Origin of the sequence: Jiangella muralis, assembly GCF_001270745.1 — a bacterium.
GTDB lineage: Bacteria > Actinomycetota > Actinomycetes > Jiangellales > Jiangellaceae > Jiangella > Jiangella muralis.
In genome coordinates this window covers 210,152-267,145 of the sequence record NZ_KQ434752.1, presented here as the reverse complement: position 1 = coordinate 267,145, position 56,994 = coordinate 210,152, and the positions used below count along the sequence as shown (strand labels likewise).

Genomic DNA, 56,994 nt, shown 5'->3' with positions numbered 1-56,994 from the left:
GGGGCGGGTCATACCTACCCCAACGCGACGCTCGCGCAGCGCCGTCGTCCGGCCCGCGCCGCCTCCACACCACGTCGCCGGGCCTCGGTCAGCCGCTCAGCGCGTGCTCCCGCTCCCGCGCCATGATCATCAACCTTCTGTGCTGCTATCACAACGCAAAAGGTGGACGAAAACCCGGCGGCGGCCAGCGGACGAGGAAACCCGCAGAGCTGGAAGCGCTGGCCAATGGTAGGAACCCGGCCAACGAGCGCCCGCCTACGCAGGCCCGCGAATCTCCAGCACCGAGTCGATGGTGTCGGCCTCGGCGGCCGGTTTGTCGGGACGGTGCCGCAGGACGCGGGCGAACCGCAGCGCGACGCCGGCCGGATAGCGCGGCGACGTCTGGACGCCGTCGAAGGCGATCTCGACCAGCAGTTCCGGCCGCACCTGGACCACCCAGCCGTCGGTGGGCCCGGACGCCAGCGACTGCAGCTCGGCGGTCTGCCACGTCAGCATGGCGTCGGTCAGCCCTTTGAACGTCTTCCCGAGCATCACCCACCCGCCGGCCGGGCCGTACGCGCCGGCTGGGTCGCGCGCGCCCAGATGCAGGTTGGACAGCCACCCCTGCCGCCGTCCGTGACCCCACTCGGCGGCGAGGATGGCGAGGTCGAGCGTGTGCCGCGGCTTCACCTTCAGCCAGCCCGCGCCACGCCGCCCCGCCTCGTAGGGGACGTCGAGGCCCTTGACGATGACGCCCTCGTGACCCTGGGCGATGGCGTCGTCGAAGAAGGCCTGCGCCTCGGGCACCGAGGCCGTGACGAGCCGCGGCACCCGGGCGGCGGCGGGCACGACGGCGGCGAGTGCGGCCCAGCGTTCGGTGCCGGGCGCCCCGATGAGGTCGGCGCCGTCGACGTGGAGGAGGTCGAAGACGAACAGCGACAGCGGCGCTTTGGCCCGTGCCGCCGCGACGTCGACCCGGCTGCTGACCCGCGACGCGGTGCGCTGGAAGGGGAGCGGCCGGCCGGACGGGTCGAGCGCGATGGTCTCGCCGTCGAGCACCGCGGACCGGACCGGCAGCGCCAGCGCCGCCTCGACCAGCTCGGGCACGTTGGCGGTGATGTCGTCGAGCGTGCGGGTGAACACGGCGACGTCGCGGCCGTCGCGGTGGATCTGGACCCGGACGCCGTCGACCTTCCACTCGACGGCGGCCTCGCCGGTGCGCTCGAGCGCGTCGGCGAGGTCGGGCGCGGGGGAGGCCAGCATGGGCCGCAGCGGCGACCCGACGGTGAGCCGGAACCGGGCCAGCCCGTCGGCGCCGGAGGCCAGCACGGCGGCCGCGACGGGCACCAGCGCCCCGGCCACGGTGGCGGCCCGCCGCACGTCGACGGCCGGCACCGACGAGGCGCGCGCGACGGCCTCGGTCAGCACGCCGTCCAACGCGCCCTGCCGCAGCTCACCGGAGACGAGCCCGGCCAGCAGCCGCTGCTCGGACGCGGTGGCGCGGGCCAGCAGCTCGCGGAACCGCTCGCGCCGCGCCGCGGTGGAGCCCTTCCCCGACAACTCGGCCAGGGCGCCGAACGACGCGTCGACCTCCAGGACCGACAGCGACGCCGACGGCGCGGGCGGCGGCAGGTCGCGCAGCGACGCGTAGCCGAGGCCGGTGCGCCGCTGCCGCAGCTCGCCGGCGAGGTAGCTGGCGACCACCGCGGCCTCGTCGGGCGCGGCCCGGCGCAGGCAGCCGGCCAGCAGGTCGGTCTTCGCCAGCCGCCCGGAGACCCCGGCGACGGCGGCGGAGGTGTCGGCGACGTCCTTCAGCAGCACGCTCCCAGTCTGCCCGCCGGCACTGACAAACGGCGACGCCCCCGAGAACACACGCACCAGGTGCTCTCGAGGGCGTCGGTTTACCGGACGACGGCGTGGCTCAGCTGGTCGGCGCGTCGCTGCCGAGGGTCACCGTGGTGGTGCTCTCCTGGCCGTCGCGGACGTACGTGAGCTCGATCTCGTCGCCGGGACGGTGCGACCGGACGGCCGCGATCAGGGAGGTCGCGTCGGTGACGACACGGTCGCCGACATGGGTGACGACGTCGCCCTGCTGCAGGCCGGCGTCGGCGCCGGCGCTGCCGTCGTTGACCTGGGCGATCTCGGCGCCGCGGACGTCGCCCTGGGCGTCGCCGACGCCCACGCCGATCTGCGCGTGGGTGGGCTGGTCGCCGCTGCGCAGCTCGTCGATGATCGGCTTGGCCTGGTCGATCGGGATGGAGAAGCCGAGGCCGATCGAGCCGTTGCTCTGGCCGGACGTCGCGATGGCGCTGTTGATGCCGACGACCTGGCCGTTCATGTTGACCAGCGGCCCGCCCGAGTTGCCCGGGTTGATCGGCGCGTCGGTCTGGATGGCGTCGATGACGGAGTTGACGCTGCCCTGCTGCTCGGAGCCGGCGGCCACCGGGCGGTCCAGGGCGGAGACGATGCCGGTGGTGACGGTGCCGTCGAGGCCGAGCGGCGAGCCGATCGCGACGACCTGCTGGCCGACGGCGAGGTCGCCGGAGCTGCCGAGCTCGGCCGCCTGCAGGCCCGACACGTCCTTCGCCTTGATGACGGCGAGGTCGGTGAGCGGGTCGGTGCCGAGCACCTCGGCGTCGGCCGTGGTGCCGTCGGCGAACGTCACCTGGACGGTGCCGCCGTCGCCGGCGCCCTCGACCACGTGGTTGTTCGTGACGATCTCACCGTCGGAGGAGATGATGACGCCGGTGCCGCCGGCCTCCCCGAACTGCGAGGCGACCGTGATCGACACGACGCTGGGCAGCACGTCGGCCGCGACGGCCTGCACGCCGGAGGCGTTGGACGTCTGCTGGCTGTTGCTGCCGGAGTTGCTGAGGTCGCTGCGGGTGACGGCGTCGCCGCCGGAGTCGTTCCCGTTGTCGTCGTTGACGTAGGCCGCGACACCCGCGCCGGCCGCGCCGCCGATGATCGCGCCGAGCGCGACGCCGGCCAGCACGAGCGGGGCGCGACGGCGCTTCGGCTCGGGCTTGCGGTCGCCGTCGCCGAGGACGGGCTCGTGCGGCGGCGGGGAGCCGGCCGCGCCGGCCTCGGTCGGCTCGGGTGCGCCCGGCTGCTCGCCGGACGGCGGCGGGGTGCTCCAGCCGCTGCGGGGGGACTCGGTGGTGGGAGCCTGGTCAGGCGCGGTGCCGGCCGGGGTCCCCGCGGGCGGCGGGGGCACGGGCACGGTCGGTAGCGTCGTGGTGCTGGCCGAGCCCTCGGGCTCGCCGGGATTGCGGGTCACGTCGTCCATGTCTCCACCGTGCACGGAATCTCTGAGAACAGGCTGAGAGTCAGTCAAGAGCAGCCGAAGAAGCGGCCGGCAGCCGCATCGTCAGGCGCGCGCCGCCCGACGGGGACCGCCCGGCCTCGACGCTGCCGCCGTGCCGCTCGGCCGCCGCCTTGACGATGGCCAGCCCCAGGCCGGACCCGGGCAGCCCGCGCGCCGCCGAGGACCGGTAGAAGCGGTCGAAGACGCGGGGGAGGTCCTCGTCGGCGATGCCCGGTCCTTCGTCGCAGACGTCGAGGACGCCGTCGTGCAGGGTGACGGTGACGGTGCCGTGCGGCGGGCTGAACTTGGCGGCGTTGTCGAGCAGGTTGGTGGCCGCGCGGCCGAGCTGGGTGGCGTCGCCGGGAACGATCCAGCTCTGCAGGTCGGCGGAGAACACGACGCCCGGCGCGCGGCGGCGGACCCGGCTGAGCGCGTCGCGGACCACGTCGGCGACGTCGACCTGTTCGCGCGACGCGGCCGGCGGGTCCTCGCGGGACAGCTCGACGAGGTCGCCGACGAGGGTGGACAGCTCGACGGCCTGGGCGCGGGTGTCGGCGATCAGCTGGGTGCGGTCGGCCGCGGCCAGCCCGCCGCTGGCCTCGCTCTGCGCCAGCAGGTCGAGGTTGGTGCGCATGCTGGTGAGCGGGGTGCGCAGCTCGTGCCCGGCGTCGGCGACCAGCCGAGACTGACGCAGCCGGGCCTCGCTCAGCGCCGCCAGCATGGCGTTGAAGGCGTGCGCGAGGCGGGCGATCTCGTCGCTGCCGGTGACCTCGATCGGCTCCAGCTGTCCCGTGGCGGCGACGTGCTCGGCGGCCTGGGTGAGCTGGCGGACGGGGCGCAGCCCGGCCCGCGCGATGGACAGCCCGGCCCACGTGGCCAGCACGATGCCGACCCCGCCGGCGATGAACGACACCAGCCGCAGGCGGTCGAGCACCTCCTCGGTCTGCTCGGTCGACTGGGCGAGCACCAGCGCGAAGCCGGGCTGGGCGGGCACGGCGACGACGCGGTAGCGGTCGCCGCGCAGGTCGGCGGTGCGGACGCTCTGCGGGCTCTCGGCCAGGGCGACCTCGACCTCGGTGTCGCCCATGGGCGGTGAGGTGTCGGTGCCGCGTGCGACGATGGCCGTCCCATTCGCCTGCAGCAGGGCGATGCGGACGTCCGTCGCCACGATCGCCGCGCCGGGCACGGTGGCCAGCTGGTTGGGGTCGCCGAGCGTGGTCGACACGGCGCTGCGCGCGCGGGCGAGCAGGTTCTCGTCGACGCTCGACTGCAGCTGCGACGACACCGTGAGGTAGGCCGCCAGCGCGGTCAGCGTGACGGCGAGGCCGACGCCGAGGGCGGCCAGCGCGCCGACGCGGGTGCGCAGCGACAGCCGGGACGCGAATCCGGTGGGCTGCGCGTCGGGCGGCGGCCCGCCGGGCGGACCCGGCGGCGCGGACGGGCGCTTGGGCGGCGGCGGAGGCGGGACGGCGTTCGACGGCGACCAGACGCGGCGGGCGGCGTCGCTGGTCACGGCGGATCCTCCCGGGCGACGTAGCCGACACCGCGGACGGTGTGGATGAGCCGCGGCTCGCCCTGCTCCTCGGTCTTGCGGCGCAGGTACCCGACGTACACCTCCAGCGAGTTCGCCGTGGTCGGGAAGTCGTAGCCCCACACCTCCTCGAGGATGCGGTCGCGGGTGAGCACCTGCCGCGGATGCCGCAGCAGCAGCTCCAGCAGCGAGAACTCGGTGCGGGTGAGCCGGATGGCGCGGCCGCCGCGGGTGACGTCGCGGGTGCCGGGGTCGAGGACGAGGTCGCCCATGCGCAGCTGCGGGCCGCTCGACGGGTCGGTGGCGGGCGCGGCCCGGCGCAGCAGCGCGCGCAGCCGGGCCAGCAGCTCTTCGAGCGCGAACGGCTTGGGCAGGTAGTCGTCGGCGCCGGCGTCGAGCCCGGACACGCGGTCGGAGACCTCGTCGCGGGCGGTGAGCATGAGGATCGGGAGGTCGTTGCCGGCGGCACGGAGCGCGCGGCAGGTCGCGAGGCCGTCGAGGCGCGGCATCATGATGTCGAGGACGACGGCGTCGGGCGGATCGGTGCTGATGGCGCGCAGCGCCTCCTCGCCGTCGCCGGCGAGTTCGATCTGGTAGCCGTTGAACGCCAGCGACCGGCGCAGCGACTCGCGCACGCCCGGATCGTCGTCGACGACAAGTACTCGCATGCTCTCAGTCTGCCCGTCCGACGTGAGAAACGCCTGAGAGCTGCGGAACAACGACGATCGCCGGCCGCCGGCCGCCGTTCTGACGAAGACGCCGGACGGAGAGAGGGGCGGGCGGGCGCGGGCGCGGCGGGCGGCGCCGGGCGGGGCGGCGCCGGGCGGAGCGAGGGGCGCGGGCGGGCGGGGCGGCGCCGGACGGAGAGGGGCGGCGCCAGGTGGGCGGGCAGAACGACGACGGCGGGCGACCTCCCGAAGGAGACCGCCCGCCGCCGGTGTGTCAGTTACGGCTGGCCCGAGTTCAGCTGAACGCGGGGCCGGCCGCCTCGGCCGCGTCGGACGCGACCGTGGAACGCGCCTCGGCGTCGGCCTTGGCCTGCGCCTTGCGGTCCGCCGCCACGTCGGACGGAACGGCCGCCGTGCGGGAACGGCTCGCCGCGGCAGCCGCCGCGCCGGAGTTGTCCTCGCCGCGGACGCGGTTGTTCTCGGCGACGACGGTGCCCGTGTTGCCCGAGACGTTGAAGTCGCCGCGGACCACGTTGTCGGACACGTACACGTCGGCGCTGTTGTCGGTGATGCTGAGGTCGCCGCCGAACGCGTTGTAGCCGCAGCCGGTCAGCGGGGCCGACGCACCGATCTGGAGGATCTCGCCGCTGCCGCTGAACGAGGCGTCGCCGTCGATCTCCGACAGGCAGAGGACGCCGCCCTGCTCGGCACCGGTCACCGAGTAGGTGCCCTCGATGACGGTGTCGTACACGTCGGTCAGGGTGTCACCGGTGGTCGCGAGGTTCCGGGTGACCCAGCCACTCTCGATGAAGGTCTCACCGTTCGTGGAGGTGACGCTGCGGGCGTGGTCCGAGCCGACCGAGTAGAAGAACCCGGAGTCGGTGGCGGTGACGTTGTTGCCGAGCGTGCTGTTCTCGGTGTACGCGCCGTACGCCGCGGTCAGGACGGTGCTGCCACTGACCGAGGTGCCGACGACGTCAGCGAAGCCGTTCGCCAGGACGCGGACGTTGCCGTTGACGGTCGCGCCGTCGAGCAGCAGGTTCGCGTCGGCACGAACGGTCACGTTGCCGTTGATGACGACGTTGGTCAGTTCGCACGACTTGCCGGCGGCCACGACGAGGTCACCGGGAACGGTGACGTCGGCTGCGACCCCGTCACAGAACGTGGTCAGCGCGGCCTGGGACGGCGCGGCGAAGCCGACGGCCATGAGACCGGCGGCTGCCGCCGCCAGGGCGATCTTGCGGTAGCGCATGTGCGCTCCTCTCTGCGGATGCTGCGGATGATCCGGAGGCTCTGTGCGCAAGGATTCAGTTGTAGAGACCGAGCCGAAGCGACAGATACCCCCTACTCCTGCCGGAGACTTGGTACGACGTGCACTCTTTCCGGGAAATGACGATCATGTCAAGGTTTGGCCCGTATTTCGGGGCACTTGTCGACACGAGTTCGTCTCGCCGACACGAGGGAATCGGGTCATGCCGGCGGCGTTCATTGCGGTGACATTTGTCCGTCGTCTCGCGCACGGTCCAAATGGCCCTGAGCGCGGACCAGGACGTCGAGTACCCGCGCCCCGAACGCCAGGCCGTACGGGTGCGCCGCGGCGCCGGGCCGCGCGGCGGCCGTCAGCTCGGTGATGGCCGTGCTCAGCGCGTCGACGACGGTGGTGGGCTGGTCGGGGAGGACGGCGTGCCCGGCGCCGCCCCACACGCGCGCGTAGGAGAGGCCGGCCGCCGTGGGGACGTTCTGGGACACGCTGACGGTGCTGGACGCGCCGCCGCGGTGGCCCAGCACGAGGTGGACGGTGCCCAGCGGGTCCTCGTGCGCGGCGACCGCCTCGACCGGCTCCAGGACGTTCAGCAGGATCGACAGCGCGTGCGGCCCGAGGTCCCAGAGTCCGCCGTCGCGCTCCAGCCGCCACGGCGTGGAGAAGACGCCGTGCTCGCGCTGCACGGAGCCCAGCGTCAGCGCCGTCCCGCCCTCCCACGGGTGCTCGGCTGCGGCGGCCCGGCAGGACGCCAGCCAGTCGCGCACCTCGGGCCGGTACAGCTGGGTGAAGAACACGGCGCTGGCCACGCCGGACGCCGCCGCGGCGTCGGTCAGGGCGCGGCCGGCGCCGGCGTCGTGCGCGATCGGCTTCTCCAGCAGCAGGTGCTTGCCGGCGGTGGCGGCGGCCGTGGCGTACTCGGCCTGGACGTCCGGCGGGACGGAGAACTCGACGGCGTCGACGTCGGACAGCAACTCGTCGAAGGAGCCGTACGCCCGCACGCCGAACTCGTCCGCCAAGGCGGCCGTGCGGGCCGGGTCGCGGCCCCAGACGCCGGCGAACGTGACGTCCGCCGTCGCCGTGAGCGCGGGTGCGTGGGCCACCCGGGCCCAGTGTCCGGTGCCGACCAGTCCGAAGCGCATGGCACTGGACCCTATCGGCGTCCGGAATGTGCCGGGTTCCGGCCGTCCCGGCGGCTAGCCTGGGTGACCGTGGACGAAGCGGCGGTCTATCCCGCGCACTGGGAGGCCGACGTCGTGCTGTCCGACGGCGCGACGGCGCACCTGCGGCCCATCGTGCCCGCCGACGCCGAGCGGCTGGTCGAGTTCTACGCGCGCGTCAGCGACCGCTCCAAGTACTACCGCTTCTTCGCCCCCTACCCGACGCTGTCCGGCCGCGACGTCGAGCGGTTCACCAACGTCGACCACCGCGACCGGGTGGCGCTGATCCTGCTGATCGGCGACGCCATGATCGGCGTCGGCCGGTACGAGCGGCTCGACGCCACCGACGCCGAGGTGTCGTTCCTGGTCGAGGACGGGCACCAGGGCCGCGGGGTGGGCAGCGTGCTGCTGGAGCACCTGGCGCAGGCGGCCCGCGAGCGCGGCGTGCGCCGGTTCGTCGCCGACATCCTGCCGGCGAACCACAAGATGATCACCGTCTTCGCCGACGCCGGTTACACCGTCGACAACAGCTACGAGGACGGCGTCGTCCACGTGGAGTTCGAGATCGCCCCGACGGGCAGCTCGCTGGAGGTCATGGCGGCGCGTGAGCACCGGGCCGAAGCGCGCTCGATCGAGCGGCTGCTGACGCCGCGGTCGGTCGCGGTCATCGGCGCCAGTCGCTGGCGCGAGAAGATCGGCCAGACGCTGGTCCGCAATCTCGTGCTGGGCGGCTTCACCGGGCCGGTCTACGCGGTCAACCGCGAGGCGACGGCGATCACCGGGCTGCCGGCCTACAAGAGCGTTCGCGACGTCCCCGGCGAGGTCGACCTCGCGCTGGTCGCCGTACCCGCCGACGCCGTCGCCGACGTGGTCCTCGACTGCGCCGCGAAGGGCGTGCGCGGGCTGGTCGTCGTGTCGTCCGGGTTCGCCGAGACGGGTGAGCCGGTGGGCCGGTCGCGGCAGGCCGAGCTGGTCCGGCTGGCGCGGGCGCACGGCATGCGCATCGTCGGGCCGAACTGCCTGGGCATCGTCAACACCGACCCCGCGTTCTCGCTGAACGCGTCGCTGGCCACCACGCTGCCGCCGGCCGGACGGGTCGGGTTGTTCGCCCAGTCCGGCGCGCTGGGCAGCGCGATCCTCGCCGACGGCGCCGCCCGCGGCCTGGGCGTGTCGACGTTCGTGTCGGCCGGCAACCGTGCCGACGTGTCCGGCAACGACCTGCTGCAGTACTGGCGTGACGACCCCGCCACCGAGGTGGTGCTGCTGTACCTCGAGTCGCTGGGCAACCCGCGCAAGTTCTCCCGGCTGTCCCGCGCGGTCGCCGAGGTCAAGCCGGTGGTGGCGGTCAAGAGCGGACGGTCCACCCAGGGCGTGCCGCTCGGGCACACCGTCCGGCCGATCGAGGCGCCGGCCGACGCGCTGGACGCGATGTTCCGGCAGTCCGGCGTGATCCTCGTCGACACCATCCCGGAGCTGTTCGACGTCGCGCAGGTGCTGGCGTTCCAGCCGCTGCCCACCGGCCGCACGGTCGCCGTCATGGGCAACTCCGGCGCGCTGTGCCTGCTGGCCGCCGACGCCGCCGTCAGCGCCGGCCTGGACGTCTACGGCGACCCGGTCGGCTTCGGCGCCGGCGCGACCGCCGACGACTACCGCAAGGCGCTGCGCACGTTCGTCGACGAGCCCGCCGTCAGCTCCGTCCTCGTCGTCTACGCACCGGCCGTCGACGGGCCCGGCGGCGCGGACGTCGCCGCGGCGCTGGCCGAGGTGGCCGCGTCGGCCGGGAAGCCGGTCGTGACGACGTTCCAGGGCCAGCGCGGCGTCCGTGGCCCGGCCGGGGTGCCGTCGTACCCGTCGCCGGAGGAGGCGGCCCGCGCGCTCGGCCATGCCACCGCGTACGCCGAGTGGCGGCGGCGCAGTCACGGCAAGGTGCCGCGGCTGGACGGCTGCGACGCCGCGTCGGCCCGCAAGTTGGCCCGAGGCGCGCTGAGCGCGCCCGGCACCGACCCGCGGACCGGCGCCGACCTCGCTCCGGAGCGGCTGCGCGAGCTGCTCGCCGCCTACGGCGTCGACCTGCTGCCGATGGTCGAGGCGCCGACGCTGGACGCCGCGCTGGCCGCCCTGGACGAGCTGGGCGGCGAGGTGGTGCTGAAGGCGATGTCGCCGCGGCTGCGGCACCGGCCCGACCTCGCCGCCGTCTGGCGCAACATCGACACCGCGGACGAGATGCGCGACGCCTGGGCGACCATGGCGCAGACGCTGCTCGACCCGGCTGAGGCCGGGTTCGTCGTGCAGCCGATGGCGCCGGGCGGCGTGCCGGTGTCGATCCGGGCCTGGGAGGACCCCCTGTTCGGCCCGGTGGTGTCGTTCGGGCTGTCCGGCGTGGCGTCGGAGCTGCTGGGGGACCGGTCGTACCGCATCCCGCCGCTCACCGACCGCGACGCGGCCGAGATGGTGCGGGAGGTGAAGGCGGCCGCCTTGCTGATGGGCTACCACGGCGGCATCATGGCCGACCTGGGTGCGGTCGAGGACCTCGTGCACCGCATGTCGCGGCTGGTCGACGAGGTGCCGGAGGTCGGCTCCGTGGAGCTGGACCCGGTGCTCGCCGGCGAGTCCGGCCTGACGGTCGTCAACGGCTCCGCCCGGGTCGCCGCCCCGGCCGGGCGACAGGACTGGTACACCCGGCGGCTCCCGTGACGGCGGCGGCCACGAGCGTGCGAGGATGGAGGAATGGCGGATACAGGGACGCGTGAGGGTCTTCGCCTGGCCATTCAGGAGGCCGGCTATTACCCCGATCTCGTCGCGGACATGCTCGAGACCTCGCTGGCCGGCGAGGCGGTGAACTCGTACGTCGTGCACCACGAGCCGCACTTCGACCGCGACGAGCTGCGCCGGCACGTCAGTGTGCTGGTGCTCACCCCGACGAGGCTGATCGTCGGGCACACCGACGAGTACCCGTCCGACGACACCCACGACGTGCCGTACGCCACCACGTCCACCGAGGCGGTGCCGCTCGACCGCGTCACCTCGGTCGTGGTCAGCCGTACCGTCACGTCGCCGGCGGCGTATCGCACCGGCACGCCGGCGCTCGACGTCGTGCTGACGGTCGGGTGGGGCGCCATGAGCCGCATCGACCTCGAGCCGGCCACCTGCGGCGACCCCGAGTGCGAGGCCGACCACGGCTACACCGGCGCGCTGACGTCCGACGACTTCACGCTGCGGGTCAGCGAGGCCGGCGACGGCGTCAGCCGCGTGCGCGACCTGCTGACGTTCGCCCGCGCGCTGTCCGCCGCCACCATCAGCGTGCGGTGACGGTGCCGCTGCCGCGTTACGGCGAGGACGCCCTCGCCGACCTCCTGCCATCCGTGCTGGCCGCCCTGGGCGTCGCCGGTGAGGTCGACGTGCTGGGGCTGGCGCCGGCCCGGCGCTACTGCGTCCTGCTGGTCGACGCGCTCGGCTGGAACCTGCTGCGCGCGCACCCGGTGCAGGCGCCGTTCCTGACGTCGATGACCGGCCGGTCCATCACCGCCGGCACGCCCACCACCACGGCCACCAGCCTGGCCAGCCTCGGCACCGGGCTGCCGCCGGGCAAGCACGGCATCGTCGGCTACACGTCGCGGGTGCCGGGCGGCGACGGCATCTTCAACGCGCTCAAGTGGGACCCGCCGCTGGACCCGCTGACGTACCAGCCGTACCCGTCGCTGTTCGACCGCGCCGCGCGGGCCGGGGTGGCGACGACCGTCATCGGGCAGAGCAGCTTCCGCGACACCGGGCTGACCCGCGCGGCCATGGGCGGCCCGTTCCGCTCCGCCAACACCTACGGCCAGCGGGTCGCGGCCGCCGTCGAGGGGTCGTCCGGCGCCGCGCCGTCGCTGGTGTACGTCTACGACGGCGACCTCGACTACACCGGCCACCAGCACGGCTGGCGCTCCGCCGCGTGGCGCTACCAGCTGGCCATGGTCGACCGCTTCGCCGAGCAGCTCTACGACGAGCTGCCGCCCGGCACCGTCCTCGTCGTCACCGCCGACCACGGCATGGTCGACGTCGAGCCGGACCGCCGCATCGACGTCGACGACGTGCCCGCGCTGCGCGAGGGCGTGGCGCTGGTGGCGGGGGAGGCGCGGTTCCGGCACGTGTACGGCGTGCCCGGCGCGGCGGCGGACGACATCGCCGCCGCGTGGCGGTCGGTGCTGAGCGACCGCGCCGCGGTGCTGACCCGTGCCGAGGCCGTCGCGGCCGGCTGGTTCGGCGCGGTGGAGGCGCGGGTGGCCGAGCGCATCGGCGACGTCGTCGCCAGCGTGCACGGCGACTGCGCGGTCGAGCGGCGCAGCGTGTTCCCCGTCGAGACCCGGCTGCGCGGGCTGCACGGCGCGCTCAGCGACGACGAGTTGATGGTGCCGCTGCTGGTCGGAGAGGCCTGATCGGGTTGGCTGAGCTGCACTTCTTCACCGGGACCATGGACTGCGGCAAGTCCACGCTGGCCCTGCAGACCGACTACAACCACCGCCGCCGCGGGCTGGCCGGGCTGCTGCTGACCTCGCACGACCGCGCCGGCGAGGCGACGGTGTCCAGCCGGCTGGGGCTGTCCGCCGACGCCGTCGAGGTGACGCCGTCGACGCAGCTGTGGGCGCTGGTGGCGGCGCGGCTCACGGCCGGGGCCCGCATCGACTACGTCATCGGCGACGAAGCGCAGTTCTACACGTCCGAGCAGGTCGACGACCTCGGCCGCATGGCCGACGAGCTGGACGTCCCGGTGTACGCGTTCGGCATCCTCACCGACTTCCGCACCCGGCTGTTCCCGGGCGCGGCGCGACTGGTCGAGCTGGCCGACCGCGTCGAGACGCTGCAGGTCGAGGCGCTGTGCTGGTGCGGGCGTCGGGCCACGCACAACGCCCGCACGGTCGGCGGCATCATGGTGACGGAGGGCGAGCAGGTGGTCGTCGGCGACACCGACGGCGCGGGCGTGGTCGGCTACGAGGTGCTGTGCCGGCACCACCACCGGCGCCGCATGACCGCCGTCAGCGCCCGGGTCGCCGAGGCCGGCGCCGAGCCGCTGCCGTTCGCGGCTGGGTGACGCCGGCTCAGAAGAACTCGTCCAGCAGCCGGTAGAAGGTCTGCTTGGCGGGGTCCGGCGCGACGCCGCAGCCGCGCAGGTAGCGGGCGGCGGCGTCGGGGCCGAGGTCGTCGTCGAGCTCGCGGGTGAGGATGGCGAGGTCGAGCCAGCGGTCCGCGACGCCCAGGCGCCCGGCGTCGATGATGCCGCTCACCGTCAGCGTCTCGGGGTCGATCAGCACGTTCTGCGTGGTGAGGTCGCCGTGGCAGACGACGAGGTCCTCACCGGCCGGGCGGGTGGCCAGCAACTCGGCGACGAGCCGGTCGCGGCTCCAGCCGGCGCGGTCGTCGTCGAGGTCGTCGAGGTCGACGTCAGCCGCGAGCGCCGCCGGCACCGTGACGTCCAGCCGGCGGTCGTACGGGCAGCCGGAGACCGGCAGCGCGTGCAGCGTGCGGGTCAGCCCGGCCAGCGCGTCGACGACGCGGTCGCGGGCGTCGCCGGGCCACTCGGCGTCGGCGGCGACGCCCGGCACCTCGGCCGTCACCAGCAGGTCCGGTGCGGACTCCAGCACCTAGGGTGGGTCTCCTGGGTCCGTGGCCTACTGCGCGGCGTCCAGGCGGCGCCTCGCTGCGTTCTCGTCAGTCGTCATAGACCCCCGCTATGACTCCTTCCTCGGCCTTGCGAGGCATCCACCTGGACGCCGCTCGCTACGGCCGAGACCCGGGAGGCACACCCAGGCCGCCGGGATGCCGCGCGCCCGCAGCCAGGTCAGCCGCGCGGCCTCGCCGAGCAGATCGTCGGTGGCCGACGCCTTGCGATACGTGCCGGCCGTACGGACGACGGCGGCGCCGGACAGGCCGGACGTCACCGGCTCGACGTTGCTCATTCAGACGCTGACCCAGCTGGTGACGACGTCCGGGCGGGCGTCGTCGTCGAACCGGCAGCTGACCGAGATGGGGCCGGGCGCGACCGGCGCGGCGCGGAACCGGCCGTCGGCGTCGGTGGTGACCGTGACGACACCGCCGACGTGCCGCACCTCGACCGTGGCCGGCGCCGGCGCGACGATCTGGCCCATGACGCGGTGCGCGCCGGCCTCGCGGGTGACCTCGAGGACCACCACGGTGTCGCCGGACGTGAACGTCAGCAGCCGTGGCACCTCGATGCCCGAGCGGACCGCGGCGGCCGGCTCGGCGCTGGAGTCGCCGACCAACTCGGCCAGCTCGGCGTCGGCCGTGCGCCACGCGAGGCTCGCTTTGGCGATGTCGACCAGCCGCTGTGGCGGCGGGTCGGTGGCCTCGATGACCTCGCGGAGCTGGTCGACCAGGTGGTCGTCGTCAGCCATGGATGCCCCCTTCAGCGCCGGCCCGTGCGCGGGCGGGCGCTGGCCGGGCCGGTGTCGTTCGTGTCGCGGGCGGTGTCGGTGCCGCCGGTGTCGTCGTTCGTATCGCCGCCGGTGTCGCCGTCGTGGATGAGCCGGCGCAGGTGTTCGAGGCAGCGCTGCCGGGTCGGGCCGACGCTGCCCACGGGCATGTCGAGCTCCGCGGCGACGTCGGCGTAGCGCGGGTCGGCAGCGGCCGCCGTGAGCCGCAGGAGGTCCTGGCAGCGCGGCCGCAGCCGCTGGAACGCGCGCAGGACCTCGACCTGCTCCTCGCGGGCGAGCAGCGCCTCGACCGGTCCGGGATCTGGGGTAGCGGCATCGTCAGCGCGATCGGCGACGTGGAGGTCGGGCAGTTCGGTGCCGCCCTTGCGCAGCAGCCGCAGGCACTCGCGGCGTGCGGTGGTGACCAGCCAGGCGGCCAGCCGCTCCGGGTGCGCCAGCCGGCCCAGGTGCTCGACCAGCCGCAGCCACGTGCTCTGGAACGCGTCCTCGGCGTCGCCGCCGTGCAGCCGATGGCTCCGGACGACCGCCCAGACCAGCGACGCGTGGTCGTCGACCAGGCGGTCCCAGGCGCGTTGATCGCCCCTGGACGCCGCCTCGACCAGCTCACTGACGGACAGTTCGGCCACCGCCCAGAGTATAGATGCAGGTAGATCGCCGTCGGTGACGGGCACGCGCCCCCGGGCGCGGCGAACCGCGCCCTGCCCACGTACCCGTCACCCCCCGTTGTGCCGATCATCGCAGCAAGCCCCCCGGCTTCACAGACGTTGTACGAGCAGACGTCGTGGACGCCTGCGTCGCCTGGCTGCGAGAATCTCGACGACGCGGTTTCTCGAAAGAGCCCGCCACGGTTCCAGGGGAGCGAGGCCGCCGCGCACGGGCTGGTCGGGTGCGGCCCGACGTCGTGCTGTCATGACCGCTCCCCTCGGTGTGCGCGACACGGCCGGAGGTCCCTGGTCCGTGGAACGCCGCCTAGTGGCCAAGCTCGGCGTTCACAGATACAGAGCACGATCCGGCCGCCCAGATACGTCCGAAGCGGAAAAATCTCAGAAACTTCCGTTTCCCCAGGTAGCGCCGACCGGCGCCCATGATCATCCAAGAAACGGGGCGCTATCACGCCCCGAAACGTGGATGACTCTGCACCCATGGTCGCCGCGGGCTTGTCCGCGCGCCGGGTATGGGTGCCCGCCCGGCCGGGAGGGCACCCACCCTACGGGCGGGCGCTGTTAACCGGGCGTGAACCGCCGCCTGCGGTCAGTCGTTCTTGCGGCGCCCGAACATGATCTCGTCCCAGCTGGGCACGCTGGGGCGACGGGACCGGGAGGAGCTGGTCTTGCGGGCCGGCGGGGCCGGCTCGTCGGCCGTCGGGGCGAGGTCGGCGGCCTGCTCGTCCTCGGTCTCGACGTGCTGGGCGATGTCGCTGAGCCGCAGCCGCTCGCTCGTGACCGCGTCGGCGTCGTCATCGTCGGCGGCCGAGGCGGAGGCGGGCGACGACGAGTCGGGCTCGGCCGGCTCCGGCGTGTGGTCGTGGAAGAGGTCGGGCTCGCGACGGCGCCGCTCGCGGCCGGTGCGGGTGGTGCGCCGCTGACGGCGGGCCGCGGCCGGGATCGGCGTGGTGTTCTCGAACTCGTCGTCCTCGTCGTCATCGACGGTGCCGGCGGAGGCAGGGGCGTCGCGGACGAGGCCGCGCACCGGGCCGCCGCCGGCCGGCTTGAGGAACGACGGCAGCTCGGGGCCGTCGTCGTCGGCGGGCTGCTGGGCCGCCGCGCCGGACGAGCCGCCCACCACAGACAGCCGGGCCGGGCCGGCCGGGACCTCGGGCTCGGCGTCGGCGGGCGCCTCGGCCGGCAGCACGCCGGCGATGGAGCGGGCGTTGTGGTCCTCGGGCACGACGGTACGGCCGGACGGGTCGAACGAGAAGAGGGCGGAGTCCTCCTCCTCGCCGGCCCACGCGAACCGGACCAGCCAGCGGCCGTCCTCGCGCCGCCACGCGTCCCACTCGACGAGGTCGGGGTCGGCGCCGTGCGTCTTGGCGGTCGCCCCCGCGGCGACCTCGAGCGTCTGCGGCGGGCCGTCCCCGCCGAGCCGGCGCACGGTGGCCTGCCGGGCGCGGCCGGCGATGTGCTCGCGTTCGGCGAGGACGGGGCCGGCGAAGCGCTCGACCTTCTCGCGTGGCATCCCCGCCACGGCGGCGACGGAGTCGACGGACTCGCCCGCCCGGATGCGTGCCTGGATGTCGCGTGGACGTAGCTGGCTTTCGAGCCGGATATCCAACTGTCCCAACCTCGCTCGGTCGCCTCGGATCGCGGCGAGCAGGCGGTCGTCCACCCGCAGCGCCAGCTGTTCACCGTCGTGGCCGGAAAGGATCAGATGGGCGCCGTCCTCGCTGACCGCGATCAGCCGAAGCTCGCGCACATCCTCACCTCCCAACAACGACTGCCATCCATCGTCACCCGCGGCACCGCGTCCGACCAAGCCGCCACGCCGCCAACGGCCGGTCTGACGAGCACTTTTCTACTCGCCCAGCACCTGGTCGAGGTACTCGTTGGCCATGATCCGCTCCGGGTCGACCCGGTCGCGGACCGCCCGGAACGACCCCATGCGCCGGTATTGATCGCGAAGATACCCTGAATCGCGGGTATGGAGCTTTCCCCAGTGCGGCCGCCCACCGTACTCCGTCCACAGCCGCTCGACGGCGGAGAACCAGCCGGTGTAGTCGGTCCGGGGGTAGGCGTGCGTCGCGACGTAGACGGTGTCGCGCTCGTAGGCGGGGGAGAGCCACACGTCGTCGGCCGGTGCGAGGCGGACCTCGACCGGGAACGCCACCCGCCACGGCCCGCGCACCGTCAGGTCGCGCAGCGCCCGCAGCGCCCCGGCGGCCGCCGAGCGGGGCAGCGCGTACTCCATCTCGTGGAACCGGACCCGCCGGGTGCTGGTGAACACGTTCGGCGCGGCGTCGACGAAGCTGCGGCCGCCGATCAGCCGGGCGGCGACGGCGTTGACGGCCGGTGTGGTCTTCGGCGCGGCCCGGGTCACCCGCTGGACCAGCGCGAGGCCGGCGTTCTCGACGACGTCGCCGGACCACCAGGCGGCGACGGGGTTCGGCGGCGCGGCCGGCTCGCCGGTGCGCCGGTTCACGGTGAGCTGGACGGCGTCGGTGAACGGCAGCCAGTAGAGGTCGCAGTGGTCGGCCGCCTCCAGGTCCGAGAACCGCTCGACGACGGCGTCCAGCGTCGTCCGCTCCACCGTCGACCGGAGCGTGAAGGCCGGTTCGACCCGGAAGGTGACACTGGTCACGATGCCCACCGCGCCGAGGCCGAGCCGCGCGGCCTGGAAGAGGTCGCCGTCGGCCTGCGCGTCCACCCGCCTGACGGTGCCGTCGGGCAGGGCCAGCTCCAGCGCCACCACCTGCTCGGACAACGACGCGCTGGCCCGGCCGCTGCCGTGGGTGCCGGTCGCGATGGCCCCGGACACCGTCTGGACGGCGATGTCGCCCATGTTCGCCAGTCCGTAGCCGCGCTCGGTGAGCAGCGCGTTGAGCTCGCGCAACCGGGTGCCGGCGCCGGCCGTGGCGGTGTGCGCGGTGGTGTCGAGCGCGAGCAGGCCGGTCAGCCCGTCCAGCCGCACCTGGACGCCGTCCGTCGCCGCGACCGGGGTGAAGCTGTGCCCCGCGCCGACCGGCTTGACCCGCAGCCCGTCGCGCGCGGCGGCGGTGAGCACGGCGGCGGCCTCGTCGGCGCTCGTGGGCCGCTCGACGCGGACCGGGCGCGCGTGGACGGTGCGTGCCCAGTTCTGCCAGACCATCGGGCTAGGCTCTCATGGTGAGCATCACCGATCCGTACGACGCCCTCATGGTCGTCTCCTTCGGCGGTCCGGAGGGGCAGGGCGACGTCATCCCGTTCCTCGAGAACGTCACCCGCGGCAAGGGCATCCCGCGGGAGCGGCTGGAAGAGGTCGGCGAGCACTACCGGCTGTTCGGCGGGCGCAGCCCGATCAACGACCAGAACCGCGCGCTCATCGCCAACCTCGAGCACGAACTGGCCGAGCGGAAGATCTCGCTGCCGGTCTACTGGGGCAACCGCAACTGGGACCCCTACCTCGCCGACGAGCTGGCCCGCATGCGCGACGACGGCGTCGAGCGGGTCGCGGCGTTCGTGACCAGCGCGTACGACTCGTACTCCGGCTGCCGCCAGTACCGCGAGGACCTGTGGCGCGCGGTGCGCAAGGTCGGGCCGGGGGCGCCGCGCATCGACCGGCTGCGGCACTCGTTCGACCACCCCGGCTTCGTCACGGCCAACGCCGACGGCGTCGTGGGCGCGCTCGGCGACCTCCCGCGGGACGTCGCCGACAGCGCGCGCATCGTCTACGTCACGCACTCGATCCCGGTGGCCATGGCCGAGACGTCCGGGCCGACCGGCGGCGCGTACGTCGCGCAGCACCTGGCCGTGGCCGACGCGGTCAGCGCCCAGGTGGCCGCGCGGACGGGGGTGGGGCGGGCGCACGATCTCGTCTACTGCTCCCGCAGCGGCCCCCCGTCGATGCCGTGGCTGGAGCCCGACGTCAACGACCACCTGGCCGCTCTGGCGTCCGGCGGCGTCGAGGCGGTGGTGCTGGCGCCGATCGGGTTCCTGTCCGACCACATGGAGGTCGCGTACGACCTCGACACCGAGGCGCTGGCGACGGCGAAGGAACTGGGCATCGCGGCGGCCCGAGCGGCCACCGCCGGCACCCACCCCGACTTCGTCGAGACCGTCGTCGACCTGCTGCTCGAACGTGCCGCCGTCGAGCGCGGCGAGCCCGTCGTCCGGGCCAGCATCGGCGCTCCCGGCCCGGCCGCCGACGTCTGCCCGGCCGGTTGCTGCCCCAACCTGCGCGAGGACCTGCCCGCCCTCTGCGGCGCCGACGCGCCCCCGTACCCGTGACACCCCCTGTGGAGGATTCCCCCGTGACGGCCGACCCCGCCGACCTGCTCGTCCTGGCCGAGAAGACCGCCCGTGAGGCCGGTGACCTCGTTCGCGACAAGCGCGAGGCGGTCGAGCGCATGGCCGTCGCCGGCACCAAGTCGACGCCCACCGACGTCGTCACGGAGTCCGACACCGCCGCCGAGGCGCTGATCCGCTCGCGCCTCTTCGCCGCCCGCCCCGACGACGGCTTCCTCGGCGAGGAGGACGGCTCGGTCGCCGGCTCCACCGGCGTCGAGTGGGTGGTCGACCCGATCGACGGCACGGTCAACTACCTCTACGGGATCCCGCAGTACGCGGTCTCCATCGCCGCCCGCGTCGACGGCGTGGTCCGCGCCGGCGTCGTGCACAACCCGGCCAGCGGCGAGACGTGGACGGCCGTGTCCGGCGGCGGCGCCTTCCTCGACGGCGGCCCGGTGCGCGTCTCGTCCTGCTCGACGCTGTCGTTGGCGCTGGTCGGGACCGGTTTCGGCTACGACGCCGTCCGGCGGGCGCGGCAGGCGGCGGTGCTCCTGGAGGTCGTCCCGGCCGTCCGCGACATCCGCCGGGCCGGCGCCGCCGCGCTGGACCTGTGCGCCGTGGCGACCGGCCGGCTGGACGGCTACTACGAGCGCGGCCTGAACCCGTGGGACCTCGCGGCGGGCGGGCTGATCGCCGCCGAGGCCGGCGCGGTGGTCAGCGGCCTGCGCGGTGCGGACGCCGGCAACGACCTCGCCCTGGCGGCGACGCCCGGCGTGGCGGCCGAGCTGACGGCGTTGCTCGAACGCCTCGGCGCCGACCACGACTAGCCCGCGCCCATGATCATCGGCGATCGACCACACCCCAACGTGGTCGATCGCCGATGATCATGGAGAAGCCCTAGGAGATCACCTTTCGCCGGGCGGCCCAGGCGTCCTTCAGCGACACCTTGGCGCCCATCCGCAGCACCGCCCCCTCGTAGATCCGTGCCGCCAGCACGACCAGCACCGCGATCAACGCGAGCATCAGTCCCAGCGCCAGCCCGATCTCCCAGCCGGCGGCGTCGCCCCGGGCCATGCGTAGCGGCATGATCAGCGCGCTGAACGGCGGCACCACGCTCAGCACCCCGGCAGCGGCGGCGTCCTGGTTGAGGAACACGTAGAACGCCCCGAAGTAGGAGACCATCATCAAGGTGTTCACCGGCGTGGTGACGTTCTGCAGGTCCTCCTGCCGCGAGATGCGGGCCGCGGCCGCCGCCGACAGCGACGCGTAGGCGGCGAAGCCGAGGACGAACCAGCCGAGGGCGGTGAGGACGGGCGTGATCATCGGCCCGCTCAACTCGATCGCCCCCAACGCCGACGCGAGACCGAGCCCCAGCCCGCCGATCAGCGCCAACTGGACGAGCCCGAGCAACCCGATGCCGATGATCTTCCCGGCCAGCAGCGCCCGCGCCGGGATGGTGGCGAGGATGACCTCGACCACCCGGCTGGACTTCTCCTCGACGACGCCCATGGCGACCCACATGGAGTAGGTGATGAGCTGGCCGAACAGCACGATGGTGCCGAAGAACGCGATGGCGCCGCGGGTCTCGCGCTCGTCGGCGTCGGGATCGAGGGTGACGGTCTGCAGGGTCGCCGACGTGAGCGCGGCGGACACGTCGGCGGGGTCGATGCCGGCCGATTCCAGCGCCCGCGCACCCTCGACCTGGCTGTACGCGTTCTGGAGGACGGCGCGCAGCGAGTCGTCGAGGGACTGGTCGACGACGACGGAGTCGCCGTCGAGGTAGGCGTCGAGGTCGCCGTCGCGGACCGCCTGCTCGGCCTCGGCGGCGTCGGCCGCCGGCCGGAAGCTCACCTCGATGTCCGCGACGGAGGCCTGGTGCGAGACCGCCTCCTGCAGGCCGGACGGCTCGCCGACCAGCGCGACGTCGTAGCTGCCGGCGCCGAAGTCGGTGAACCGGGGGAGCAGCACGACCACCGCGATGATGCCCAGCGTGATGAGCAGCGAGATGAAGAACGAGCGTTCCCGGATGCGCTGCCCGAACTCGCGGCGGGCGACGAGCGTGACGGCCTCGCGGAACGACAGGGGGCGCGACATCAGGCGGCCTCGACCTTCTCGGACCCGGACGGCACGGCCGGCTCGGCGACGACGGAACGGAACAGGTCGGCCAGGGTGGGGCGGACCGGCGTGAACTGGTGGACGGGGCCCAGCGCGCGGGCGGCGTCGAGCAGGCTCTGGTCGTCACCCGACGGCGGCAGCTCGACCACGGCGGTCCGGTCGCCGTCCTCGACGACGGTCAGCCCGGGCACCGCCGCCGCCAGCGCGGCCACCCACCCGGGCGCCGCGCCGACCGCCAGCCGGAACCGGTTGGCGGCCGTGCCGCGCAGCTCGTCGACGGCGCCGTCGGCGACCAGGCGGCCGGCCCGGATGATGCCGACCGCGTCGCACAGCCGCTCGACCAACTCCAGCTGGTGGCTGGAGAACACCACGGCGGCGCCGGCGTCGACGCGGGCGCGCAGCACCGCGGCCATGGAGTCGACGCCCATCGGGTCGAGGCCGCTGAACGGTTCGTCGAGGACCATGACGGTCGGCTCGTGCACCAGCGCGGCGGCCAGCTGCACCCGCTGCTGGTTACCGAGTGAGAGCGATTCGACGCGATCTGACGCACGTTCGCTCAGAGCGAGCGCCTCGAGCAGGTCCGATGCGGCCTTGTCGGCTGTGATGCGTGCCACACCGTGCAGGCGCGCGAGATACACGAGATGCTCGTGTATCTGCATCTTCGGGTACAGTCCACGCTCTTCGGGCATGTAACCGAACTCACGCCTGATGTCCTGGTTCAGCGGGGCGCCGTTCCACCGGACCTCGCCGCTGTCGGGCTCGAGGACACCCAGGACGATGCGCATGGCGGTGGTCTTGCCGGCCCCGTTGGTGCCGACGAAACCGTACATCTGACCAGGTCGGACCGCGAATGAGAGATCGTCGAGGGCCACGACGTCCCCGTAGCGGCGGGACAGCCGGTCGAGCTCGAGCATGGGGTTCCTCTCAGTGCGGGACGATCCGCTCACAGCCTCTCGCCTGGAATGGTGATATCCCTCGTCCCCGAGAACGGTGTGATCCGTCGGTCCAGAGGACGACACGAATTCCCACAGTGTGGGGTGCCGTGCCAACCGGGTACCGCATCAGGCAGAATCTCCCGCTCGGAGCGGGCACAACCGCGGGCCGTCGTGCGTTACGGAGGGGCACGGTGTCCAAACCGGCCCGGCCACCGACATCATGACGCGCCCAGTGAGGGGGAATAGATCAATGGCAACCGACTATGACGCGCCACGCAAGACCGACGACGATCTGTCCGAGGACTCGCTGGAGGAACTGAAGAACCGGCGCATGGACAAGACGTCGGGGATCGTCGACGTCGACGAGTCCGACCTGAACGAGTCCATGGAGCTGCCGGGAGCAGATCTTTCCAACGAGGAGCTGGCGGTCCGGGTGCTGCCGCGGCAGGCTGACGAGTTCACCTGCTCGCAGTGCTTCCTGGTGCACCACCGCAGCCAGCTGGCGAAGGAGAAGGACGGGATGCTCATCTGCCGCGACTGCGCGGCCTGAGCGATTCCGGAGAACCCCTCACCGGCCGGCCGTCTGACGCGCCGCCTCGAGTTCGGCCACGAGCCGCTCGGGGCGGCGCGTCGACACCAGCCAGTAGGGAGTGGGGTCGGCGGTGTCGTCGACCCCGATGCGCACGACCCCCGGCACGTACCCGCGGATCGCCACGTAGGCGCGGCGGTCGAGGCCGGGGCCACGGGCCGCCCGCGCGTCGTCGCCGGTGAGCGCCTCGGCCGAGCCGACGGCCGTCACGGGCAGCCGGGCCCGCCCGACGCTGACGCCCTCAGGCCCGACCGCGATCGACAGCCGCCCGTAGAGCAGCAGCGCGGCGCCGCCCAGCAGCAGGACCGCGCCGGTCGCCGGCAGCGACACCCGCGGCCCGAAGGGCAGCTCGTAGACCAGCCAGACCGACGCTGCCAGCCCGGCCAGCAGCAGCCACCAGCGGGCCGGGACGACCAGGCGTTCGCGGTACGCACTCATTGCAGCAGACTGCCACGCACCGTGAAGGTGGGCCCCGCAGGGGCCAGTGTTCAGGGTGCCACGGATCGCCGGAGTCGAACGGGTAGGGTCGTCGATCGTGACCGAACGGCAGCACGGGGAGCCGCGTCCCGGCGACGCGATCGAGCGGCATCCCGGCGCACCGGCCCCCGGCAGCACCATCGCCTCGCACTACCGCATGTGCGTCGGCTGCGGACCGGACCATCCGACGGGGCTGCACGTCACCGTCGTCGCGGGCGAGGGCCTCACCGTGGCCGGCACGTTCACCGTCACCGACGACCACCAGGGCGCGCCCGGCCTGGCCCACGGCGGCATCCTGTCGCTGGCCTTCGACGAGGTGCTCGGCTCGCTGATCTGGCTGATCGGCAAGCCGGCCGTCACCGGCCACCTGGAGACCAGCTACCGCCGTCCGGTCCCGGTCGGCACGACGCTGCACATCGACGCCGCGGTCGACCGCGCCGAGGGCCGCAAGATCTTCATGTCCGCGACCGGCCGCGAGAACGCGCCCGACGGCCCGGTCAGCGTCGCCGCGTCCGCCGTGTTCGTGGTCGTCCCGCCCACCCATTTCACCGACCACGGCCGCCCGGTGGCCGCGTCGGAGCTCTCGGCAGCGGCCGCGAAGGTCGCGGAGGTGAACCCGTGACCGGTCCCGTCGACGTCCTCATCACCCGGCTGGACCCGGAGGTGCCGCTGCCGGGCTACGCGCATCCCGGCGACGCCGGCGCCGACCTGGTCACGACCAGCGACGTCAGCATTCCGCCGGGGGAGCGGGCCATGGTGGGCACGGGCATCGCGATCGCCCTGCCCGCGGGATACGCTGCATTCGTCCACCCGCGGTCGGGGCTCGCGCACCGGCTCGGAGTCAGCATCGTCAACACACCGGGCACGGTCGATGCGGGCTACCGGGGCGAGATCAAGGTGCTGCTGGTCAACCACGACCTGCGGGAGCCTGCGGTGTTCGCGCGCGGCGACCGCATCGCCCAGCTGGTCCTCCAGCGGGTCGAGCAGGCCCGGTTCCACGAGGTGGAGCGGCTACCGGGCTCGGCGCGGGGCGACGGCGGGTACGGGTCGACGGGCACGGCAAGCCAGGCCGGCGGCAACGCCGGCGTCCGATAGACGAAGGGGACGGTCAGGGTGTGGGGACGGCGGCGCCACGACGGCGATGAGGACGAGCCCGAGGTCGAGGAGACCACGGAGGCCACCTCGACGGCGTCCGGTTCGGGCGAGGACGACGAGGCGAAGAGCGACCGGTCCGGCGGCCCGCTCGACGAGTCCGAGGTCGACCTCGACGAGGCGCGGCAGGGCCGCGTCGACCTCGGCGGCCTGCTGGTCAAGGCCGCGCCCGGCATGAAGCTGCAGCTGCAGGTCGACCAGCGCACCGGCAACGCCACCAGCGCGGTCCTCGCCATCGACGACGCCGCGGTGCAGCTGATCGCCATCGCCGCGCCGCGCAGCTCCGGCATGTGGGCGCAGACGCGGCTGCAGATCAGCCAGGACGCCCAGCGTCGCGGCGGCCGCGCCGAGGAGGCGGCCGGGCCGTTCGGCACCGAGGTCCGGCTGGTGGTTCCGGTGCAGACGCCCGACGGCAAGCAGGTGCTGCAGCCGTCGCGGGTGTCGGCCGTCGACGGCCCGCGCTGGATGCTGCGTGCCACGTTCCTCGGCAAGGCCACCAACGACGCCGCGACGTTCCAGCGCTTCGTCGAGCTGGTGAAGGAGACGGTGGTCGTCCGCGGCCAGTCGCCGATGGCGCCGGGCGACGTCATCGTGCTGAAGCCGCCGGCCGGCACCCGCCCGCCGGCCGACCCGTCCCAGCCGCTGCAAGCCTGAGCTGCTCGTTTGCTGCGAGGAATACCCTGTAGACGTGGAAGAGAACACCGGGCGCCGCGGCATCTGGGGCGCCATCACGCGCTGGGTCGCCTCCGACGAGGAGGTCGAGGCCGAGGAGCTGCGCGACGACGCGCGCGAGGCCGGCTGCCAGCCGCTGGCCGACGTCCAGGACCGCACCACCGTGCGCGTGCGCGGGGTGCTGCAGTCGGTCACGCTGCAGCCGCGCCTGGGCACCCCCGCCCTCGAGGCCGATTTGTACGACGGCTCCGGTGCCGTGACACTGGTCTGGCTCGGCCGGCGGCGCATCGCCGGCATCAGCTGCGGACGCCGGCTGGTCGCGACCGGACGGGTGGCCACCCTCGACGGCCGCAGGGTCATGTACAACCCGCGATACGAATTGCTGCCCGCAGGCATGGAGTGAGATGAGTCAGAGCGATCCCGGCGCCCCCGACCATGCCGGCCGGCAGAGCTGGATCCAAGGGCTCACCTCCGACGAGCGGTTCCGCCCCAAGGACGTCCTCGGGCCGGCCGCCCTGCTCGACGCCGGGCTCCCGCTCGCCGTCTTCACCCTCGTCTACACCGCGGCCGGCCGCAACCTGTCGCTGTCGCTCTGGGTCGCGCTGGGCGCCGGCGTCCTGCTCGCCGCCGTCCGGCTGCTGCGCAAGGAGCCGCTGCAGAACGTCGTGGCCGGCTTCCTCGGCGTCGGCCTCGCCGCGTTCATGGCCAACCGCACCGGCAACGCCGAGGACGTGTTCCTGCCCGGCCTGCTCATCAACATCGGCTACGGGCTGGCTTACCTGGTCTCCATCGTGGTCCGCTGGCCGTTGCTCGGCGTGTTCGTCGGGCTGGCCACCGGCCAGGGCACGGTCTGGCGGAAGGACCCCGCGCTGCTGCGCGCGTACACGCTGGCCAGCCTGCTGTGGGTGGGCATGTTCGCGGTGCGGCTGGCGGTTCAGCTGCCGTTGTACCTCGCCGGTGAAGAGCAGATCGGCTGGCTGGCCGGTGCCCGGCTGGTCATGAGCTGGCCGCTGTTCCTGCTGGTCGCGTACCTGTCCTGGCTGATCATCCGGCCCGCGTACCGTGCCCACCAGGAGCGTGCGGCGGCGGCCGCCGCGCCGCCGGCCAAGCCCGGCCCCGTCGACGGCTGACGTTCGCGCTCAGCCGAGGTGCGGCGAGAGCAGGTCCTCGAGCTGCTTCTCCCGCTCCGGCGCGGCGACGAACAGCAGCTCGTCGCCGGCCTCCAGCGGGAGGTCGGGCAGCGGGCTGTGCACGTGCTTGCCGCGGATGATCGACACCAGCGAGGTGTCGACCGGCCAGGCGACGTCCGCGACCGCCGTGCCGACGATGGGGGAGTCGACCGGCAGCGTCAGCTCCACCAGGTTCGCCTCGCCCTGCCGGAAGCTGAACAGCCGGACGAGGTCGCCCACGCTGACGGCCTCCTCGACCAGGGCGCTCATGATGCGCGGCGTCGACACGGACACGTCGACGCCCCAGGACTCGTTGAACATCCACTCGTTGCGCGGGTGGTTCACCCGGGCCACCACGCGCGGCACGCCGAACTCGGTCTTGGCCAGCAGCGACACCACGAGGTTGACCTTGTCGTCGCCGGTGGCGGCGATGACGACGTTGCAGCGGTCCAGCGCCGCCTCCTCGAGCATCGACAGCTCGCAGGCGTCGGCCAGCAGCCACTCGGCCTCGGGCACGCTGGCGGCCTTGATCGCCTTGGTGTCCTTGTCGATGAGGAGCACGTCGTGGCCGTTGGCCAGCAGCTCCGACGCGATCGAGCGGCCGACGTTGCCGGCGCCGGCGATGGCGACGCGCATCAGATCTCCACCTCCGGGTCCTTGGCGAGCACCTGGGCGACGTAGGAGACCCGCTCGGTGTTGACGAGGATGTGGACGAGGTCGCCGTCCTGGATGACGGTGGACGCGGTGGGCAGCACGCCCTCGCCGTAGCGGGTGAGGAACGCGACCCGGGCGCCGGTGGCGCCCTCCAGCTTGTCGGCGCTGTGCCCGATCCAGCCGTTGCTGATGTGGAACTCGGCCAGCTGGACGGTGCCGGTGGGATCGACCCACTCCGTCTGCGCGCCCTCGGGGAACAGCCGGCGCAGGATCTGGTCGGCCGTCCACCGCACCGTCGCCACCGTCGGGATGCCGAGGCGCTGGTACACCTCGGCCCGGCCGGGGTCGTAGATGCGGGCCACGACGTTGTCGACGCCGAACGTCTCGCGGGCCACCCGGGCGGCGAGGATGTTGGAGTTGTCGCCGCTGCTGACCGCGACGAACGCGTCGGCGCGCTCGATGCCGGCCTCGATGAGCACGTCGCGGTCGAAGCCGACCCCGGCCACCGTCGAGCCCTCGAAGCCCGGCTGCAGCCGCCGGAACGCCTCGGGGTTCTGATCGACGATCGCGACCGTGTGGTCGTGCGATTCGAGGATGTGCGCGACGGTCGAGCCGACCCTGCCGCAGCCCATGATGACGACGTGCACGGTGGTCCTCTCAAGCTGTCCGATCGGGACTGACGTCAGACCTCGCGGTCGGCGCCACCCTCCACAGGCAGCCGAAGGCCTGCCGTGTCGCAGTCGACGTTACACGTCCGCCGTGGAAGGCATACCATTGCCGATCGTGCCGAGCCTCGGCGATCTGTCCAAGCGGCTCCTCATCGGTCGCAAACTTCCCAGCGAGCGCATGGGGCACACGCTGCTACCCAAGCGCCTGGCCCTGCCGGTGTTCGCCAGCGACCCGCTGTCGTCGGTCACGTACGCCACGCAGGAAGTCCTGGTCATCCTGACGCTGGGCGGCCTGGCCTACCTGACGTACACCCCGTGGGTCGCCGCGGTCGTCGTGCTGCTGCTGATCACCGTCGTGGCGTCGTACCGCCAGCTGGTGCGCGCGTACCCGACCGGCGGCGGCGACTTCGAGGTGGCCAACACCAACCTCGGCCCGACCGCCGGGCTGATCGTCGCCAGCGCCCTGCTGATCGACTACATCCTGACGGTGGCGGTGTCGGTCTCAGCCGGCGTCGACAACCTGATCTCGGCCGTGCCCGAGCTGAACGACTACCGGGTGCCGATCGCCATCGGCATCGTCGTGCTGCTCTCGGCGATGAACCTGCGCGGCATCCGCGAGAGCGGCATCGCGTTCGCGATCCCCACCTACCTGTTCATCCTCGGCATCGCCGGGCTGGTCGTGTGGGGGCTGGGCCGGACGGTGTTCGGCGACGACCCGGTCGCGGAGTCGGCGCAGTACGACGTCCAGGCGGAGCTGACCGACCTCGGCGGCATCGCGCTGATGCTGCTGGTGCTGAGAGCGTTCGCGTCCGGCTGTACGGCGCTGACCGGCGTCGAGGCGATCGCCAACGGGGTGCCGGCGTTCCGCAGGCCGAAGGCGAAGAACGCGGCCGCGACGCTGGCCATCATGGGCACGCTGTCGATCACGATGTTCAGCGGCATCACCGCGCTGGCCGTCATCGCCGACGTCCGCTACGTCGAGAACTCCTGCGACCTGGTCGGGTTCGACTGCACGCAGCCGCAGCCGACCGTCATCTCGCAGCTGGCCGAGGCGGTGTTCGGCGGCGACACCATCCCCTTCTACTACGTCCAGGGCGCCGCTGCGCTGATCCTGATCCTGGCCGCGAACACCGCGTTCAACGGCTTCCCGCTGCTCGGCTCGATCCTGGCGCAGCACCGCTACGCGCCGCGCCAGCTGCACACCCGCGGCGACCGGCTGGTGTTCAGCAACGGCATCCTCGTGCTGGCGGTGCTGGCCGGCCTGCTGATCGTCGCGTTCGACGCCTCGGTGACACGGCTGATCCAGCTCTACATCGTCGGGGTGTTCACGGCCTTCACGTTCGGCCAGACGGGCATGGTGCGGCACTGGAACCGGCTGCTGGCGGCCGGGCCGGCCGGGCCGGAACGACGGCAGATCCTGCGCTCGCGGGCCATCAACGGCGCCGGCGCGATCCTCACGGGCGTGGTGCTGGTGGTCGTGCTGATCACCAAGTTCACCCACGGCGCCTGGCTCGTGGTCGCGATGATGCCGCTGCTGTTCCTGCTGATGCGCGGCATCCGGCGGCACTACGACAGCACGTCGCGCGAGCTGGAGGTCGAGGACTGGCCGGCCGAGTCGCTGCTCCCGTCGCGCGTGCATGCCGTCGTGCTGGTGTCGCGGCTGCACAAGCCGACGGTGCGGGCCATCGCCTACGCGCGGGCGGCCCGGCCGGACATCCTCGAGGCGATCACCGTCGACGTCGACGAGTCGGCCACCGCCGCGCTGCTGGACGAGTGGGACCGGCACGACATCCCGGTGCCGTTGCGGGTGCTCGACTCGCCGTACCGCGAGATCGCCCGGCCGGTGGTCGAGTACGTGCGGGCGATCCGCCGGGCCAGCCCGCGCGACATCGTGACGGTGTACGTGCCGGAGTACGTGGTCGGGCACTGGTGGGAGCGGATCCTGCACAACCAGAGCGTCTTCTGGCTCAAGGGCCGGCTGCTGTTCACCCCGGGCGTCATGGTGACGAGCGTGCCGTGGCAGCTGCGGTCCGCGGCGGCCGCCAAGGCGAAGGCGAAGGCCAAGCAGGCGCCCGGCGGCGTCCGGCGGGGTGGTCCCCGCTGAGCGGGCGGACGCGCACGGCCCGCGGCGAGTCCGTCGTGGGCACGGAGGTCGTGGTCGACGTCGGCGCGGTCGCGCACGGCGGTGTCTGCGTCGCGCGGCACGAGGGCCGGGCCGTCTTCGTCCGGCACGCACTGCCCGGCGAGCGGGTCCGGATCCGGGTCACCGAGGGCGGCACCGAGGACCGGTTCTGGCGCGCCGACGCGGTCGCCGTCCTGACGCCGTCGCCGGCCCGGGTCGAGCCGCCGTGCCCGTGGGCCGGACCGGGCAAGTGCGGCGGCTGCGACTGGCAGCACGTGCTGCTGCCGGCCCAGCGCTCGCTGAAGGCGGCCGTCGTCGCCGAGCAGCTGGAGCGGCTGGCCGGGCTGCGCCGCGAGGTGACGGTCGAGCCGGTGCCGGGCGACGACGACGGGCTCGGGTGGCGCACGCGCGTGACGTACGCCGTCGACGCTGGCGGGCGGGCCGGGCTGCGGGCGCACCGCTCGCACGAGGTGGTGCCGATCGACGGCTGCCGCATCGCGCATCCCGAGGTCCGCGCGGCCGGGGTCGAGGACGGCGCCTGGCCCGGCGCGGCGTCGGTCGAGGTCGTCGTGGCGAACACGGGGGAGCGGCAGCTGCTGGTCGACGACGAGGTGGTCGAGGGCCGCCGGTACGTCGTCGAGGAGGCGGCCGGGCGGCGCTGGCGGGTCAGCGGCGGCGGGTTCTGGCAGGTGCACCCGGGAGCGGCGAATACGCTGGTCAGTGCCGTGCTGGACGGTGTCGAGGCGCGGCCGGGCGAGACCGCGCTGGACCTCTACTGCGGCGTCGGCCTGTTCGCCGGCGCGCTGGCGCCGCTGGTCGGCTCGTCGGGCACGGTGGTGGGCGTCGAGGGGGCGCGGGAGGCCGTCGCCGACGCGCGGCGCAACCTGCACGACGTCCCGTGGGTGAAGCTGCTGGCCGGCCGGGTGGACCGCGTGCTGGCCGGGACCGGACCGGCCGGGATGCCGGCCGCCGCCGACATCGTCGTGCTGGACCCGCCGCGCGAGGGCGCCAAGGCCGCCGTCGTCCGCCGCATCGCCGAGCGGGCGCCGCGCGTCGTCGCCTACGTGGCCTGCGATCCCGCCGCGCTGGCCCGCGACCTCGCCACGTTCGCCGCCCACGGCTACCGGCTCACCGGCCTGCGCGCGTTCGACCTGTTCCCGATGACGCACCACGTCGAGTGCGTCGCGATCCTGCGTCCGGCGAGCTGATCGCCGTCCGGGCCCTCGGTGGACTATCCTGAACGGTGGTGTAACACGGCGATGTATCGGGAGGTGGGGCAGCCATGCGCAGCGAGCCTCCTAGTCATGCGTCGCAGGGCGCCGAGGTCCGGGGCAGCTGATGCCTGACGGCCGGGTTGTCCTGCGTCGCACGACACCCGTCTCCGTCCGCACCGCCATGGGAGCGACGCCATGCCTCCTCGCCGTCAGCGCGCCCTGCGCGTCATCCGCCCTGCCCTGCGCCGGCAGGGCCGGGGCGACTCCGTGACCGATCGCCCGGCCGACCAGCCCGCGACCACCGAGCGGCGGTCCAGCATCGTCGACGCCGCGCTGTACCGCGACGGCAAGCGCATCAGCACGCCCAGCTCGCTGGCCGAGACGTACCGCCAGCTGCGCGCCGACGCCGAGGCCATGGCCTGGATCGGGCTGCACAAGCCGAGCGACGCCGAGCTGCTGTCGCTGGCCGACGAGTTCGACCTGCACGAGCTCGCCGTCGAGGACGCCATGGAGGCGCATCAGCGGGCCAAGCTGGAACGTTACGGCGAGACGCTGTTCGTCGTGCTGCGCGCGGCCCGCTACCTCGACGCCGTCGAGGAGGTCGACTTCGCCGAGCTGCACCTGTTCGTCGGACCCGGCTTCGTCATCACCGTCCGGCACGGCGCCGCGCCCGACCTCTCCGGCGTCCGGCGTCGCATGGAGGACGACCCCGACCTGCTCCGGCTGGGCCCCGAGGCGGTCCTGTACGCCGTCCTCGACGCCGTCGTCGACGGCTACGTGCCGGTCGTCAACGGCGTCAGCAACGACGTCGACGAGATCGAGGTCCAGGTGTTCGGCCGCGACCCCAAGGTGTCGCGGCGCATCTACGAGCTCTCCCGCGAGGTGCTGGAGTTCCAGCGGGCCACCCGGCCGCTGTCGGTCATGCTGGCCGGGCTCGAGGGCGGCTTCGAGAAGTACGGCACCGACGAAGAGCTGCAGCGCTACCTGCGCGACGTCGCCGACCACGTCACGGAGGTCACCGAGCGGGTCGACGGCTTCCGGCAGGTGCTCTCCGACATCCTCGCCGTCAACGCCACGCTGGTCACCCAGCAGCAGAACGAGGAGATGAAGTCGCTCACCGAGGCCAGCTTCGCGCAGAACGAGGAGATCAAGAAGATCTCCTCGTGGGCGGCCATCCTGTTCGCCCCGACGCTGGTCGGCACCATCTACGGCATGAACTTCGACAACATGCCCGAGACACACTGGTCGTTCGGCTATCCGTTCGCGGTGCTGCTCATGGCGATCGTCTGTGTCAGCCTGTTCGTCATCTTCCGGAAGAAGGACTGGCTCTGAAGCCGCGGGCCCGGCCGTGAAAGGCTGGGCCCATGCAGCTGCGCATCTTCACCGAGCCCCAGCAGGGCGCGAGCTACGACGACCTGCTCGCCGTCGCCCAGGCGACCGAGCGGCTCGGCTTCGACGCCTTCTTCCGTTCCGACCACTACCTGAAGATGGGCTCCGTCAGCGGGCTGCCCGGCCCGACCGACGCGTGGACGACGCTGGCCGGGCTGGCCCGCGAGACGTCGCGCATCCGGCTCGGCACGCTGGTCACGTCGGCGACGTTCCGCAACCCCGGTGTGCTGGCCATCCAGGTCGCGCAGGTCGACCAGATGTCCGGCGGACGGGTCGAGCTGGGGTTGGGCGCGGGGTGGTACGCGCGGGAGCACGAGGCGTACGGCATCCCGTTCCCGGAGAAGCGGTTCGGCCTGCTCGAAGAGCAGTTCGATGTCATCACCGGGCTGTGGAACACGCCGGAGGGGTCGACGTTCTCCTACGCCGGCTCGCACTACACGGTCACCGAGTCGCCGGGGCTGCCCAAGCCCGTGCAGCGGCCGGTCCCGCTGATCGTCGGCGGCAACGGCCCGCGGCGCACGCCAGCGCTGGCGGCGAAGTACGCCGCCGAGTACAACTCGTCGTTCCCGGCGAAGTCCGACATCGCCGAGCGGTTCGGCACCGTCCGCAAGGCCTGCGAGGACGCCGGCCGCGACCCCGACTCGCTGGTGTACTCGGTGGCGCTGGTGGCCTGCGTCGGCGCCGACGAGGCCGAGTTCGCCCGCCGGGCGGCGGCGATCGGCCGCGAGCCGGCCGAGGTCCGCGCTCACGGCCTCGCCGGGACGCCGCAGGAGGTCGTCGACGGCATCAGCGCGGTCCGCGAGCTGGGCGGCGGCCGCGTCTACCTGCAGATCCTCGACCTCTCCGACCTCGACCACCTGGAGCTCATCGCGGCCGAGGTCGCGCCGCATGTCTGACTTACTCGACCGTCACCGACTTCGCCAGGTTGCGCGGCTTGTCGACGTCGTGGCCGAGCGTCAGCGCGGCGTGGTAGGCGAGCAGCTGGAGCGGGATCGTCAGTAGCAGCGGGTCCAGCTCCGGCTCGCTCTTCGGCACGGCGATGACGTGCGCGGGCGCGACGCCGAGGTCGACGCCGTCGTGCGTCACCACGGTGAGCGGGCCGGAGCGGGCGCTGATCTCCTGCAACGCGCCGAGATTGCGGTCCAGCAGCTCGTCGTCCGGCACGATCGCGACGGTCGGCAACTCCGGGCCGACCAGCGCGAGCGGGCCGTGCTTCAGTTCGGACGTCTGGTACGCCTCGGCGTGCCGGTAGGAGATCTCCTTCAGCTTCTGCGCGCCCTCGCGGGCCACCGGGAAGCCGCGGGTGCGTCCGACGAAGAACAGGCTCGGCGCCGTGGCGAGCTCCTTCGCGACGGCGGCCAGGTGCTCCTCGTCGCCGACGATCGCCTCGATCTGCTCCGGGAGCGCCTGCAGCGCCTGGATGAGGCGGCGGCCGTCCGCCGGTGACACGTCGCGGATGCGGCCCAGGTGCAGGCCGAGCAGCGCGAACCCGACCAGCATGTTCGTCAGCGCCTTCGTCGACGCGACCGCGACCTCGGGGCCCGCGTGCAGGTAGACGCCGCCGTCGCACTCCCGCGCGATGCTCGACCCGACCGCGTTGACCAGGCCGATCACCCGCCCGCCCTTCCGCTTCAACTCCTGGACGGCGACCAGCGTGTCGTACGTCTCGCCGGACTGGCTGACCGCGACGTAGAGGGTGTCCTTCTCGATCACCGGGTTGCGGTAGCGGAACTCCGAGGCCGGCTCGGCGTCGGCGGGAATGCGGGCGACCTCCTCGATGAACTGCGCGCCGGCCTGCCCGGCGTAGTAGGCCGAGCCGCAGCCGAGGATCTTCACCCGGCGGAACTCGCGCAACTCGCGGGCGTCCATCTCCAGGCCGCCGAGTCGCACGGTGTGGAAGCGCTCGTCCAGGCGGCCCTTGAGGATGCGGCGGACGGCGTCGGGCTGCTCGGCGATCTCCTTGTGCATGAAGTGCTCGTGGCCGTCGGTGCCGTAGTCGGAGGCGTCCCAGTCGACGGTGACCGCGGTCTTCGTCGTCCGGGCGTCGCGGGTGAACGTCTGGTAGCCGTCGGCCCGGAGCGTGGCCAGCTCACCGTCGTCGAGGTGGACGACCTGCTTGGTGTAGCGGACCAGGGCGGCGGTGTCGCTGGCGACGTGCATCTCGCGGTCGCCGATGCCGAGGATGATCGGGCTGCCGTTGCGGGCGACGACGACGCGGTCCGGGTGCGCCTGGTGCAGGACGGCGATGCCGTAGGTGCCCTCGATGCGGCCGAGGGCGGTGAGGACGGCGTCCTCCAGCGTGTCCGCCGGCGCCCGGGCGATCAGGTGCGCCAGCACCTCGGTGTCGGTGTCGGAGGTCAGCGGGACACCGTCCGCCTCCAGTTCGGCGCGCAGCTGGGCGGCGTTGTCGATGATGCCGTTGTGCACCACCGCGACCCGGCCATCGGCGCTGAGCTGCGGGTGCGCGTTCTGCTGCGACGGGACGCCGTGCGTGGCCCAGCGGGTGTGGCCGATGCCGGACTTGCCGCCGAACCGCTTCGGCAGGCCCGCCTCCAGCTCGCGGACCCGGACGGCGTCGCGGTGCAGCCGGATCTCGCTCGGCCCCAGGACGGCGACGCCGGCGGAGTCGTAGCCGCGATACTCCAGCCGCGCCAGGCCGTCGACCAGGATGGGGGCGGCCGGCTTCGCGCCGACGTATCCGACGATTCCGCACATGATGTGGGTCCTCTCGTTGCTGTCTTCATAGCTGGATGGCGGCGGGGCGGCCAGGGGGCGGCGTCCGCCGTCGGCGCGGCTGCGTCGCGTCGGCCGTCGGTGCGGCGTCAGCCGTAGACGATGCGGCGCAGCTGGCGGGCGGACAGGTCGGGGGCGCGGACCGGGCGGTGCGTCAGCTCGGCGCGGATCCGTTCGAAGATCTCCTCGTTCTTCCCGCCGCGCAGTTGCAGCTCCTGGTGCCGGCGTCGCACGTAGTCCTCGACCGGCTCGGCGAAGTACGCCGCGACGTCCGCGACGACCCGCCGCGCCACGCCGGCCGGCAGCCCCGTCGTCCGGATGATCTGCTCGACGAGCTCCGCGGCGGTGTGCGTCACGCGGTCCACCCTGCCGTCGTCGGGCTGGATCGGCAAGATTCTGCCCGGAATCGGGCAAGTTTTGTTTCTTCAGCCGCCAGGCTGCGCGAGCCCGGTTTCGTAGGCCATGACGACGGCCTGGGCGCGGTCGCGCAGGTCCAGCTTCATCAGGATGCGCCCGACGTGCGTCTTGACCGTCTGCTCGGCCAGCACCAGCGTCTCGGCGATCTCACCGTTCGACCGGCCGGCGGCGATGAGCTTGAGCACCTCGGTCTCCCGCGGTGTCAGCGCCCGCAACTGGTCGGCCCGCGGCCGTTCGGTTGCGGGCGGCGGGCGACGTCGGCGATCAGCGTCCGCGTCACCGACGCTCGCGGCCGGAGCTGCTGCCGGTAGCGCTTGCCCCGCCGCTCGGTCGCGACGTTGGTCGCCTGGCTGGTTCGCCGGAGCTGGGCTCGCCCGAGTGACCGAGGCTGGGACCGGCGTCGGTGGCGCCCGCCGTGCTGCTCGGTCGCGGCGCTGGTCGCGCGGCTTTGTCGCTCGTGCGCGCGTCATGGCAGCGGGATCTCGACGGTGAGCGGGCTGGGCGCCTGGAACTCGTACTGGGCGCCGGGTGGGAGGCCGACGGTGCCGGTGGGGCGGTAGGCGAGCGTCACTGATCGCACGTCGTCGGGGAGGAGGAAGGCGAGGACGTCCGGCGGGGTGGGCGGGTAGGCGGGTGTGGCGATGCCGGCGTCGTGGGTGACGGTCCAGCTGGCGGCGGCGTCGACGTCGGCCCGCCAGGAGGTGTTGGCCGGCTGGCGGAGGTGATCGTCGACCCGGACGAGCAGCCAGGCGTGGCCCGGCGGCGCCCAGCCCTCGAAACGGTCGAACGGCGCCAGGTGCACCTCGGTGATCCGGCCGCCGTAGCCGACGTCGAGGCCGCCGCGGGTGAGGTCGCCGGCGCCGGTGCCGAACTCGGCCTCCAACTGCGCCTCGGTACGCACGGCGATGGTCCGCGGCGGCCAGGCCGGCACCGACACCGGCACAGCGGCGGGCCGGTCGTACGCGACCCGGGACACCGACGACGTCACCTCGCCGGTGCGCAGGTCGAGCCGCTGGTCGGCCCCGTCGGCGGTGGCGACGAGGGCGGGCCGGGCGTCGTCGTCGACCGCCGCGACCAGGAGGTGCTCCTCGGGTCGACGCTCGCCGCAGGGCAGGTCGTCGCACGGGAACACGAGCGGATCGGCGGCGCCCGGCAGCGTGACCGGCAGCCGCTCGGACCCGGTGTCGAGCCAGAGCGTCGTCGAGGCGTCGCGGGGCGCCCGGTCCGGACCAGTGCCGACGAGGAACGGGTCGGCCGACGGCGCGAGCGGCGGGGGAGCGGCGACCCGGACCCGCCACACCCGCGCGACGAGATCGGTGCCGGCCCCGAGACCCCACCCACCCACCGCGTGCACCGTCACCGTGACGGCGGGCGTGACCAGCCGCGGCGGCGGCGACACCGGTTCCAGCCCGCCGACGTCGCCGGCCGGACGCAACACCGCCGCGCCCGGCGTGACCTGAGCCGCGACCGGCGCCGAGCGTGACTCTGACGCCGTCGCCGCACCCGCCTTCAACGCCGGCGCGGCGCCCACCACCGGCCCCACATCGCCGGAGACCGGGCGCGCCTCAGCCGCGCACCCGGCGACGGCCAGGGCGATGACGATCAACAACATCCATGCCTTCATGTCTTCTATGGGTCAATCGAGAAGGGCGAATGTGACAGCGGGAGCGAAGAAAATTAGAGCGTGATATCTTGAAGTCAAGAGACTTCCGGTTAGGCGAGCCTCAGCGCGCAGGCGATCACCGCCGTGCGCGACGATGAGCGCAGCGAACCATGACGCGAGAGGTTGGGGATCGAACGTGACCAGCAAGGACAGCTTCGGCGCGAAGGGAACCCTGCAGGTCGGTGACGCCTCGTACGAGGTGTACCGGCTGGCCGCCGCGGGTGACGTGGGCCGGCTGCCGTACAGCCTGAAGATCCTGCTGGAGAACCTGCTGCGCACCGAGGACGGCGCCAACATCACCGCCGATCACGTCCGTGCGGTGGTCGACTGGGACGCTTCGGCGCAGCCGAACACGGAGATCCAGTTCACCCCCGCGCGCGTCGTCATGCAGGACTTCACCGGCGTGCCGTGCGTCGTCGACCTCGCCACCATGCGCGAGGCCATGAGCGACCTCGGCGGCGACCCGTCGAAGATCAACCCGCTGGCCCCGGCCGAGCTGGTCATCGACCACTCCGTCATCGCCGACGTCTTCGGCGCGCCGGACTCGTTCGCCCGCAATGTCGAACTGGAGTACGGCCGCAACAAGGAGCGCTACCAGTTCCTGCGCTGGGGCCAGGGCGCGTTCGACGACTTCAAGGTCGTGCCACCGGGCACCGGCATCGTCCACCAGGTCAACATCGAGCACCTGGCCCGCACCGTCATGGTGCGCGACGGCGTCGCCTACCCCGACACCTGCGTGGGCACCGACAGCCACACCACCATGGTCAACGGCCTGGGCGTGGTCGGCTGGGGCGTCGGCGGCATCGAGGCCGAGGCGGCCATGCTGGGCCAGCCGGTCAGCATGCTGATCCCGCGCGTGGTCGGCTTCAAGCTGTCCGGCTCGCTGCCCGACGGCGCCACCGCCACCGACCTCGTCCTCACCATCACCGAGCAGCTGCGCAAGCACGGTGTCGTCGGCAAGTTCGTCGAGTTCTACGGCCCGGGCGTCGCCGAGGTGCCGCTGGCCAACCGCGCCACCATCGGCAACATGAGCCCCGAGTACGGCTCCACCATCGCGGTATTCCCGATCGACGACGAGACCATCCGTTACCTGCAGCTCACCGGCCGGACGGCGGACCAGGTCGCCCTGGTCGAGGCCTATGCCAAGGAGCAGGGCCTCTGGCACGACGCCGACCACGAGCCGACCTACAGCGAGTACCTCGAGCTCGACCTCGGCACCGTCGTCCCGTCCATCGCCGGCCCGAAGCGCCCGCAGGACCGCGTCTCGCTCACCGACGCGAAGACGGCGTTCCGCACCTCGCTGCGCGACTACGTGGCGCACGACGAGGGCCCGCACACCGCGCTGGACGACGCCGTCGAGGACACCTTCCCGGCCAGCGACCCCGTGGCCGTGCACCCGAACGGCGGCGGCGCCGAGGAGCCGCGCGCGCTGGCGTCGGCCGCCGCCGGCTCCGAGGGGCGTGCGTCCGCGCCGGTCAAGGTCACGCTCGACGACGGCACCGAGTGCGAGGTCGACCACGGCGCCGTCGTCATCGCGGCCATCACCTCGTGCACGAACACCTCGAACCCGTCCGTCATGATCGGCGCGGCGCTGCTGGCCAAGAAGGCCGTCGAGCGCGGGCTCAACCGCAAGCCGTGGGTCAAGACGACGCTCGCGCCCGGCTCGAAGGTCGTCATGGACTACTACGAGCGCGCCGGCCTGACGCCGTACCTCGAGAAGCTGGGCTTCCACCTGGTCGGATACGGCTGCACGACGTGCATCGGCAACTCCGGCCCGCTGCCCGAGGCGGTGTCGGCCGCCGTCGACCAGAACGACCTCGCCGTCGTCTCCGTGCTGTCGGGCAACCGCAACTTCGAGGGCCGCATCAACCCCGACGTCAAGATGAACTACCTGGCGTCGCCGCCGCTGGTCGTCGCGTACGCGCTGGCCGGCAGCATGGACATCGACATCACGACCGAGCCGCTGGGCACCGGCAGCGACGGCGAGCCCGTCTACCTGCGCGACCTGTGGCCGTCGCCGGCCGAGATCGAGGAGACCGTCGAGTCGGCCATCGCCAGCGAGATGTTCACCCGCGACTACGCCGACGTGTTCGCCGGCGACCAGCAGTGGCAGTCGCTGCCGACGCCGTCGGGCAACACTTTCGACTGGGCCCCCGACTCGACCTACGTGCGCAAGCCTCCGTACTTCGACGGCATGGGCGAGACGCCGTCGCCGGTGACGGACATCGCGGGCGCGCGGGTGCTGGCCAAGCTGGGCGACTCGGTGACGACCGACCACATCAGCCCGGCGGGCGCCATCAAGGCCGACTCGCCGGCCGGCCACTACCTCTCCGAGCACGGCGTGCAGCGGCGCGACTTCAACTCGTACGGGTCGCGGCGCGGCAACCACGAGGTGATGATCCGCGGGACGTTCGCCAACATCCGGCTGCGCAACCAGATCGCGCCCGGGACGGAGGGCGGCTTCACTCGCGATTTCACGGCGCCGGACGCTCCCGTCACGTCGATCTACGACGCGTCGGTGGCGTACGCGGCCGCCGGGGTGCCGCTGGTGATCCTGGCCGGCAAGGAGTACGGCTCCGGCTCGTCGCGCGACTGGGCGGCGAAGGGAACGGCGCTGCTGGGCGTGCGCGCGGTCGTCGCCGAGTCGTACGAGCGCATCCACCGGTCGAACCTGATCGGCATGGGCGTCCTGCCGCTGCAGTTCCCGGAGGGGACGTCGGCGGAGTCGCTCGGGCTGACCGGCGAGGAGACGTTCGACGTCACCGGCGTGACGGCGCTGAACGACGGTTCGACGCCTTCGACGGTGCGGGTGAAGGCCGGGGACGTCGAGTTCGACGCGGTGGTGCGCATCGACACGCCGGGCGAGGCCGACTACTACCGGCACGGCGGGATCATGCAGTACGTGCTGCGCAGCCTGCTCTGAGGTTCGTACGCCGCCGCCGGCCGGTCTGTTGTCCACAGGCCGGCCAGCGGCGCCATGTTGTCCACAATCCTGGGATCGGCGGTGGCGGCGGCCGGCCGGATCTGTTGATCTTGACGGCATGCGAATCACACCCGACGACGTCACCTGGCTGCTCCGTGCCGGCCACGGTGTCTTCAGCGTGGCCGAGGCTCGGCTGCGCGGCATCACCAGGTCGCGGCTGGTCCGGCTGGAGCGTTCCGGGCTCCTGGTGCGGCTGGCTCGCGGTGTCTACGCCGCCGCGGCGGACCACGCGGCAGCCGACCCGTGGACGGCGTTCGGCCTGCGGTCCCGGGCCTTCACGCTCGCCTGCGGCCCTCGCGCGTTCGCGGCCGGCTGGTCCGCGGCCGCCGTGCACGGACTGCCCGCGATCAGGCCGCCGCCCGCCCAGCCGCTGGCGTACCTGATGGACGGCGCCGGTTCGGCGGTGAACAGCCGGTACGGGAGCGTGCGGGTGGCGGCGTTGCCACCCGATCAGTGTGTCTACGTCGACGGCTGCCGGGTGACGTCGCTGCCTCGTACGGTTGTCGACCTCGCCCGCTGGGGCCCGCGGGCCGACGCGCTCGTCGTCGCGGACGCGGCACTGGCGTCCGGTGTGACGTCAGGTGACCTGCAAGCGATGCTCGACCTCCAGGCCGGGTGGCGGGGCAGCCGCGACGCCGCGTAGGTCGTCGAGCAGGCCGACGGATTCGCCGAAAGCCCGCTGGAGACGCTGGGCCGGCTGACCTTCATCGAGCACCGCCTGCCGGTGCCGGTGTCGAACGTCTGGATCGACACCGGCGGCTCTCGCTACCGGGTCGACCACCTGCTGCCGGACCGCTGGCTCGTGTTCGAGGGCGACGGGTCGCTGAAGTACGACGATCGCCTCGATGCCGGTCGAGTCGTCGCTGAGCAGCGGGAACGCGAGTGGCGGCTGCGTGAGTCCGGGCTGGAGGTGGTGCGATACGGCTGGGATCTGGCGCGACACGACCGCCGCCGGCTGGCCGCACGGTTCGCCGCAGCCATCGCGCGGTGCCCGGTGCGGACCGAGTCCGTTCCGTGGACACGTGCCGGCCTCCTGGTCTGACGTCGCGTCCTGGTCCACCGTCGCGCAATTCGGCCAGAAGCGGCCGCAGGACGCGACAGCAGACCAGGACGCGACAGGAGACCAGGACGCGCGCCAGAGCCAGGATGTGGCGTCAGGGTTCGGGTGGCGGGACCGGTTCGGCGGGCGTGGGCGTCTCCTCGCGGGAGCGCGGGCCGCGGCCCATGCCGATGATCCCCACCACGTAGACCAGCAGCGCCACGCCGCAGACCCATGCGCCGGCCTGGAGGTCGCCGGCCGACACCGACAGGGAAGCATCGTTCGCGGACATCACGATCCAGAGCACCAGGGTCGCGACGCCGATCAGCCAGCCGATGAGCAGGACGAACCGCGACAGCATCAGGGCGCCGAGCACGCCCAGCAGGCCCACCACCGCGAGCGCCAGCGCCATCGAGTTCCAGTAGGAGGACGGCGCGCCGACGGCGGAGGTCTGGAAGAGCCGTTCGAGCGGGATCTCGGTCGCGTCGCGGCCGCGGAACCAGTCGAGATAGCCGCTGGCCGTGACGCCCAGGGCGCCGAGCACGGCGACGACGGCTCCGGTCGCCCGTTGACGGGTGGTCATGTGGATCGCCTCCTCATCGAGGGTCCAGACGACTCGTTCGCAGCCTCGTACCCGGCCTCGTGCCGGCACCGGTCGCGATTCCACTGTGCCACGCCCTCATGGGTCGCGCACCGCAGAGCGGCGAAGTGCGGGCGTCACCGGGCGGACTGGCCAGCGCCGGGCCAGCGCCGAGTTGACGCCCGACGTCATACTCGCGACCGACCGCCAGCGGCTGCCAGTGCCGGGCCAGCACCGGGCCGGGACCGAGGTTGACGCCCGACGTCATTCTGGCGACGGACCGCCAGCGCCGGGCCAGCGCCGGGCCGGCCAGCGCCGGGCAGACGTCAGCTGTCGTCGCCGAACATGGACAGGGGAGCGTCCACCTCTTCCTTGCGTGGGCCCATGATCACGATGCCGGCCAGGATCGCCAGCAGCCCGATCCCGCACACCCACACGCCGGCCCCGGCCCCCATGCCCGCGGGCGCGTTGTCCGTGGCGTTGCCGATGACGCGCATCAGTCCCCAGAGGGCGAGCGTCGCCACCCCGACCATCCAGGCCAGCACGAGGAGGAACCGGAACCGCAGCAGCGCCCCCAGCGCGCCCAGCGCCCCGACCACCGCCAGCGGCGCCGCCACGGACGCCCAGTAGCCGCCGGCCATGCCCGGAGCGCCGGTCTCGGCAAGATGCCGGATGGGCAGTTCGTGCGGCGCACGGCCGCCGTACCAGGCGACGTAGGCGCTGATCGCGCACAGCAGGCTGCCGGCAGCGGCGACGATGGCGCCGGTGGTCCGGCGTCCCAGTCGGCCGAACCGCCCCCACACCCGTTCCTCGTGAGACACAGCGGCAGGGTAGTGGCCCGCGCGGCACGCGCTCAACAAAGACACCTGAACGTGATCGAAAGGCGTTCGCCCTGGTTTCCTTTCCCTCGTGGGACTCACCCCCGCCCGGGTCCCCGGGGCCGGCCATTGGCCTAGACTCGGCAGTCAGCACCGACGCGACTTGGAGGCAGCACGCGTGGGACTTCTCGACCGCATCAAGGACCCCCGCGACCTGCGGGCACTGTCCGATGACGAGCTCGAGTCGCTGGCCGCGGAGATCCGCGACCGGCTGGTGGCGACCTGCGCCTCCAACGGCGGGCATCTCGGGCCGAACCTCGGCGTGGTCGAGTTGACGATCGCGGCGCACCGGGTGTTCGACTCGCCGCGCGACCCCATCGTCTTCGACACCGGGCACCAGGCGTACGTGCACAAGATGCTCACCGGGCGGCAGGACTTCACCCGGCTGAAGCAGTCCGGCGGGCTGTCCGGCTACCCGAGCCGCGCCGAGAGCGAGCACGACTGGGTCGAGAACTCGCACGCGTCGACGGCGCTGTCGTACGCCGACGGCATGGCCAAGGCGTTCGCGGTGCGCGGCGAGCGCGACCGCACCGTCGTGGCGTTCATCGGGGACGGCGCGCTGACCGGCGGCATGGCCTGGGAGGCGCTCAACAACATCGCCGGCGGCCCGCACACCGGCCCCGCCCGCCGTCCGCTCGTCATCGTCGTCAACGACAACGGCCGTTCGTACTCGCCGACGGTCGGCGGGCTGGCCCGGCACCTGACGGGGCTGCGCACCGACCCGCGGTACGAACAGGCGCTCGACGTCGTCAAGCGGACGCTCGGCCGCACCGCGCTGGTCGGCCAGCCGCTCTACGACGCGCTGCACGGGGTCAAGAAGGGCCTGAAGGACCTCCTCGCGCCGCAGGGCATGTTCGAGGACCTCGGCCTCAAGTACATCGGGCCCATCGACGGCCACGACCGCGCGCAGGTCGAGCAGGCGCTCACGCAGGCGAAACGGTTCGGCGGGCCGGTGCTGGTGCACTGCCTGACGCAGAAGGGGTTCGGCTACGACCCCGCCGTCCGCGACGAAGCCGACCAGATGCACAGCCCGCGCCCGTTCGACCCCGCTACCGGCGCCCCCGCGGGCAAGCCGGTGCGCGAGTGGACGGACGTGTTCAGCGAGGCGCTGGTGCGGGCTGGCCGGCAGCGGGCCGACGTCGTCGCCGTCACGGCCGCGATGCTCGGGCCGACCGGTCTGGAGCCGTTCGCCCGGGCGTTCCCGGACCGCTGCTTCGACGTCGGCATCGCCGAGCAGCACGCGGCCACGTCGGCGGCCGGTATGGCGGCCATGGGCCTGCACCCGGTCGTCGCCGTCTACGCGACGTTCCTCAACCGCGCGTTCGACCAGGTGCTGATGGACTGCGCCCTGCACAAGGCCGGTGTCACGTTCGTGCTCGACCGCGCCGGCGTCACCGGCAACGACGGGCCGTCGCACAACGGCATGTGGGACATGTCCATCCTGCAGGTCGTGCCGGGGCTGCGGCTGGCCGCCCCACGCGACGGCGCGCAGCTGGCCGAGCAGTTCACCGAGGCGCTCGACGTCGACGACGCGCCCACGGTGGTGCGATTCTCCAAGGGCGCCGTCGGGCCCGACGTCCCCGCGCTGGAACGTCTCGGCGGCGTCGACGTGCTGGCCAGGGGTGAGACGCGGGACGTGCTGCTGGTCGCCGTCGGGGCCATGGGCAAGGTCGGCGTCGACACCGCGAAGCGGCTGCAGGCGCAGGGCGTCGGCGTCACCGTCGTCGACCCGCGCTGGGTGAAGCCGCTCGACGACGTCATCGTCGAGCTGGCGCGGCAGCACCGGCTGGTCGTCACCGTCGAGGACAACGGCCGCGTCGGCGGTGTCGGCTCGGTGTTGGCGCAGCAGCTGCGCGACGCCGGCGTCACCGTCCCGGTGCACGACCACGGCCTGCCGCAGCGCTTCCTCGACCACGCCAAGCGCGACGAGATCCTGGCCGCCGCCGGGCTCACCGCGCAGGACCTCGCACGCGAGGTGTCCGGGCTGGTCGCGGCGCTCGACAGCACGCCGCACGACCGGACGACGACGGTGTGATCGGTGACCACCACCCCTTCCGGGCGCCGTCCGGACCCTGACTGGCTGCGGCCCGAGTCCATCATCGCGCTGCGGCTGCTCATCATCGGCGTGGCCGTCGCCGCCTCGATGTGGCTGGTCCTGCAGGTGCAGTTCATCGCCACCGCGGTCGTGCTGGGCTTCGCCGAGGTGGCGCTGCTGTGGCCGCTGGCCCGCTGGCTGCGGCGCAAGCGGGTGCCCGCCGTGTTCGCGGCGTTGCTGTGCGTGCTGCTGTTCCTGGCGTTCTTCGCCGGGCTGCTGGTGTTCGTCATCACCGAGGTGGTCGACTCCTGGCCGCGCATGGTCGACGCCGTCACCGGGTCGATCAACGAGATCAACGACTGGCTCGAGGGCGGGCCGTTCGGCATGGACACGCAGAGCGTCCAGGACCTCCTCGGCGAACTGCAGTCCCGGCTGGGCGACGTGCTCGGCGACGTCACCAGCGCGGCGGTGGGCGGCCTGTCGCTGGTCGGCAACTTCGCGACCGTCATCCTGATCGCCACGTTCTTCACGATCTTCGCGCTGACCAGCGGCGACAAGCTGTGGAAGCAGTTCGTGGGCACGCTGGCGATCGGGCACCGCGAGCCGGCCGACGCCGCCTTCCGGGCGTCGATGCGCACCGTCGGCAACTGGTTCTACGCCTCGACCCTCACCGGCCTGGTCGACGGCGTGCTGATCGGCGTCGGGCTGCTGATCCTGGACGTGCCGCTGGCGGTCCCGATCGGCGCGCTGACGTTCATCATGGCCTACATCCCGCTGGTCGGCGCCACCCTGGCGGGCGCGGTCGCGGTGCTGGTCGCGCTCTTCTCCGGCGGCTTCACCACGTCGCTGTGGGCACTGGGCATCGTCATCGTCGTGCAGCAGATCGAGGGCAACGTCCTGTCGCCGCTGCTGATGTCGCGGGCGCTGAACTTCCACCCCGTCGTCACCCTCATCCTGACGACGGCCGCGGGCACGGCGTTCGGGCTGATCGGGCTGTTCCTCGCGGTGCCCGCGACGGGCGCCATCGTCGCCGCGGTGCTGGCCTGGCGCCGGATCACGCGGGCGCGCGAACTCGCCGAGAGCGGCGAACCACCGGGCGACGACGGCGAATCACCACCGGTCGACGCGACCGCGCCGCCGTCCGCCGACCCGCCGTCGCCGCTCGGGACGCCGTCCCACTGACGGGACGGAGTCACCAGAACAAGGCGTCGGCCACCTGGAACACCCGGGACGAACCGAGGGCGCACGGGTCCGCCGGATCGATGGCGGACCCCCCGGCTGCGGGGTTGACCAGGCCACCGCCCACGCCGGCGGGGCCGTCCTCGTGGGCGAATGGCCGGCCTTGGGGGTCGTAGACGACGGCGCGCCCGTCGTCGTCGCGGCCCACCGTCCACTCCGGCGGCCAGGCGACCGGAACGACCGCGCTGCCGATGGGCGTGATCGCGACGCAGCCGTCGTCGGTCACCGTGAGCGTGCCGTCGAGGCGGGCGTGGAAGACGAGCCCGGGGCTGGTGGCCTGGGTCAGCAACTGGACCGGGCGCGCGACGGCGTCGGGCCCGGCGCTGCGGGCGGCCGGCGGATCGCCGGGCAGCCAGGCCAGTCCCGCCGCGGCGGAGCCGGCTACCGCCAGGGCGACCACCGGAACCGCCGCGAGCAGCGTCGTCCGCCGCCGTCGCCGGCGGGCCCGGCCGCGCTCGACGGCCCGGCCGACGGCGTCCGGGTCGAACGCCTGCTGCGCAGCCCGGACGTGCAACGCCTCCCGCAGAGCCTGTTCGTCCATACGTCCTCCGCTCAACCCAGTTCCTCGGCCGTCGCCGTGTGGCGCAGCCGGGCCAGGGCGCGCGACGCCTGGCTGCGCACGGTCCGCGGGCTGCACCCGAGGGCGTCGGCGATCTGCTCGTCGGAGAGGTCGCAGTAGTACCGCAGCACGACGACGGCGCGCTGCCGGGCGCCGAGGCCGGCCAGCGCGTCAGCGAGCGCCGACCGGCCGACGACGGCGGGCTCGCGGTCGTCGACGGCGGCCGGGGCGCCGGGCCAGCGCCGGCCCCGCCGGTCGCGGCTCTGTGAGCGGCGCATCGACACGTGCTGGTTGACCAACATCGTCTGGACGTAGCCGTCCGGACGCTCCAGCCGACTGATCCGCGCCCACCGCAGATACACCTTGACCAGCGTCTCCTGGACGAGGTCGTCGGCGTCGGCGGGGTGGTCGCAGAGCAGGCCGGCAACGCGGCGCAGCCCCGGCCCGGCCCGGTGGGCCCACTCCTCGAACGGCGACGTGCTCACCCGGCCGGCTCCTCTCCCTCTACTCTGTCAACGCCACCCTCGGGGCCGGGTGTTGCAGGCGGGAGAGAAACCGGCCGGCGACGGCGTCAGGCGCGGACGACGCTCGCGATGCCGGGCGGGAGGAAACGCCGTCCGGTGGCCCGCTCGGCCACGCCGCTGCGATCGAGGTACGGCGTAATGCCGCCCAGGTGGAACGGCCAGCCGGCGCCGAGCAGCATGCACAGGTCGATGTCCTGCGCCTCCGCGACCACGCCTTCGTCGAGCATGATGCGGATCTCCTCGGCGACGGCGGCCAGCGCCCGTTCGCGCACCTCGTCGGCCGTGAGCACGGTCGAACCCTGCTCGAAGAGGGCGGCGGTGGCGTCGTCGAGGTAGGGCTTGCCGTGCTCGTTCCATGACCAGATGCCGGGCTTGCCGGCCGCGACCAGGCGGCGCAGGTTCTCGGACACCGGGAAGCGGTCGGGGTAGGCGTCGTGCAGGGTCTCGGCGACGTGCAGGGCGACGGCCGGGCCGACGAGCTGCAGCAGGACGAACGGGGTCATCGGCAGGCCGAGCGGCGCCAGCGCGTTGTCGGCGACCTCCAGCGGCGTCCCCTCGTCGGCGGCGCGGGTGATCTCGCCGATGAACCGCGTCAGCACGCGGTTGACGACGAACGCGGGGGCGTCCTTGACCAGCACGCACGACTTCTTCAGCGTCTTGCCGACGGACAGCGCCGTCGCGAGCGTGGCGTCGTCGGTCGCTCCCGCGCGGACCACCTCGACCAGCGGCAGCACGGCCACCGGGTTGAAGAAGTGGAACCCGACGACGCGCTCGGGGTGGCGCAGCTTCGACGCCATCTCCGTGACCGACAGCGACGACGTGTTCGTGGCCAGCACGCAGTTGGGGGAGACAACGGCCTCGAGGTCGGCGAAGACCTGCTGCTTGACCTTCAGCTCCTCGAACACGGCCTCGATGACGAAGTCGGCGTCGGCGAAGACGGTCTTGTCGGTGGACCCGGTGACCAGCGCGGTCAGCTTGTTGCGCGCGTCGGGCGACAGCCGCCCGCGCGCCGCCAGCTTGTCGATCTCGGCGTGCACCCAGCCGACGCCCTTCTCGACCCGCGCGGCGTCGAGGTCGGTGAGGACGACGGGGACCTCCAGCCGTCGGACGAACAGCAGCGCCAGCTGGCTGGCCATCAGCCCGGCACCGACGATGCCGACCTTCGTCACCGGCCGGGCCAGCGACTTGTCGGGCGCGCCGGCCGGCCGCTTGGCCCGGCGCTGGGTGAGGTCGAACGCGTACACGCCGGAGCGGAGGTCGTCGCCCATGATGAGGTCGCCGAGCGCGTCGTCCTCGGCCGCGAAGCCCTCCTCGCGGGAGACGGTGCGGGCGGCGGCGACGAGGTCGAGCGCGCGGTACGGGGCCGGCGTGGCGCCGTGCAACCGGCCGTCGGCGGCGGCCCGGCCGCGCGCGACGGCGGCGTCCCAGGCGTCAGCGGACCGGTCGACCTCCGGCCGGTCGACGGAGACGTCGCCGCGCAGCACCTGCGCCGCCCAGTGCAGCGACCGCTCGATGAAGTCGGCGCCGTCGAACGCGACGTCGGCGATGCCCAGCTTCCCGACCTGCGGGCCGCGCAGCATGCGGTTCTGGTTGAGCGCGTTCTCGACGATGACGGTGACGGCGTTGTCGGCGCCGATGAGGTTCGGCAGCAGCCACGCGCCGCCCCAGCCCGGTACGAGGCCGAGGAACACCTCGGGCAGCGCGATGCCCTGCGCCGCATTGGACACCGTGCGGTAGGTGCAGTGCAGCCCGAGCTCCAGGCCGCCGCCCAGCGCCATGCCGTTGATCAGCGCGAACGTCGGTACCGGGCCGTTGGCGAGCTTGCCGAACACGCGGTGCCCGAGCTGCCCGAGCGCGACCGCCTGCGCACGCTCCGTCACCAGCGCCATGCCCTTGAGGTCGGCGCCGGCGGCCAGGATGAACGGCTTGCCGGTGACGGCGACGGCGACGACGCCCGGCTCGGCGTACGCGGCGTCGATGGCCTTCTCGAGGCCCAGCAGCGTGGCCGGGCCGAGCGTGTTGGGCTTCGTGTGGTCGTGGCCGTTGTCGAGCGTGATCAGCGCGGCCTTGCCGGCGCCGAGCGGCAGCTCGACGAAGCGCAGGTGCGAGGTGGTGACGACTTCGTCGGGGAAGACGGTGGCGAGGTCGGTGGTCATCAGGCCGCGGCCTCCTCGGAGTAGTCGGCGTGGTGCGGGTTCTCCCAGACGACGGTGCCGCCCATGCCGATGCCGATGCACATGGTGGTGACGCCGTAGCGGACCTCGGGGTGCTCCTCGAACTGCCGGGCCAGCTGGTTCATCAGCCGGACACCGGACGAGGCGAGCGGGTGGCCGACGGCGATGGCGCCGCCGTACTGGTTGACGCGGGGGTCGTCGTCGGCGATGCCGAAGTGGTCGAGGAAGGCCAGCACCTGGACGGCGAACGCCTCGTTGATCTCGAACAGCCCGATGTCGTCGATGGTGAGACCTGCCCTGGCCAGCGCCTTCTCCGTCGCCGGGACCGGGCCGACGCCCATGACCTCGGGCTCGACGCCGACGAAGGAGTACGACACCAGCCGCATCTTCGCCGTCAGCCCGAACTCGGCGGCCGCGTCGTCGCTGACCAGCAGCGCCGCGGTGGCGCCGTCGTTCAGGCCCGCGGCGTTGCCGGCGGTGACCCGGCCGTGCGGGCGGAACGGGGTCTTGAGCCCGGCGAGGTCGTCGACGGAGGTGCCGGGACGCGGCGGTTCGTCGGCCGTCGCGAGGCCCCAGCCCTGCTCGACGGAGCGGGTGGCGACGGGGACGAGGTCGGGCTGGATGCGGCCGTCGGCGACCGCCTTGGCGTACTTGGCTTGGCTGGCCGCGGCGAACGCGTCGGCCCGCTCCTTGGTGAGGTGCGGGAAGCGGTCGTGCAGGTTCTCGGCGGTGCTGCCCATGACCAGCGCGGACGGGTCGACCAGCTTCTCGGCGAGGATGCGCGGGTTGGGGTCGACGCCCTCGCCCATGGGGTGGCGGCCCATGTGCTCGACACCGCCGGCGATGACGACGTCGTAGGCGCCGAACGCGATGCCGCCGGCCGTCGTCGTCACCGCCGTCATGGCGCCGGCACACATGCGGTCGATGGCGTAGCCGGGGACGGACTTGGGCAGCCCGGCCAGCAGCGCCGCCGTCCGCCCGATGGTCAGGCCCTGGTCGCCGAGCTGGGTGGTCGCGGCGATGGCGACGTCGTCGACGCGCTCGGGCGGGAGGCCCGGGTTGCGGCGCAGCAGCTCGCGGATGCAGTTGATGACGAGATCGTCGGCGCGGGTCTCGTGGTACATGCCCTTGGGTCCGGCCTTGCCGAACGGTGTGCGGACACCGTCGACGAACAGCACGTCGCGAACAGGCCTGGTGGAGCGTGGCACGTGGCCCTCCTCGGATCGGAAGCTACCCACGAGTAACAATACTCGGTGGGTCGATGTTACGCAGTGCCTCGCGGCGTGACAACGGCGACAGGTCGGCCTCGTGCGCGGCGACGAACGCGCGCACCCACCCGGGGTCGCGTTTGGCGTGCTCGCGCAGCGCCCAGCCGATGCCTTTGCGCAGGAAGAACTCCTTGTCGTTCGCGTTGGCCTCGATCGCCTCGGCCAGCAGGTCGACGTCCGTGCCGGCCTTGGCGCCGAGCTGGCAGATGATCGCCGTGCGACGGCGCCAGAGGTCGGCGTCGTGGGCCCAGCCGCGCACGACGGGGGTCGCGTCGGCCGGATGGGCGCGCAGCACCGGGCCGACGGAGCGGATCGCGAGCTCGTCGACGAGATCCCACCAGGCGCCGGTGACGATCAGGTGGTCGTAGAGGCCGAGCGTGCCGGGGCGCGTCGCGTAGGCGGCGTACGGCTTCAGCTGCGCCAGTGTGATGGCCGCGTAGCGCTCCTCGCGGAACTCGGCGCCGTCCCACAGCGCCAGCACCGCGGCCCGCCAGCCGTCGTCGTCAGGCAGCCGGTGAGCTGCGAAGACCGGCTTCAGCGCGGCCGTGCGGGCGGGCTTCTTGACGCCGAGGAACGGCATGGCCGACTTCATGTACGCGCGCATCGGCTCCGCGGCCGCGGGATCGGCGGCCGCACGCAACGCCGTCCGCACGGCGGCGACGAGAGCGGTGTGAGCGGTGACCATCCCGCAACGGTAGGGCGTCACAGTTCGCGGCCGTGACGATCATCGGAGCGCGTGACGGCGTGTCGCGGGGGCGAATTTCGTTAGGCTGAGCCTTCACATGACCGGCTCGTACGATCTCATCGTGCTCGGCGCCGGGCCCGCGGGGCTCGCCGCCGCGTGGCGCGCTGCCCAGCGGGGCCTGAAGGTGACGCTGCTGGAGCGGGCCGACCACGTGGGCGGGCTGGCCGCGTCGTTCGAGGTGGGCGGGGTGCGGGTCGACCAGGGGTCGCACCGGCTCGACTCCGGCACGCCGCCGGCGATCCTGCACGACCTGCGTGCCCTGCTCGGCGACGACCTCCAGCAGCGGCGGCGGACGAGCCGCATCCGGGTCGGCGACCAGTGGCTGGCGCTGCCACTGCGGGCCGACGAGGTCGCACGGCGGCTGCCGCCGTCGTTCCTGGCGCGGGTCGCGCGCGACTCCGCGGTGTCGAGGTTCCGCCGCGAGGAGGGCGACACCTACGGCGGGCTGGTGCGCAACCGCGTCGGGCCGGCGCTGTACGAGTCCATCTACGGGCCGCTGGCCGAGAAGCAGTGGGGCATGCCGGGCGACCGCATCAGCGCCGAGCAGGCCCGCCGCCAGACCGACCGGCTCGGCACCTGGCGGGTCGCGGCCCGGGCGCTGCGCCGTAGCCGCCGACGCGGCACGTCGGCGGCCGGTGGAGGCTACTACTACCCGCGTACCGGGTTCGGGCAGCTGGTCGAGGCGCTGGCCGACGCCGCGGTGACGGCGGGGGTGGAGATCCGCTGCGAGGCCGAGGTCGACCGCGTCCGCGTCACCGAGGACGAGGTCGAGGTCAGCACCCAGGACGGCGACGTCCTCACCGGCGGGCTGGTGTTCTCGACGCTGCCGCTGCCGGTGCTCGCCCGCATCGCCCGCCCGGCGCCGTCGCTGACGTCCATCGAGTCGTCGGCACGGCTGCGCTACCGGGCCATGCTGCTGGTCTACGTCGTCCACCAGGGTGGCCGGTGGAGCCCGTACGACTCCCACGACATCCCCGACCCGCGCACGCCGGTCATCCGCATCTCCGAGCCGGCGAACTACCGCGTCAACCCCGACGACCCCGCCGACCGGTCGGTGCTGTGCGCCGAGATCCCGTGCTCGATGACCGACGACGTGTGGGGGCTCGACGACGAGTCCCTCGCCGATCTCGTCGACGAGGCGCTCGGGCTGACCGGGCTGCCGAAGCTGAACCGCGTCCACGTCGAGAGCCGCCGCATCGGCCAGTCGTACCCGATCTACCGGGTCGGCTACGAGCAGGACCTCACCGATGTCGACACGTGGGCCCGCATGATCCGCCGCGTCGTCACCCTCGGCCGTCAGGGCCTGTTCGTGCTGGAGAACATCGACCAGGCCCTGCTCATGGCCTACGGCGCCGTCGACGCCATCCGCGACGACGGCCGCTTCGACCGCTACGCCTGGACGGTGGCACGCGAACGGTTCGCCCGCTCCGGCTACGTCGACGGCTGAGCGTTTCGTTCGCGGCGCGACGTTGTCGGTGCCCGCCCATAGGGTGGGCCCCACCCGGGCCGGGAGGGTCATGCCTACCGTCACCGCGCGGCGGACGCAAGGGCGAGAACGGACCCGGCGGGCGGCCAGCGGACAGCAACGCACAGCGGAGCCGGTCGCCGAACCCCGTGGTCACCGGGGTGACGTCCCCTGAGGTGGTGTGGTTTCCGGCTGTGGAGCGGGAGCAGTCCGCTCTGATCGTGCGCGGCCACCGATGGTTGGCGGATTACTGGCGCCCTGGGCCCACCAAACCGCCAACCATCGTTCGACCATCCACCCCCAGAGGCGGCCGACCGCGCCCCCGACCATGGAGAGCGAACTGAACGACTAAGCCGACTCGGCTGGAGGAGCGGCAGGCGCCGGCGCAGGCTCGGGCGGTTCCGGATTCGCGAACGCCTCCGCCACCGCGGCCGCCGTCAACCCGATCTGCCAATCCCGGGCGCCGCGCCCGCGGAACAGGTCGGCCACGGCGTCGGCGGTGAGCGGCGCCGGCGGCTGCCAGGCGGCCCGGCGGAGGGTGTCGGGGGTGAGCAGGTTCTCGACCGGCAGATCGTGGGCCTCGGCGATCGCCGTGACGCGGGCGCGGGCGGCGGCCAGCCGGGCGGCGGCGTCGGGCTGGCGGGCGGCCCAGGCGCGCGGCGGCGGCGGGCCGTCGTACGGCGCGGTCTGCGGCGGCAGCTCCTTGTCGGGCAGGGCCCGTGCGTCGGCGACGGCGCCGAACCAGCGGGACAGCTCGCGCCGCTGCGACCGGCCCCGGTAGACCGGCATCGCCGACATGGCCTCGGCGCTGGTCGGCATGGTCAGCGCGGCCTCGACGATGGCGGCGTCGGGCAGCACCCGGCCGGGGGAGAGGTCGCGCTGCCGGGCGAGGTCGTCGCGGGCGTACCAGAGCTGACGGACGACGGCGAGGCGGCGGCGGTCGCGGACGCGGTGCATGCCGGACGTGCGCCGCCACGGGTCGGCGCGCGGCTCCTGCTGCGGCGCCGCGGCGATGGCCGCGAACTCCTCGTGCGCCCAGTCGAGCTTCCCCGTGGAGATCAGCCGCTCCTCGAGCGCGTCGCGCAGCTCGATCAGCAGTTCGACGTCGAGGGCGGCGTAGCGCAGCCAGTCCTCGGGCAGCGGCCGGGTGGACCAGTCGGCGGCCGAGTGGCCCTTCTCCAACGCGTAGCCGAGCACGCTGTCGACCAGCGGGCCGAGCCCGACACGGGGGAGTCCGAGCAGCCGGCCGGCCAGCTCGGTGTCGAACAGCCGTTCCGGCTTCATGCCCACCTCGGCGAGGCAGGCGAGATCCTGCGACGCGGCGTGCAGCACCCACTCGGTGTCGGCGAGGGCGGCGCCCAGCGCGGACAGGTCGGGGACGGCGATGGGGTCGATCAGCGCGGTCCCGGCGCCGTTGCGGCGCAGCTGGATGAGGTAGGCGCGGTGCCCGTAGCGGTAGCCGGACGCGCGCTCGGCGTCGACGGCGACCGGCCCGTCGGCGGCCGCGAACGCCGCGATCGTGGCCTTCGCGGTGTCGGCGTCGGTGATGACGTCCGGAAGGCCGTCGCGCGGCTCCAGCAGGGGAGTCGAGGCGTCGTCCGTCAACGGGCCCGCCTACGACGTGTCGGTGGCATCGCGACGACGCCGGCCGGCAGTGGCACCAGCCCAGCCGCCGTCGTCAACGCGTCGCCCCAGGCCAGGGCGTGTGCGGTGAGGTCGGACTCGAGCGGAGTCCAGGACGCGCGGATCTCGATCTCGGCGCTGGCCAGATCGCCGGCCATGCCGCCGAACCCCTCGGACGCGACCCGGGTGACGGTGCCGCTGGCCGCGGTGTACGGCGCGGACCGGCCGGCCAGCGACTCGACGATCCAGGTCCAGCCGACGGCGAGCAGCAGCGGGTCGGCGCCCATCTCCGGCTCCAGGCTGGCCCGCAGGTACGTGACCAGGCGGAACTCTCCGTGCCAGGCCTCCTGGCCGGCGGGGTCGTAGAGCAGCACGAGCCGCCCGGTGGCGGTGGCGTCGTCGTCGCCCTCGTCGGCGAAGACGTCGGCGCTGAGCGCGTGCGTATGCGGCGCCAGCCGCTTCGGGGCGGGGGCCTGCTCGAGGCGGACCTCCCGCCGGAACTGGGCGGACGTCAAGGAACGCACGGCAAGCTCGAAGACAGCCGGTACCCCCGGCTGGAGACCCTCGGTGTCCCTTGCCACAATTGGCAGACTAGGCCCGTTTGACGGTCGCGTCAGGCAGGCACGCCCGCCATGCGACGATCAGTGATGTGACCGTGACCTTCGACGACAACGCCACCGCGCCCGCGGACCCGTCCGACAGCCTGTTCCTGCGCGCCTGCCGCGGCGAGCGCACGAGCCGTCCACCTGTGTGGTTCATGCGTCAGGCGGGGCGCTCGCTGCCCGAGTACCGGCGGCTGCGCGAGGGCGTGCCGATGCTGGAGTCGTGCACCCGGCCCGACATGGTGACCGAGATCACCCTGCAGCCGGTCCGGCGATACGGCGTCGACGCCGCCATCTTCTACTCCGACATCGTGGTGCCGCTGCGGGCGGTCGGCGTCGACGTCGACGTGAAGCCGGGCATCGGCCCGGTGCTGGGCCACCCCATCCGCACCCGCGCCGATCTCGACCAGCTGCGCCCGCTCGAACCGGGCGACGTCGCGTTCGTCGACGAGGCGGTGCGCACGCTGGTCGGCGAGCTGGGCGGCACGCCGCTGATCGGCTTCGCCGGCGCGCCGTTCACGCTGGCCTCCTACCTCGTCGAGGGCGGCCCGTCGAAGAACCACGAGGTCACCAAGGCGCTCATGCACAGCGACCCGGAGCTGTGGCACGAGCTGCTCAGCCGGGTCGCCGGCATCTCCTCGACGTTCCTCGACGTCCAGGTGCGGGCCGGCGCGAGCGCGGTCCAGCTGTTCGACTCGTGGGCCGGCGCGCTGTCGGCCGCCGACTACGCCAAGTACGTCCACCCGCACAGCGCCGAGGTCCTCGACAGCGTCATCGACGTCCCGCGCATCCACTTCGGCGTCGGGACGTCGGAGTTCCTGCCGCTCATGGCGTCGGCCGGTGCCGATGTCGTCGGCGTCGACTGGCGGCTGCCGCTGGACGAGGCCGCGCTGCGGGTGCCGGGCAAGCCGCTGCAGGGCAACCTCGACCCCGCGCTGCTGGGCGCCGACTGGCCGGTGGTCGAGCGCGAGGTGCGCCGCATCGTGGCCGAGGGCCGGCGGGCGCCGGCGCACATCTTCAACCTCGGCCACGGCGTGCTCCCGACCACCGACCCGGACGTGCTGGCCCGCGTGGTCGAGACCGTTCAGGCGGCGGGCGGGCCGGGCACCGGCAGCGGCTCCGGCGCGGCCTGATCCCGTCGCCGCCGGACGATCCGGTAGGCGGGGACGCCGACCAGCGTCGCCAGCGCGGCGAACGGCAGCACCGCGCCGACCGCGGTCAGGAAGCCGCCGCCGACGGTCACGAACGCGTCCCAGCCACCGGCCAGCCCGGCGAGGAAGCCGCCGTCATCGTCGTCCTCCTGCGGCGGCGCCTCGCCCCGCTCGTACAGGTTCAGCGTGACGGTGGCCATCGCGGTCAGCCCGGCCAGCTGTTCCTGGCGGCTGAGCAGCGCGTCGAGGTCGGCCTCGCGGGTCGCCAGCTCGGATTCGATGCTGACGACGTCGCTCAGCGCGCTCGCGTCGGCCAGCAGGGCGCGGATGCGGGCGATGCTGGCCCGCTGCGACTCGACCCGCGACGCGACGTCGACGACCTCCTGGGTGACGTCCTCGGTGCCGCGGTCGCGGCTGGTGACGTCGCCGAGCTGCTCCAGCTCGGAGACCGCCTGCTGGTGGCCGTCGGAGGGGATCTTCAGCGTGAGGACGGCCATGCGGTCGCCGTCGACCTGCTCGTTCGCCACGAAGCCGCCCGCGGTGGTCGCGACGGCCGCCGCCCTGTTCGCCGCCGCGAGGACGTCGTCGGTGTCGATCGAGAGGTCGACGGTGTAGATGATGGAGCGGCCGTCGACCGCGTTGGCGATGTTCGCGATGACGCCGCCGCCGTCGCCGCTGGCCTGGTCGCCTTCGCCGGCGGCCTGGTCGCCGTCACCGGGGGCCTGGTCGCCGCCCTCGGGCGGCGCGTCGGCTGCCGGCGCCTCGTGCGCGGCATCGCTGCCGCCCGAACTGTCGTCCGCACCGCCGCAGCCGGCCAGTGCGACCGCCGCGAGCAGCGCGATGGCCGCCCCGAACGTCGTCCGTCGTGTCATGACGCCTCCCGAGGTCGGTGTTGCCAGGTTCG

53 protein-coding genes and 1 pseudogene are annotated in these 56,994 nt (G+C 73.2%); 23 read left to right on the top strand and 31 right to left on the bottom strand.

Going from position 1 to position 56,994, the window contains the following annotated elements; genetic code table 11:
- Positions 1-255: 255 nt before the first annotated feature.
- The 6 genes from ACW62_RS04180 to ACW62_RS33745 all read right to left on the bottom strand — a co-directional run bounded on the left by ACW62_RS04180 (position 256) and on the right by ACW62_RS33745 (position 7,888).
- Positions 256-1,800 (bottom strand): ATP-dependent DNA ligase, encoded by a 1,545-nt coding sequence (locus ACW62_RS04180; protein ID WP_053202820.1) that lies wholly within the window; start codon positions 1,798-1,800, stop codon positions 256-258.
- Positions 1,801-1,900: 100 nt separating this feature from the next.
- Entirely contained in the window at positions 1,901-3,268 is a 1,368-nt protein-coding gene (locus ACW62_RS04175) for a S1C family serine protease (RefSeq protein ID WP_083459182.1), read from the bottom strand.
- Positions 3,269-3,308: 40 nt separating this feature from the next.
- Positions 3,309-4,799, bottom strand: a complete 1,491-nt coding sequence (locus ACW62_RS04170; RefSeq protein ID WP_205629128.1) for a sensor histidine kinase — start codon at positions 4,797-4,799, stop codon at positions 3,309-3,311.
- A complete protein-coding gene (locus tag ACW62_RS04165; RefSeq protein WP_083459180.1) occupies positions 4,796-5,485 on the bottom strand; it encodes a response regulator transcription factor in 690 nt (229 codons plus the stop codon). The genes ACW62_RS04170 and ACW62_RS04165 overlap by 4 nt, the downstream gene beginning before the upstream one ends.
- Positions 5,486-5,780: 295 nt before the next feature.
- Entirely contained in the window at positions 5,781-6,737 is a 957-nt protein-coding gene (locus ACW62_RS04160) for a hypothetical protein (protein WP_053202818.1), read from the bottom strand.
- A gap of 233 nt (positions 6,738-6,970) precedes the next feature.
- Entirely contained in the window at positions 6,971-7,888 is a 918-nt protein-coding gene (locus tag ACW62_RS33745) for a Gfo/Idh/MocA family protein (RefSeq protein ID WP_053202817.1), read from the bottom strand.
- 63 nt (positions 7,889-7,951) lie between these two features.
- Here ACW62_RS33745 and ACW62_RS04150 point away from each other — a divergent pair, with 63 nt between their 5' ends.
- Genes ACW62_RS04150 through ACW62_RS04135 form a run of 4 tightly spaced genes read left to right on the top strand, consistent with a single transcriptional unit; the run spans position 7,952 to position 12,977 of the window.
- Positions 7,952-10,600 (top strand): bifunctional acetate--CoA ligase family protein/GNAT family N-acetyltransferase, encoded by a 2,649-nt coding sequence (locus ACW62_RS04150; protein WP_157574364.1) that lies wholly within the window; start codon positions 7,952-7,954, stop codon positions 10,598-10,600.
- Positions 10,601-10,633: 33 nt separating this feature from the next.
- The gene (locus ACW62_RS04145; protein ID WP_053202816.1) at positions 10,634-11,215 is read left to right on the top strand and encodes a DUF5998 family protein; all 582 of its coding nucleotides are present in this window, start codon (positions 10,634-10,636) and stop codon (positions 11,213-11,215) included.
- Positions 11,212-12,324 carry an alkaline phosphatase family protein gene (locus ACW62_RS04140; RefSeq protein WP_053202815.1) on the top strand — a complete coding sequence of 371 codons (1,113 nt, stop codon included), beginning with the start codon at positions 11,212-11,214 and terminating at the stop codon, positions 12,322-12,324. Before ACW62_RS04145 ends, ACW62_RS04140 begins: the two co-directional genes overlap by 4 nt.
- A gap of 5 nt (positions 12,325-12,329) precedes the next feature.
- Positions 12,330-12,977, top strand: a complete 648-nt coding sequence (locus tag ACW62_RS04135) for a thymidine kinase (protein WP_053202814.1) — start codon at positions 12,330-12,332, stop codon at positions 12,975-12,977.
- Positions 12,978-12,984: 7 nt separating this feature from the next.
- On the opposite strand, the gene ACW62_RS04130 is transcribed toward ACW62_RS04135, so the two are convergent.
- From ACW62_RS04130 to ACW62_RS04105, 6 genes are all read right to left on the bottom strand, one after another.
- Positions 12,985-13,527, bottom strand: coding sequence for a phosphotransferase (locus ACW62_RS04130; RefSeq protein ID WP_053202813.1), 543 nt, complete (start codon positions 13,525-13,527; stop codon positions 12,985-12,987).
- A gap of 87 nt (positions 13,528-13,614) precedes the next feature.
- The gene (locus ACW62_RS04125) at positions 13,615-13,842 is read right to left on the bottom strand and encodes a hypothetical protein (RefSeq protein ID WP_053202812.1); all 228 of its coding nucleotides are present in this window, start codon (positions 13,840-13,842) and stop codon (positions 13,615-13,617) included.
- Positions 13,843-14,298: a carboxypeptidase-like regulatory domain-containing protein gene (locus tag ACW62_RS04120; RefSeq protein WP_053202811.1), complete on the bottom strand. Its 456-nt coding sequence runs from the start codon at positions 14,296-14,298 to the stop codon at positions 13,843-13,845.
- Between the two features lie 11 nt (positions 14,299-14,309).
- On the bottom strand, positions 14,310-14,963 hold the full coding sequence (locus tag ACW62_RS04115) for an RNA polymerase sigma factor (RefSeq protein ID WP_083459177.1): 654 nt from the start codon (positions 14,961-14,963) through the stop codon (positions 14,310-14,312).
- Positions 14,964-15,588: 625 nt separating this feature from the next.
- The gene (gene sepH, locus ACW62_RS04110; protein WP_053202810.1) at positions 15,589-16,749 is read right to left on the bottom strand and encodes a septation protein SepH; all 1,161 of its coding nucleotides are present in this window, start codon (positions 16,747-16,749) and stop codon (positions 15,589-15,591) included.
- A 99-nt stretch (positions 16,750-16,848) separates the two neighbouring features.
- On the bottom strand, positions 16,849-18,138 hold the full coding sequence (locus ACW62_RS04105) for a D-arabinono-1,4-lactone oxidase (RefSeq protein ID WP_053202809.1): 1,290 nt from the start codon (positions 18,136-18,138) through the stop codon (positions 16,849-16,851).
- Positions 18,139-18,152: 14 nt separating this feature from the next.
- Between ACW62_RS04105 and ACW62_RS04100 the strand changes: the two genes are divergently transcribed.
- Positions 18,153-19,256, top strand: a complete 1,104-nt coding sequence (locus ACW62_RS04100; RefSeq protein WP_053202808.1) for a ferrochelatase — start codon at positions 18,153-18,155, stop codon at positions 19,254-19,256.
- Between the two features lie 23 nt (positions 19,257-19,279).
- Positions 19,280-20,083 (top strand): inositol monophosphatase family protein, encoded by an 804-nt coding sequence (locus tag ACW62_RS04095; RefSeq protein ID WP_053202807.1) that lies wholly within the window; start codon positions 19,280-19,282, stop codon positions 20,081-20,083.
- Between the two features lie 70 nt (positions 20,084-20,153).
- Here the strand turns inward: ACW62_RS04095 and ACW62_RS04090 are convergent, their stop codons facing one another.
- On the bottom strand, positions 20,154-21,350 hold the full coding sequence (locus ACW62_RS04090; RefSeq protein ID WP_053202806.1) for an ABC transporter permease: 1,197 nt from the start codon (positions 21,348-21,350) through the stop codon (positions 20,154-20,156).
- Positions 21,350-22,285 (bottom strand): ABC transporter ATP-binding protein, encoded by a 936-nt coding sequence (locus ACW62_RS04085; protein ID WP_053202805.1) that lies wholly within the window; start codon positions 22,283-22,285, stop codon positions 21,350-21,352. Before ACW62_RS04085 ends, ACW62_RS04090 begins: the two co-directional genes overlap by 1 nt.
- A 271-nt stretch (positions 22,286-22,556) precedes the next feature.
- Here ACW62_RS04085 and ACW62_RS04080 point away from each other — a divergent pair, with 271 nt between their 5' ends.
- Positions 22,557-22,856 carry a DUF4193 domain-containing protein gene (locus ACW62_RS04080; RefSeq protein WP_053202804.1) on the top strand — a complete coding sequence of 100 codons (300 nt, stop codon included), beginning with the start codon at positions 22,557-22,559 and terminating at the stop codon, positions 22,854-22,856.
- A gap of 18 nt (positions 22,857-22,874) precedes the next feature.
- Here the strand turns inward: ACW62_RS04080 and ACW62_RS04075 are convergent, their stop codons facing one another.
- Complete coding sequence (locus ACW62_RS04075; protein WP_053202803.1) at positions 22,875-23,333, bottom strand: DUF3093 domain-containing protein; 459 nt, start codon at positions 23,331-23,333, stop codon at positions 22,875-22,877.
- A 97-nt stretch (positions 23,334-23,430) separates the two neighbouring features.
- On the opposite strand from ACW62_RS04075, the gene ACW62_RS04070 reads away from it, so the two are divergent.
- The 5 genes from ACW62_RS04070 to ACW62_RS04050 are packed head-to-tail and all read left to right on the top strand — an operon-like array spanning position 23,431 to position 26,326.
- Positions 23,431-23,994, top strand: a complete 564-nt coding sequence (locus ACW62_RS04070) for a PaaI family thioesterase (protein WP_053202802.1) — start codon at positions 23,431-23,433, stop codon at positions 23,992-23,994.
- Entirely contained in the window at positions 23,991-24,467 is a 477-nt protein-coding gene (dut, locus tag ACW62_RS04065; RefSeq protein WP_053202801.1) for a dUTP diphosphatase, read from the top strand. Before ACW62_RS04070 ends, dut begins: the two co-directional genes overlap by 4 nt.
- A gap of 18 nt (positions 24,468-24,485) precedes the next feature.
- On the top strand, positions 24,486-25,178 hold the full coding sequence (locus tag ACW62_RS04060) for a DUF3710 domain-containing protein (protein WP_053202800.1): 693 nt from the start codon (positions 24,486-24,488) through the stop codon (positions 25,176-25,178).
- 34 nt (positions 25,179-25,212) lie between these two features.
- Positions 25,213-25,599: an OB-fold nucleic acid binding domain-containing protein gene (locus ACW62_RS04055; protein ID WP_074946397.1), complete on the top strand. Its 387-nt coding sequence runs from the start codon at positions 25,213-25,215 to the stop codon at positions 25,597-25,599.
- A gap of 1 nt (position 25,600) precedes the next feature.
- Positions 25,601-26,326: a DUF3159 domain-containing protein gene (locus ACW62_RS04050; protein WP_053202799.1), complete on the top strand. Its 726-nt coding sequence runs from the start codon at positions 25,601-25,603 to the stop codon at positions 26,324-26,326.
- 9 nt (positions 26,327-26,335) lie between these two features.
- On the opposite strand, the gene ACW62_RS04045 is transcribed toward ACW62_RS04050, so the two are convergent.
- Together ACW62_RS04045 and ACW62_RS04040 are read right to left on the bottom strand one after the other, a co-directional pair.
- Positions 26,336-27,001 carry a potassium channel family protein gene (locus tag ACW62_RS04045; RefSeq protein WP_053202798.1) on the bottom strand — a complete coding sequence of 222 codons (666 nt, stop codon included), beginning with the start codon at positions 26,999-27,001 and terminating at the stop codon, positions 26,336-26,338.
- Complete coding sequence (locus ACW62_RS04040) at positions 27,001-27,666, bottom strand: potassium channel family protein (protein ID WP_053202797.1); 666 nt, start codon at positions 27,664-27,666, stop codon at positions 27,001-27,003. The genes ACW62_RS04045 and ACW62_RS04040 overlap by 1 nt, the downstream gene beginning before the upstream one ends.
- Positions 27,667-27,865: 199 nt before the next feature.
- Between ACW62_RS04040 and ACW62_RS04035 the strand changes: the two genes are divergently transcribed.
- The 4 genes from ACW62_RS04035 (at position 27,866) to ACW62_RS04020 (ending at position 33,308) form a co-directional block, all read left to right on the top strand.
- On the top strand, positions 27,866-29,791 hold the full coding sequence (locus ACW62_RS04035; protein WP_083459280.1) for an APC family permease: 1,926 nt from the start codon (positions 27,866-27,868) through the stop codon (positions 29,789-29,791).
- Positions 29,792-29,826: 35 nt separating this feature from the next.
- Positions 29,827-31,017 (top strand): class I SAM-dependent RNA methyltransferase, encoded by a 1,191-nt coding sequence (locus ACW62_RS04030; protein WP_240477230.1) that lies wholly within the window; start codon positions 29,827-29,829, stop codon positions 31,015-31,017.
- Positions 31,018-31,218: 201 nt separating this feature from the next.
- Positions 31,219-32,355 (top strand): magnesium and cobalt transport protein CorA, encoded by a 1,137-nt coding sequence (locus tag ACW62_RS04025; protein ID WP_083459174.1) that lies wholly within the window; start codon positions 31,219-31,221, stop codon positions 32,353-32,355.
- Positions 32,356-32,387: 32 nt separating this feature from the next.
- Positions 32,388-33,308, top strand: a complete 921-nt coding sequence (locus ACW62_RS04020) for an LLM class F420-dependent oxidoreductase (protein WP_053202795.1) — start codon at positions 32,388-32,390, stop codon at positions 33,306-33,308.
- 1 nt (position 33,309) lies between these two features.
- Here the strand turns inward: ACW62_RS04020 and glmS are convergent, their stop codons facing one another.
- The 4 genes and pseudogenes from glmS to ACW62_RS04000 form a co-directional block, all read right to left on the bottom strand.
- The gene (gene glmS, locus ACW62_RS04015; protein WP_053202794.1) at positions 33,310-35,127 is read right to left on the bottom strand and encodes a glutamine--fructose-6-phosphate transaminase (isomerizing); all 1,818 of its coding nucleotides are present in this window, start codon (positions 35,125-35,127) and stop codon (positions 33,310-33,312) included.
- 107 nt (positions 35,128-35,234) lie between these two features.
- Positions 35,235-35,501: a hypothetical protein gene (locus tag ACW62_RS04010; protein WP_205629125.1), complete on the bottom strand. Its 267-nt coding sequence runs from the start codon at positions 35,499-35,501 to the stop codon at positions 35,235-35,237.
- 69 nt (positions 35,502-35,570) lie between these two features.
- A pseudogene (locus ACW62_RS36450) lies at positions 35,571-35,845 on the bottom strand (response regulator transcription factor); the annotation flags it as partial.
- Between the two features lie 183 nt (positions 35,846-36,028).
- Positions 36,029-37,174: a hypothetical protein gene (locus tag ACW62_RS04000; RefSeq protein WP_157574362.1), complete on the bottom strand. Its 1,146-nt coding sequence runs from the start codon at positions 37,172-37,174 to the stop codon at positions 36,029-36,031.
- Between the two features lie 145 nt (positions 37,175-37,319).
- On the opposite strand from ACW62_RS04000, the gene ACW62_RS03995 reads away from it, so the two are divergent.
- From ACW62_RS03995 to ACW62_RS03985, 3 genes are all read left to right on the top strand, one after another.
- Positions 37,320-40,148 carry an aconitate hydratase gene (locus tag ACW62_RS03995; RefSeq protein ID WP_053202791.1) on the top strand — a complete coding sequence of 943 codons (2,829 nt, stop codon included), beginning with the start codon at positions 37,320-37,322 and terminating at the stop codon, positions 40,146-40,148.
- Between the two features lie 118 nt (positions 40,149-40,266).
- The gene (locus ACW62_RS03990) at positions 40,267-40,851 is read left to right on the top strand and encodes a type IV toxin-antitoxin system AbiEi family antitoxin domain-containing protein (protein ID WP_053202790.1); all 585 of its coding nucleotides are present in this window, start codon (positions 40,267-40,269) and stop codon (positions 40,849-40,851) included.
- Between the two features lie 81 nt (positions 40,852-40,932).
- The gene (locus tag ACW62_RS03985; RefSeq protein ID WP_053202789.1) at positions 40,933-41,250 is read left to right on the top strand and encodes a hypothetical protein; all 318 of its coding nucleotides are present in this window, start codon (positions 40,933-40,935) and stop codon (positions 41,248-41,250) included.
- A gap of 112 nt (positions 41,251-41,362) precedes the next feature.
- On the opposite strand, the gene ACW62_RS03980 is transcribed toward ACW62_RS03985, so the two are convergent.
- A complete protein-coding gene (locus ACW62_RS03980) occupies positions 41,363-41,830 on the bottom strand; it encodes a hypothetical protein (protein WP_053202788.1) in 468 nt (155 codons plus the stop codon).
- A 323-nt stretch (positions 41,831-42,153) separates the two neighbouring features.
- The gene (locus ACW62_RS03975) at positions 42,154-42,648 is read right to left on the bottom strand and encodes a hypothetical protein (RefSeq protein WP_157574360.1); all 495 of its coding nucleotides are present in this window, start codon (positions 42,646-42,648) and stop codon (positions 42,154-42,156) included.
- Between the two features lie 175 nt (positions 42,649-42,823).
- On the opposite strand from ACW62_RS03975, the gene dxs reads away from it, so the two are divergent.
- Positions 42,824-44,740, top strand: coding sequence for a 1-deoxy-D-xylulose-5-phosphate synthase (dxs, locus tag ACW62_RS03970; protein ID WP_053202786.1), 1,917 nt, complete (start codon positions 42,824-42,826; stop codon positions 44,738-44,740).
- Between the two features lie 3 nt (positions 44,741-44,743).
- The gene (locus ACW62_RS03965; protein ID WP_053202785.1) at positions 44,744-45,922 is read left to right on the top strand and encodes an AI-2E family transporter; all 1,179 of its coding nucleotides are present in this window, start codon (positions 44,744-44,746) and stop codon (positions 45,920-45,922) included.
- 10 nt (positions 45,923-45,932) lie between these two features.
- Here ACW62_RS03965 and ACW62_RS03960 read toward each other — a convergent pair whose 3' ends face one another.
- From ACW62_RS03960 to ACW62_RS03940, 5 genes are all read right to left on the bottom strand, one after another.
- The gene (locus ACW62_RS03960; RefSeq protein WP_053202784.1) at positions 45,933-46,520 is read right to left on the bottom strand and encodes a hypothetical protein; all 588 of its coding nucleotides are present in this window, start codon (positions 46,518-46,520) and stop codon (positions 45,933-45,935) included.
- 11 nt (positions 46,521-46,531) lie between these two features.
- Positions 46,532-47,023, bottom strand: coding sequence for a SigE family RNA polymerase sigma factor (locus tag ACW62_RS03955; RefSeq protein ID WP_053202783.1), 492 nt, complete (start codon positions 47,021-47,023; stop codon positions 46,532-46,534).
- An 86-nt stretch (positions 47,024-47,109) separates the two neighbouring features.
- Complete coding sequence (locus ACW62_RS03950) at positions 47,110-49,218, bottom strand: 3-hydroxyacyl-CoA dehydrogenase NAD-binding domain-containing protein (RefSeq protein WP_053202782.1); 2,109 nt, start codon at positions 49,216-49,218, stop codon at positions 47,110-47,112.
- The gene (locus ACW62_RS03945; RefSeq protein WP_240477227.1) at positions 49,218-50,414 is read right to left on the bottom strand and encodes a thiolase family protein; all 1,197 of its coding nucleotides are present in this window, start codon (positions 50,412-50,414) and stop codon (positions 49,218-49,220) included. Before ACW62_RS03945 ends, ACW62_RS03950 begins: the two co-directional genes overlap by 1 nt.
- Before the next feature lie 52 nt (positions 50,415-50,466).
- Entirely contained in the window at positions 50,467-51,189 is a 723-nt protein-coding gene (locus tag ACW62_RS03940) for a DNA alkylation repair protein (protein WP_053202781.1), read from the bottom strand.
- 97 nt (positions 51,190-51,286) lie between these two features.
- On the opposite strand from ACW62_RS03940, the gene ACW62_RS03935 reads away from it, so the two are divergent.
- Positions 51,287-52,696, top strand: coding sequence for a protoporphyrinogen/coproporphyrinogen oxidase (locus ACW62_RS03935; protein ID WP_053202780.1), 1,410 nt, complete (start codon positions 51,287-51,289; stop codon positions 52,694-52,696).
- 366 nt (positions 52,697-53,062) lie between these two features.
- On the opposite strand, the gene ACW62_RS03930 is transcribed toward ACW62_RS03935, so the two are convergent.
- Positions 53,063-54,319, bottom strand: coding sequence for a ribonuclease D (locus ACW62_RS03930; RefSeq protein WP_053202779.1), 1,257 nt, complete (start codon positions 54,317-54,319; stop codon positions 53,063-53,065).
- Positions 54,316-54,918 carry a DUF3000 domain-containing protein gene (locus tag ACW62_RS03925; RefSeq protein ID WP_053202778.1) on the bottom strand — a complete coding sequence of 201 codons (603 nt, stop codon included), beginning with the start codon at positions 54,916-54,918 and terminating at the stop codon, positions 54,316-54,318. The genes ACW62_RS03930 and ACW62_RS03925 overlap by 4 nt, the downstream gene beginning before the upstream one ends.
- 59 nt (positions 54,919-54,977) lie before the next feature.
- Between ACW62_RS03925 and hemE the strand changes: the two genes are divergently transcribed.
- Positions 54,978-56,072: a uroporphyrinogen decarboxylase gene (gene hemE / locus ACW62_RS03920; protein WP_083459278.1), complete on the top strand. Its 1,095-nt coding sequence runs from the start codon at positions 54,978-54,980 to the stop codon at positions 56,070-56,072.
- Here the strand turns inward: hemE and ACW62_RS03915 are convergent.
- Positions 56,024-56,962, bottom strand: coding sequence for a DUF4349 domain-containing protein (locus ACW62_RS03915; RefSeq protein WP_053202776.1), 939 nt, complete (start codon positions 56,960-56,962; stop codon positions 56,024-56,026). The genes hemE and ACW62_RS03915 overlap by 49 nt on opposite strands.
- Positions 56,963-56,994 lie beyond the last annotated feature (32 nt).

Excerpts from the sequence above, each read along its gene's own strand:
- ACW62_RS04045 (WP_053202798.1), bottom strand. The coding sequence starts at position 27,001 with ATGCGCGTCGCCATCGCCGGCGCCGGCAACGTCGGCCGCTCGATCGCG.
- ACW62_RS04125 (WP_053202812.1), bottom strand. The coding sequence starts at position 13,842 with ATGAGCAACGTCGAGCCGGTGACGTCCGGCCTGTCCGGCGCCGCCGTC.
- ACW62_RS04025 (WP_083459174.1), top strand. The coding sequence starts at position 31,219 with ATGCCTCCTCGCCGTCAGCGCGCCCTGCGCGTCATCCGCCCTGCCCTG.
- ACW62_RS04090 (WP_053202806.1), bottom strand. The coding sequence starts at position 21,350 with ATGTCGCGCCCCCTGTCGTTCCGCGAGGCCGTCACGCTCGTCGCCCGC.
- ACW62_RS03960 (WP_053202784.1), bottom strand. The coding sequence starts at position 46,520 with ATGGACGAACAGGCTCTGCGGGAGGCGTTGCACGTCCGGGCTGCGCAG.
- ACW62_RS03950 (WP_053202782.1), bottom strand. The coding sequence starts at position 49,218 with ATGACCACCGACCTCGCCACCGTCTTCCCCGACGAAGTCGTCACCACC.
- ACW62_RS04035 (WP_083459280.1), top strand. The coding sequence starts at position 27,866 with ATGGGGCACACGCTGCTACCCAAGCGCCTGGCCCTGCCGGTGTTCGCC.
- ACW62_RS03915 (WP_053202776.1), bottom strand. The coding sequence starts at position 56,962 with ATGACACGACGGACGACGTTCGGGGCGGCCATCGCGCTGCTCGCGGCG.
- ACW62_RS04120 (WP_053202811.1), bottom strand. The coding sequence starts at position 14,298 with ATGGCTGACGACGACCACCTGGTCGACCAGCTCCGCGAGGTCATCGAG.
- ACW62_RS04000 (WP_157574362.1), bottom strand. The coding sequence starts at position 37,174 with ATGTTGTTGATCGTCATCGCCCTGGCCGTCGCCGGGTGCGCGGCTGAG.
- ACW62_RS04165 (WP_083459180.1), bottom strand. The coding sequence starts at position 5,485 with ATGCGAGTACTTGTCGTCGACGACGATCCGGGCGTGCGCGAGTCGCTG.
- ACW62_RS03935 (WP_053202780.1), top strand. The coding sequence starts at position 51,287 with ATGACCGGCTCGTACGATCTCATCGTGCTCGGCGCCGGGCCCGCGGGG.
- ACW62_RS03940 (WP_053202781.1), bottom strand. The coding sequence starts at position 51,189 with ATGGTCACCGCTCACACCGCTCTCGTCGCCGCCGTGCGGACGGCGTTG.
- ACW62_RS03990 (WP_053202790.1), top strand. The coding sequence starts at position 40,267 with ATGCGAATCACACCCGACGACGTCACCTGGCTGCTCCGTGCCGGCCAC.
- ACW62_RS04075 (WP_053202803.1), bottom strand. The coding sequence starts at position 23,333 with ATGAGTGCGTACCGCGAACGCCTGGTCGTCCCGGCCCGCTGGTGGCTG.
- ACW62_RS04020 (WP_053202795.1), top strand. The coding sequence starts at position 32,388 with ATGCAGCTGCGCATCTTCACCGAGCCCCAGCAGGGCGCGAGCTACGAC.
- glmS (WP_053202794.1), bottom strand. The coding sequence starts at position 35,127 with ATGTGCGGAATCGTCGGATACGTCGGCGCGAAGCCGGCCGCCCCCATC.
- ACW62_RS04175 (WP_083459182.1), bottom strand. The coding sequence starts at position 3,268 with ATGGACGACGTGACCCGCAATCCCGGCGAGCCCGAGGGCTCGGCCAGC.
- ACW62_RS04050 (WP_053202799.1), top strand. The coding sequence starts at position 25,601 with ATGAGTCAGAGCGATCCCGGCGCCCCCGACCATGCCGGCCGGCAGAGC.
- ACW62_RS04160 (WP_053202818.1), bottom strand. The coding sequence starts at position 6,737 with ATGCGCTACCGCAAGATCGCCCTGGCGGCGGCAGCCGCCGGTCTCATG.
- ACW62_RS04080 (WP_053202804.1), top strand. The coding sequence starts at position 22,557 with ATGGCAACCGACTATGACGCGCCACGCAAGACCGACGACGATCTGTCC.
- ACW62_RS03995 (WP_053202791.1), top strand. The coding sequence starts at position 37,320 with ATGAGCGCAGCGAACCATGACGCGAGAGGTTGGGGATCGAACGTGACC.
- ACW62_RS04100 (WP_053202808.1), top strand. The coding sequence starts at position 18,153 with ATGGTGAGCATCACCGATCCGTACGACGCCCTCATGGTCGTCTCCTTC.
- ACW62_RS04085 (WP_053202805.1), bottom strand. The coding sequence starts at position 22,285 with ATGCTCGAGCTCGACCGGCTGTCCCGCCGCTACGGGGACGTCGTGGCC.
- ACW62_RS03980 (WP_053202788.1), bottom strand. The coding sequence starts at position 41,830 with ATGACCACCCGTCAACGGGCGACCGGAGCCGTCGTCGCCGTGCTCGGC.
- ACW62_RS04105 (WP_053202809.1), bottom strand. The coding sequence starts at position 18,138 with ATGGTCTGGCAGAACTGGGCACGCACCGTCCACGCGCGCCCGGTCCGC.
- ACW62_RS33745 (WP_053202817.1), bottom strand. The coding sequence starts at position 7,888 with ATGCGCTTCGGACTGGTCGGCACCGGACACTGGGCCCGGGTGGCCCAC.
- ACW62_RS04145 (WP_053202816.1), top strand. The coding sequence starts at position 10,634 with ATGGCGGATACAGGGACGCGTGAGGGTCTTCGCCTGGCCATTCAGGAG.